At 68.3% G+C, this 49,648-nt stretch carries 46 protein-coding genes and 1 pseudogene; 25 read left to right on the plus strand and 22 right to left on the minus strand.

Annotated elements, in window-relative coordinates:
* Nucleotides 1-105, plus strand: a 105-nt coding sequence (locus RMP06_RS07510; protein ID WP_310461195.1) for a transposase domain-containing protein, incomplete at its 5' end; no start/stop codon positions are given.
* 34 nt (nucleotides 106-139) lie between these two features.
* On the opposite strand, the pseudogene RMP06_RS07515 reads toward RMP06_RS07510, so the two are convergent.
* Nucleotides 140-658, minus strand: a pseudogene (locus RMP06_RS07515) (Bax inhibitor-1 family protein); the annotation flags it as partial.
* Between the two features lie 120 nt (nucleotides 659-778).
* On the opposite strand from RMP06_RS07515, the gene RMP06_RS07520 reads away from it, so the two are divergent.
* On the plus strand, nucleotides 779-1,192 hold the full coding sequence (locus tag RMP06_RS07520; protein WP_310461151.1) for a GlcG/HbpS family heme-binding protein: 414 nt from the start codon (nucleotides 779-781) through the stop codon (nucleotides 1,190-1,192).
* Nucleotides 1,193-1,195: 3 nt separating this feature from the next.
* Nucleotides 1,196-1,678, plus strand: a complete 483-nt coding sequence (dut, locus tag RMP06_RS07525) for a dUTP diphosphatase (protein WP_310461152.1) — start codon at nucleotides 1,196-1,198, stop codon at nucleotides 1,676-1,678.
* Between the two features lie 25 nt (nucleotides 1,679-1,703).
* On the opposite strand, the gene RMP06_RS07530 is transcribed toward dut, so the two are convergent.
* Complete coding sequence (locus RMP06_RS07530) at nucleotides 1,704-2,231, minus strand: FKBP-type peptidyl-prolyl cis-trans isomerase (RefSeq protein WP_310461153.1); 528 nt, start codon at nucleotides 2,229-2,231, stop codon at nucleotides 1,704-1,706.
* A gap of 65 nt (nucleotides 2,232-2,296) precedes the next feature.
* Between RMP06_RS07530 and RMP06_RS07535 the strand changes: the two genes are divergently transcribed.
* Both RMP06_RS07535 and RMP06_RS07540 read left to right on the plus strand, forming a co-directional pair.
* The gene (locus tag RMP06_RS07535) at nucleotides 2,297-3,505 is read left to right on the plus strand and encodes a JmjC domain-containing protein (protein ID WP_310461154.1); all 1,209 of its coding nucleotides are present in this window, start codon (nucleotides 2,297-2,299) and stop codon (nucleotides 3,503-3,505) included.
* A 309-nt stretch (nucleotides 3,506-3,814) separates the two neighbouring features.
* Nucleotides 3,815-4,057, plus strand: a complete 243-nt coding sequence (locus RMP06_RS07540) for a hypothetical protein (protein ID WP_310461155.1) — start codon at nucleotides 3,815-3,817, stop codon at nucleotides 4,055-4,057.
* 62 nt (nucleotides 4,058-4,119) lie between these two features.
* On the opposite strand, the gene bamC is transcribed toward RMP06_RS07540, so the two are convergent.
* The 6 genes from bamC to RMP06_RS07570 all read right to left on the minus strand — a co-directional run bounded on the left by bamC (nucleotide 4,120) and on the right by RMP06_RS07570 (nucleotide 8,937).
* Nucleotides 4,120-5,289: an outer membrane protein assembly factor BamC gene (gene bamC / locus RMP06_RS07545; protein ID WP_310461156.1), complete on the minus strand. Its 1,170-nt coding sequence runs from the start codon at nucleotides 5,287-5,289 to the stop codon at nucleotides 4,120-4,122.
* A gap of 16 nt (nucleotides 5,290-5,305) precedes the next feature.
* Entirely contained in the window at nucleotides 5,306-6,187 is an 882-nt protein-coding gene (gene dapA, locus RMP06_RS07550) for a 4-hydroxy-tetrahydrodipicolinate synthase (RefSeq protein ID WP_310461157.1), read from the minus strand.
* 28 nt (nucleotides 6,188-6,215) lie between these two features.
* Nucleotides 6,216-6,785 carry a class I SAM-dependent methyltransferase gene (locus RMP06_RS07555; protein ID WP_310461158.1) on the minus strand — a complete coding sequence of 190 codons (570 nt, stop codon included), beginning with the start codon at nucleotides 6,783-6,785 and terminating at the stop codon, nucleotides 6,216-6,218.
* Nucleotides 6,770-6,898 (minus strand): hypothetical protein, encoded by a 129-nt coding sequence (locus RMP06_RS07560; protein WP_310461159.1) that lies wholly within the window; start codon nucleotides 6,896-6,898, stop codon nucleotides 6,770-6,772. The genes RMP06_RS07555 and RMP06_RS07560 overlap by 16 nt, the downstream gene beginning before the upstream one ends.
* A complete protein-coding gene (locus RMP06_RS07565; RefSeq protein ID WP_310461160.1) occupies nucleotides 6,895-8,130 on the minus strand; it encodes an MFS transporter in 1,236 nt (411 codons plus the stop codon). Before RMP06_RS07565 ends, RMP06_RS07560 begins: the two co-directional genes overlap by 4 nt.
* A 69-nt stretch (nucleotides 8,131-8,199) precedes the next feature.
* Nucleotides 8,200-8,937 (minus strand): hypothetical protein, encoded by a 738-nt coding sequence (locus RMP06_RS07570; protein WP_310461161.1) that lies wholly within the window; start codon nucleotides 8,935-8,937, stop codon nucleotides 8,200-8,202.
* A gap of 169 nt (nucleotides 8,938-9,106) precedes the next feature.
* Between RMP06_RS07570 and RMP06_RS07575 the strand changes: the two genes are divergently transcribed.
* The 5 genes from RMP06_RS07575 to RMP06_RS07595 all read left to right on the plus strand — a co-directional run bounded on the left by RMP06_RS07575 (nucleotide 9,107) and on the right by RMP06_RS07595 (nucleotide 16,032).
* The gene (locus RMP06_RS07575) at nucleotides 9,107-11,104 is read left to right on the plus strand and encodes a DNA topoisomerase IV subunit B (protein WP_310461162.1); all 1,998 of its coding nucleotides are present in this window, start codon (nucleotides 9,107-9,109) and stop codon (nucleotides 11,102-11,104) included.
* A gap of 43 nt (nucleotides 11,105-11,147) precedes the next feature.
* On the plus strand, nucleotides 11,148-12,377 hold the full coding sequence (locus RMP06_RS07580; protein WP_310461163.1) for a mechanosensitive ion channel: 1,230 nt from the start codon (nucleotides 11,148-11,150) through the stop codon (nucleotides 12,375-12,377).
* A gap of 18 nt (nucleotides 12,378-12,395) precedes the next feature.
* Nucleotides 12,396-13,982: a GAF domain-containing sensor histidine kinase gene (locus tag RMP06_RS07585; protein ID WP_310461164.1), complete on the plus strand. Its 1,587-nt coding sequence runs from the start codon at nucleotides 12,396-12,398 to the stop codon at nucleotides 13,980-13,982.
* On the plus strand, nucleotides 13,979-14,650 hold the full coding sequence (locus RMP06_RS07590) for a response regulator transcription factor (protein ID WP_310461165.1): 672 nt from the start codon (nucleotides 13,979-13,981) through the stop codon (nucleotides 14,648-14,650). Before RMP06_RS07585 ends, RMP06_RS07590 begins: the two co-directional genes overlap by 4 nt.
* Before the next feature lie 272 nt (nucleotides 14,651-14,922).
* Nucleotides 14,923-16,032, plus strand: coding sequence for a hypothetical protein (locus RMP06_RS07595; RefSeq protein WP_310461166.1), 1,110 nt, complete (start codon nucleotides 14,923-14,925; stop codon nucleotides 16,030-16,032).
* Nucleotides 16,033-16,181: 149 nt separating this feature from the next.
* Here the strand turns inward: RMP06_RS07595 and RMP06_RS07600 are convergent, their stop codons facing one another.
* Nucleotides 16,182-16,409, minus strand: coding sequence for a hypothetical protein (locus RMP06_RS07600; protein WP_310461167.1), 228 nt, complete (start codon nucleotides 16,407-16,409; stop codon nucleotides 16,182-16,184).
* 22 nt (nucleotides 16,410-16,431) lie between these two features.
* Here RMP06_RS07600 and parC point away from each other — a divergent pair, with 22 nt between their 5' ends.
* The 3 genes from parC (at nucleotide 16,432) to RMP06_RS07615 (ending at nucleotide 21,275) form a co-directional block, all read left to right on the plus strand.
* Nucleotides 16,432-18,762 (plus strand): DNA topoisomerase IV subunit A, encoded by a 2,331-nt coding sequence (gene parC / locus RMP06_RS07605; protein ID WP_310461168.1) that lies wholly within the window; start codon nucleotides 16,432-16,434, stop codon nucleotides 18,760-18,762.
* Nucleotides 18,763-19,134: 372 nt separating this feature from the next.
* Nucleotides 19,135-19,845 (plus strand): response regulator, encoded by a 711-nt coding sequence (locus RMP06_RS07610; RefSeq protein ID WP_310461169.1) that lies wholly within the window; start codon nucleotides 19,135-19,137, stop codon nucleotides 19,843-19,845.
* Nucleotides 19,842-21,275, plus strand: coding sequence for an ATP-binding protein (locus RMP06_RS07615; protein WP_310461170.1), 1,434 nt, complete (start codon nucleotides 19,842-19,844; stop codon nucleotides 21,273-21,275). The genes RMP06_RS07610 and RMP06_RS07615 overlap by 4 nt, the downstream gene beginning before the upstream one ends.
* Here the strand turns inward: RMP06_RS07615 and RMP06_RS07620 are convergent.
* Genes RMP06_RS07620 through RMP06_RS07635 form a run of 4 tightly spaced genes read right to left on the minus strand, consistent with a single transcriptional unit; the run spans nucleotide 21,227 to nucleotide 24,617 of the window.
* Nucleotides 21,227-22,027 (minus strand): hypothetical protein, encoded by an 801-nt coding sequence (locus tag RMP06_RS07620; RefSeq protein ID WP_310461171.1) that lies wholly within the window; start codon nucleotides 22,025-22,027, stop codon nucleotides 21,227-21,229. The two genes, RMP06_RS07615 and RMP06_RS07620, sit on opposite strands and share 49 nt — an antisense overlap.
* Nucleotides 22,005-23,567 (minus strand): ATPase, T2SS/T4P/T4SS family, encoded by a 1,563-nt coding sequence (locus RMP06_RS07625; RefSeq protein WP_310461172.1) that lies wholly within the window; start codon nucleotides 23,565-23,567, stop codon nucleotides 22,005-22,007. Before RMP06_RS07625 ends, RMP06_RS07620 begins: the two co-directional genes overlap by 23 nt.
* Nucleotides 23,568-23,574: 7 nt before the next feature.
* Complete coding sequence (locus RMP06_RS07630; RefSeq protein WP_310461173.1) at nucleotides 23,575-24,144, minus strand: disulfide bond formation protein B; 570 nt, start codon at nucleotides 24,142-24,144, stop codon at nucleotides 23,575-23,577.
* On the minus strand, nucleotides 24,141-24,617 hold the full coding sequence (locus RMP06_RS07635) for a RidA family protein (RefSeq protein ID WP_310461174.1): 477 nt from the start codon (nucleotides 24,615-24,617) through the stop codon (nucleotides 24,141-24,143). Before RMP06_RS07635 ends, RMP06_RS07630 begins: the two co-directional genes overlap by 4 nt.
* 95 nt (nucleotides 24,618-24,712) lie before the next feature.
* Here RMP06_RS07635 and RMP06_RS07640 point away from each other — a divergent pair, with 95 nt between their 5' ends.
* From RMP06_RS07640 to RMP06_RS07675, 8 genes are all read left to right on the plus strand, one after another.
* Nucleotides 24,713-27,196, plus strand: coding sequence for a DNA internalization-related competence protein ComEC/Rec2 (locus tag RMP06_RS07640; protein WP_310461175.1), 2,484 nt, complete (start codon nucleotides 24,713-24,715; stop codon nucleotides 27,194-27,196).
* Entirely contained in the window at nucleotides 27,193-28,641 is a 1,449-nt protein-coding gene (locus RMP06_RS07645; RefSeq protein ID WP_310461176.1) for a circularly permuted type 2 ATP-grasp protein, read from the plus strand. The genes RMP06_RS07640 and RMP06_RS07645 overlap by 4 nt, the downstream gene beginning before the upstream one ends.
* 15 nt (nucleotides 28,642-28,656) lie before the next feature.
* On the plus strand, nucleotides 28,657-29,613 hold the full coding sequence (locus RMP06_RS07650; RefSeq protein ID WP_310461177.1) for an alpha-E domain-containing protein: 957 nt from the start codon (nucleotides 28,657-28,659) through the stop codon (nucleotides 29,611-29,613).
* A gap of 26 nt (nucleotides 29,614-29,639) precedes the next feature.
* Nucleotides 29,640-33,104 carry a transglutaminase family protein gene (locus RMP06_RS07655; protein WP_310461178.1) on the plus strand — a complete coding sequence of 1,155 codons (3,465 nt, stop codon included), beginning with the start codon at nucleotides 29,640-29,642 and terminating at the stop codon, nucleotides 33,102-33,104.
* A 41-nt stretch (nucleotides 33,105-33,145) separates the two neighbouring features.
* Nucleotides 33,146-35,761, plus strand: a complete 2,616-nt coding sequence (locus tag RMP06_RS07660) for a circularly permuted type 2 ATP-grasp protein (RefSeq protein WP_310461179.1) — start codon at nucleotides 33,146-33,148, stop codon at nucleotides 35,759-35,761.
* An 8-nt stretch (nucleotides 35,762-35,769) separates the two neighbouring features.
* Nucleotides 35,770-36,666 (plus strand): transglutaminase family protein, encoded by an 897-nt coding sequence (locus tag RMP06_RS07665; protein ID WP_310461180.1) that lies wholly within the window; start codon nucleotides 35,770-35,772, stop codon nucleotides 36,664-36,666.
* Between the two features lie 51 nt (nucleotides 36,667-36,717).
* Complete coding sequence (locus RMP06_RS07670; RefSeq protein ID WP_310461181.1) at nucleotides 36,718-37,515, plus strand: transglutaminase family protein; 798 nt, start codon at nucleotides 36,718-36,720, stop codon at nucleotides 37,513-37,515.
* A 105-nt stretch (nucleotides 37,516-37,620) separates the two neighbouring features.
* The gene (locus RMP06_RS07675) at nucleotides 37,621-38,445 is read left to right on the plus strand and encodes a hypothetical protein (RefSeq protein WP_310461182.1); all 825 of its coding nucleotides are present in this window, start codon (nucleotides 37,621-37,623) and stop codon (nucleotides 38,443-38,445) included.
* Between the two features lie 16 nt (nucleotides 38,446-38,461).
* Here RMP06_RS07675 and RMP06_RS07680 read toward each other — a convergent pair whose 3' ends face one another.
* From RMP06_RS07680 to lptF, 9 genes are read right to left on the minus strand one after another with little or no spacing between them, the layout of a single operon-like run.
* A complete protein-coding gene (locus RMP06_RS07680; RefSeq protein WP_310461183.1) occupies nucleotides 38,462-39,580 on the minus strand; it encodes a phosphotransferase in 1,119 nt (372 codons plus the stop codon).
* A gap of 44 nt (nucleotides 39,581-39,624) precedes the next feature.
* Nucleotides 39,625-40,329 carry a Crp/Fnr family transcriptional regulator gene (locus tag RMP06_RS07685; protein ID WP_310461184.1) on the minus strand — a complete coding sequence of 235 codons (705 nt, stop codon included), beginning with the start codon at nucleotides 40,327-40,329 and terminating at the stop codon, nucleotides 39,625-39,627.
* Complete coding sequence (locus RMP06_RS07690) at nucleotides 40,326-41,048, minus strand: histidine phosphatase family protein (protein ID WP_310461185.1); 723 nt, start codon at nucleotides 41,046-41,048, stop codon at nucleotides 40,326-40,328. Before RMP06_RS07690 ends, RMP06_RS07685 begins: the two co-directional genes overlap by 4 nt.
* A 31-nt stretch (nucleotides 41,049-41,079) precedes the next feature.
* The gene (locus tag RMP06_RS07695) at nucleotides 41,080-41,856 is read right to left on the minus strand and encodes an oxepin-CoA hydrolase, alternative type (RefSeq protein WP_310461186.1); all 777 of its coding nucleotides are present in this window, start codon (nucleotides 41,854-41,856) and stop codon (nucleotides 41,080-41,082) included.
* A gap of 57 nt (nucleotides 41,857-41,913) precedes the next feature.
* A complete protein-coding gene (locus tag RMP06_RS07700; protein WP_310461187.1) occupies nucleotides 41,914-43,095 on the minus strand; it encodes a pyridoxal phosphate-dependent aminotransferase in 1,182 nt (393 codons plus the stop codon).
* A gap of 24 nt (nucleotides 43,096-43,119) precedes the next feature.
* Nucleotides 43,120-44,085, minus strand: a complete 966-nt coding sequence (locus RMP06_RS07705; RefSeq protein ID WP_310461188.1) for a CysB family HTH-type transcriptional regulator — start codon at nucleotides 44,083-44,085, stop codon at nucleotides 43,120-43,122.
* The gene (locus RMP06_RS07710) at nucleotides 44,082-44,468 is read right to left on the minus strand and encodes a sirohydrochlorin chelatase (RefSeq protein WP_310461189.1); all 387 of its coding nucleotides are present in this window, start codon (nucleotides 44,466-44,468) and stop codon (nucleotides 44,082-44,084) included. Before RMP06_RS07710 ends, RMP06_RS07705 begins: the two co-directional genes overlap by 4 nt.
* A 15-nt stretch (nucleotides 44,469-44,483) precedes the next feature.
* Entirely contained in the window at nucleotides 44,484-45,590 is a 1,107-nt protein-coding gene (gene lptG / locus RMP06_RS07715) for an LPS export ABC transporter permease LptG (RefSeq protein WP_310461190.1), read from the minus strand.
* Between the two features lie 16 nt (nucleotides 45,591-45,606).
* A complete protein-coding gene (gene lptF / locus RMP06_RS07720) occupies nucleotides 45,607-46,662 on the minus strand; it encodes an LPS export ABC transporter permease LptF (protein ID WP_310461191.1) in 1,056 nt (351 codons plus the stop codon).
* 27 nt (nucleotides 46,663-46,689) lie between these two features.
* Between lptF and RMP06_RS07725 the strand changes: the two genes are divergently transcribed.
* The 4 genes from RMP06_RS07725 to RMP06_RS07740 all read left to right on the plus strand — a co-directional run.
* A complete protein-coding gene (locus RMP06_RS07725; protein WP_310461192.1) occupies nucleotides 46,690-48,150 on the plus strand; it encodes a leucyl aminopeptidase in 1,461 nt (486 codons plus the stop codon).
* Between the two features lie 9 nt (nucleotides 48,151-48,159).
* Nucleotides 48,160-48,591, plus strand: a complete 432-nt coding sequence (locus tag RMP06_RS07730; protein WP_310461193.1) for a DNA polymerase III subunit chi — start codon at nucleotides 48,160-48,162, stop codon at nucleotides 48,589-48,591.
* On the plus strand, nucleotides 48,588-48,905 hold the full coding sequence (locus tag RMP06_RS07735; protein WP_310461194.1) for a hypothetical protein: 318 nt from the start codon (nucleotides 48,588-48,590) through the stop codon (nucleotides 48,903-48,905). The genes RMP06_RS07730 and RMP06_RS07735 overlap by 4 nt, the downstream gene beginning before the upstream one ends.
* Nucleotides 48,906-49,105: 200 nt before the next feature.
* Nucleotides 49,106-49,648: branched-chain amino acid ABC transporter substrate-binding protein (locus RMP06_RS07740; protein ID WP_310460544.1), on the plus strand; the 543-nt coding region annotated here is incomplete at its 3' end.

The following is a 49,648-nucleotide window of genomic DNA, read 5'->3' on the forward strand; positions in this document are numbered from 1 at the left end:
TGGGCCTACCTGCGCGATGTCCTTGAACGGCTGCCCACCCACCTCAACAGCCGCATCGACGACTTGCTGCCTCATCGCTGGCAGTCTCTGCCTATCCCGGACTGATCAGGGACGCCTGACGGGGGACCGCTGGCCGCTCACTCATCATCATCGCGCTCGACTGCACGAACAGGTTGATGACCATCGCCACCAGCAGGACGACAGCGCCGACGAACAGGAACTTGCCCATCCCTGACAGGTCGCGCTTGATCACGCTGGACAGACTGGCCATTGCGAAGAACACGCCTGCGGTGCCGCCGAAGGCCAGCATGATCAGTGAAGCGCCATTGCCCATGCCGAGCACGAAGGCCAGCAGGCGCGACAGCATCAGGCCCATGAAGAATGTGAATGCCAGCAGCACGCCGACACCAGCGGCCGAGTCCTTGGTCTTCTCGATGGCAAACATGAAGCCGAAAGCACCTGTGAGGAACAGGATCATCGACAGTCCGTTCCCCATCGCGGCCAGGATGCCGGTGGAAACGCCGATCCAGGCGCCCAGCACGGTGGGCACCATCGAGATCGCGAGCAGCAGGTAGGTGTTGCGCAACACGCGGTTCTGCTGCGCAGCCAGCGCGCCTTGACCAGACACGCCGGGGAAGGTGGGCAGGCGTTCGTTCATGAAACCTCCGGGGAGTTGAAGAATGGATGCAGGTGATTGGAGCCTGTGACTCCGGTTTAGTTCCGAGTCAGGCGGCGCGGTAAAGTGCGGGGTTTTGTGTATCCCAACAGGACTGACTCCATGAAGACCAAGCCCGTATTGACGCTCGACGATACCCGCCGCATCGCCCAAGCCGCTGAAGCTGAAGCTGTTCGCAACCAGTGGGCCGTGACGATCGCGGTTGTTGACGATGGCGGGCATCTGCTGTGGCTGCAGCGCCTCGATGGCGCAGCTCCGCTGTCGGCGCACATCGCTCCGGCCAAGGCCCACACCGCTGCCCTCGGCCAGCGAGAGTCGCGGGTCTACGAGGAGATGATCAACCAGGGTCGCGTCTCGTTCCTCAGCGCGCCCGCAGTGGCAGGCTTGCTGGAAGGCGGCGTACCGATCCTGGTGCAGGGCGTCTGCGTGGGCGCGGTGGGTGTCAGTGGCGTGAAGTCCAGCGAAGATGCGCAGGTCGCACGCGCCGGCATTGCCGCACTCGTGGCGGGAGCCTGAGCGGTGTTCGGACCGGATGTCGAGGTCAAGGTGCTGGATGCGCGACTGCGCACCTGGGGGTTGCCGCGTTACCAGAGCGAGCAAGCGGCTGGCATTGACCTGATGGCGTGTCTGGATGCACCGCTGGAGATCCACCCGCAGGCGCCCGCCCAGCTCATTCCCACCGGACTGGCGCTGCACATGAACAGCGCGGGCTTCTGCGCCGTGATCGTGCCGCGCTCGGGGTTGGGCCACAAGAAGGGGCTGATCCTGGGCAACAGCATCGGGGTCATCGACGCGGACTACATGGCCCAGTGTTATGTGAGCGTCTGGAACCGCAATCCGGCGGGTGAACCGATCGTGATCCAGCCAGGAGACCGCATTGCGCAGATGCTGTTCGTGCCGATCCTGCGGCCGCGGCTGCTGGTCGTGGACGAGTTCGCGGCCAGCAGCGCGCGTGGGGTGGGGGGATTCGGATCGACCGGCGTGGCCAGCACGCCGGCCTGAAGCACTGCAACTAAGGCGCGGCCGATCAATGCAGCGTCGTGCCGGGGGGCACCACGCTGAACAGGCCGCCTTCGCCTTCTCCATCGCCGACGCTGCCTTGGGCGATTTCGGCTTCGGTCGCTTCGCGCACGCCGCAGACTTCGAGCTGCAGCACCAGTGCCACACCGGCCAGCGGGTGGTTGCCGTCCAGCACCACGTGGGTGTCGTAGACCTCGGTGGCGGTGTAGATGACGTCCGCTGGCATGTCGGGGGTGGCGCTGCCGGGCGGCGGCCCCTCGAACTGCATGCCCGGCGACACCTCGTCCGGGAAGATGCTGCGCTCTTCGAAGAACACCAGTTCGGCGTGGTATTCACCGAAGGCATGTTCCGGCTCCAGGTGGAGCGTGTTCTGGTAACCGATGCCTTGTCCGGTGAGGACTTCTTCGACCTTGGCGAACAGGTCGTCGCCACCGAAATAGAACTCGACGGGATCGCCAAGATCATCGATCAATTGGCCGTGGGCGTCTTCGAGTCGCCAGGTCAGGCTGACGACACAAGGGGCTGAGATGTGCATGGGCGACATCATCGCATGTCGCGCGCGCCCGCGAGCCGGTGCCAGCGGGCCGGCACAATATGGGGATGAACCAACTTTCCGGCCTTTCGCTGCGGCAACACCCCGATGTCGCTGTCCCCCCGCTCGACCAACCCGCTGTGCTGCTGGGTGGTTTGAGTCCGTCCGACTTCATGCAGCAACACTGGCAGCGCGCACCGCTGCTGGTGCGCCAGGCCTTGCCGGGTGTGCAGCCACCGCTGACGCGCGCCGAGCTGTTCAAGCTGGCCGAGGGCGAGGAGGTCGAATCCCGGCTCGTGACGCGCCGCGGCCGTGGCGCCGACGAGGTCTGGCAGCTCGAACGCGGCCCGCTTCAGCGGCGTCGCCTGCCGCCGCTCAAGCAGCCGGACTGGACCGTGCTCGTGCAAGGGCTGGATCAGCACCTGCCGAGCGCGCAAGCCATGCTGGCGCAGTTCCGCTTCATTCCGCAGGCCCGGCTGGACGATCTGATGATTTCCTGGGCAGCGGAGGGCGGTGGGGTTGGGCCGCATTTCGATTCCTATGACGTCTTCCTGATCCAGGTGCAGGGCCAGCGCCGCTGGCGCATCGGGCGCATGGAGGACGCGCGCATTCGCCCAGATCTGCCAGTGAAGATCATCGAGAACTTCCAGCCCGAGCAGGAGTGGGTGCTCTCGCCCGGCGACATGCTCTATCTGCCGCCTGGCTGGGCACATGACGGTGATGCGGTTGGCGGCGAATGCATGACGTGTTCGGTCGGTTTCCGCTCCCCGCTGCGCTCCGAGCTGGCGCGCGAGACTTTGCTGCGCCTGGCCGATGCCGTGGAGGACGAAGGCGACGAAGGTGTCCGCCCGGTCGTTTACGCGGATCCGGGGCAACCAGCCACGGCTGAACCCGGGCGCATTCCGGCCGACCTCGTGCGCTTCGCTGCGGACGGTCTGCGGCGTGTGATGGAGGAGGCTGGTGCGCTGGAGCGGGCGCTGGGTGAGTACCTGAGCGAGCCCAAGCCGACCGTGAGCTTCGATTTTGGCGAGCCGCTGCCTGCAGGCTGCGGGGTGGTGCTAGACCCGCGCAGCTGCATGCTCTACGACGTGCACCACGTCTTCATGAACGGGGATTCATGGCATGCGGCCGGCGAAGATGCGTGCGTGCTGCGGTGCCTGGCCGATGCGCGTCGGCTGGATGCAACAACCCTGCTGGCGGCCAGCGCCGCGGTGCGTGGCTTGCTGGAGCAGTGGTGTGACGACGGCTGGATTCACCCCTTGCCGTCGCGTGAATGACACACTTTCCGACTGCGCACAAGCGAGAAAGTCTGTATGCACAGCCCGGCGCGTTAGCATGATTGCCGCATAGGAGCCTGACTGCGCCGTCTTCGCAAGACGGCCGTGAGCGGTCAGGCGCTTTAGGTCAAGCCGGGGACCGTAAGAAGCCGTGATGGTTTCGTTATGTATAATGGAAGGCTGGGTATGGAAATGCTCGAGCTTTTCATTCCCGTGAAGGCGCTTGATGACTGGATGCTTGCAAAGCAACTTGTCAGAGAGGCCGTCAATTACCGGTAATTGTTAGACTCTTTGACTGAGGAATAAAGCATGAACAAGTCGCTCCTGATGGCCGCCGTGATCGCCGCTGTTGCACTGGCCGCCTGTGGCAAGAAGGAAGAAGTCGCTGCTGTCGCCGCTCCGGCCGTTGACGCCGCCGCTTCGATGGCTGCTGCGGCCGTGGTTGACGCCGCTGCTTCGGCTGCTGGCACCGTCGCTGACGCTGCTTCCGGCGCTGCTGCTGCAGTGGCTGGTGCCGCTTCGGCTGCCGTTGACGCTGCTGCTTCCAAGTAAGCAACCGTCCGCACATGAAAAAGCCGCCTTCGGGCGGCTTTTTTTCGTCAGTACCTGAAACCTCAACGTAACTCGTTGACGAGTAACTGGACGATATTGCGCGCCCCGTCATCCTTGGCCGCTGCGCCCTTGTCGTCGAGTATGGAAACTGCACTAGACGTGCTGCTGTCCGAGGTCAATTTCAGGCGATAGCGTGTGCCCTTCAGATCTTCCTTGCGGGCGCCACCGAATACACGGGAGAAAAAGCCCGGATCTTCCTGTCCGGCCAGCTTTGGATCGACGTAACGCACCAGATACGTGTTCTGGGCGCGGTCCCGCTCTTCGACAGTGAAGCCGCTGCGGTCCAGTGCCAGTCCGACCCTGCGCCAGCTTCGCTCCAGATTGTCGTCAATTTGCAACGCTTTGCCGGCGGCTTGATCGATCACCCGCGCTCGCGCAGGCGCCGCTGGTGTGGCTCCCACCGACCGGGCGGCCGCTTCGACCGCCGCCTTGACGCTGTCCGGCTTACTGCCGTCGTCCGTGCCCGACAACCGCAGCATCAGCCGTGCCAGCATTTCTGCCTCCAGTCCGGGATCGCTGGGTCGGTTTTGCCAGCGCAGGGACTCGCCCGTGCGCTCGACGGCGCCAACCTGCTCGACTCCGCGGTGGCTGATGTAGATCTCGGTGACCGCCCCATTGCGCTCGACCCGCGTGCGGTAGCGGTCACGCTCGCCGGTGTCGCGCAGCTTGTCGAACACCTTGCCGACGGTGCGGCTGATGATGTCGTTGGGCAGCTTGGCGCGGTTTTCGGTCCAGTCGGTTTCCATTACGCCAACCTGGGGCGTGTCGACCGTCAGCGTGAAGCCGTTGTCCTGCCAGAACGTGCGCAGCGTGCCCCAGAGCTGCTCCGGCGTCTGGCGTACCACCAGCCAGCGCTGGTTGCCTGCGCGTTCGATGCGCACCTCGTCACCGGTGCGCGGCATTGCGGACACCGTGCCGGCCTGCGGTGCCGACTCTGCGGCCTGCATCGCGTTGGCGCTGACTGCGCCACTGACCGGTGGCTGGTAACGCGGATCGTTGGACAACTGAGTCAGATCCGGTGGCACCTGCAGCGTGGGTGCCGGCGTGGAAGCAGACGAACGGTAGTCGATCTTGCCCGATGTGAACGAGTCCGACACAGTCGTGCAACCGCCCAGTCCGCAGGCGAGCAGGGCGGCGGTCAGCGTGGTGCGGGTGGGGTGGCGCAGGGACATCAGGTGGCTTTTCATCTCAGAGCAGACCGGCTTCGCGCATCGCGCCTTCGAGGGGCTGGATCAGGTTGTCGGACATCGGCACCATCGGCAGACGCAGCGCGCCGCCACACAGGCCCATGCGCTGCATGGCCCACTTGACTGGCACCGGGTTGGGCTCGGCGAACAGCAGCTTGTTCAATGACAACAACTTGAAATGGATGGCGCGGGCGGTGTTCGCATCACCGGCAACGGCTGCACGGCACAGGTCCGCCATGGCGCGCGGGGCGATGTTGGCGGTGACACTCACATTGCCCTGGCCGCCCATCAGCATCAGCGCAATGGCCGTGCCGTCGTCGCCGGAGTAGACGCCGAAGCCTTCGGGTGCGTGCTTGACCAGCCAGCAGGCGCGCTCGATGTTGCCGGTCGCTTCCTTGATGCCGATCACGCCGGGCAGCTTCGCCAGGCGCAGCGCCGTCTCGGGCAGCATGTCCGCGACGGTCCGGCCGGGCACGTTGTAGAGCATCACGGGGATGTCCACGGCTTCGGTGATGGCCTTGAAGTGCTGGAACATGCCTTCCTGCGAAGGCTTGTTGTAGTAGGGCACGACGCTGAGCGTGCAGTCCGCGCCGACTTCCTTGGCGAACTTCGACAGCTCGATGGCCTCGCGGGTCGAGTTGCCGCCTGCGCCCGCCATCACCGGAACGCGGCCAGCGGTCTGCTCCACGGCGACGCGGATGATCTCGCAATGTTCTTCCACCGACACGGTGGGCGACTCGCCGGTGGTGCCGACGACGCCGATGCAGGCCGTGCCTTCGGCGATGTGCCAGTCGATCAGGCGGCGCAGGCTGGGGTAGTCCACGCTGCCGTCTTCATGCATCGGCGTGACGAGTGCGACGATGCTGCCAATGATCGGGTTCATGTGAAATAGTCCTTGTGGTCTCGGGATTCTAACTGGCGTGCAACGGCCACCGCACCGGGTCGGCTGACGTGCCGGCCTGGGCCGGATGCACGGCGGCGATGCGCTGCACGAAGCGCGCTGGCGTGTCGAGGAAGCCGTCCTCGTAGGCGATGACGCGCAGCACCGGGCGCACCGCATCGAGCAACTCGCCCGGTTGCAGCAGGAAATCCGGGCGCGACGGCTTGCCCACACTGGCGTTGCCGTGGGCGAAAGTTTCGTAGAGCAGCACGCCGCCAGGGGCGACGCTGGCCACGATGTCTGGCAGCAATGGGCGCCACAGGTAGTTCGTGACGACGACAGCGTCGAAGGTCCGCCCGTCGAGCGGCCACGGACCGGCTTCGAGGTCGGCCACGATCACCTCGGCCGCCACGCCGCGCAGGGTATCCAGTGCTGCTGCGTCCCGGTCCACCGCCGTGACCTGCGCACCGAGCGCGGCCAGCAAGCGCACATGCCGACCCTGACCGCAGGCCAGGTCCAGGACTCGGGCATGGCGGGTCAGGCCGGGGATCAGTCCGGCGTGGCGAACGATCCAGGGCGAGGCGTTCAGAAACAGCTCCACAGGCGGTTGCCCAGATCGACGATCAGCCCTGGCTGCAGGTAGGCCGCGAACACCAGTCCCAGCGCCACTGCTACCAGGGTGCCGACCACTGCGTGGCGCGCAGCCCGTCTCATGCCGGTTGGGCCATCGGCCGGGCGATGGCGGTTTCGCGCACCGGCAGGTTCACCATGGCGGCGAACACGCCCAGCGCCACGGCGATGCCCCACACGACGTCGTAGCTGCCTGTGCGGTCATAGAGGAATCCGCCCAGCCACACGCCCAGGAACGAGCCGATCTGGTGGCTCAGGAACACGAAGCCGCCCAGCATGGACAGGTACTGCACACCGAAAATCTGCGCCACCACCGCGTTGGTCGGCGGCACGGTAGACAGCCACAGCACGCCCATGACGGCGGCGAACACGTAGACGCTCATCGGCGTCAGCGGCGCGGCGAGGAACGCGACGATCACCACCGAGCGTGCGAGGTAGATCGCCGCCAGGATGTGCCGCTTGGCCATGCGCTGGCCGAGCGAGCCGGCCGCGTAGGTGCCGACCACGTTGAACAGGCCGATCAGCGCCAGCGCCGTCGTGGCCACCTCGGGTGCCATGCCGTGGTCCTTCAGGTAGCTGGGCATGTGGACGCCGATGAACACCACCTGGAAGCCGCAGACGAAGTAGCCCGCCATCAGCAACTGAAAGCTGCGGTAGCCCATCGCCTCGCGCAGCGCGGCGCCGATGCTCTGTTGCGGGCGTGTCGGGCCGCCGGGCAGTTGTGGTTCACGCAGCCCCCAGGCCAGCGGAATGATGACCAGTGCCGCGCAGCCCAGCACCACCAGCGCCTGTTGCCAGCCGAGGTGTCCGATCAGCCAGTTTTCGACCGGCACCATCAGGAACTGCCCGAACGAACCGGCCGCCGCCGCCACGCCCATCGCCCATGAGCGCTTCATCGGGTCGATCTGGCGCCCGATCACGCCGTAGACCACCGCGTAGGTCGTGCCCGACTGCGCCATGCCGATCAGCAGGCCGGTGCTGGCGATGAAGGCTGGCCCGGTCGTGGCCTGCGACATCAGCACCAGCCCGCCTGCGTAAAGCAGGCTGCCACCCATGAGCACCCGGAAAGCGCCGAAGCGGTCCGCCAGCATTCCGGCGATCGGCCCGGCGAGACCCCACGACAGGTTCTGCACCGCCATCGCGAAGGCGAAGGTCTGGCGCGTCCAGCCGCGCTCCATCGTGACGGGCGCCAGCCACAGGCCGAAGCCGTGGCGGATGCCCATGGACAGCGTGACGATGAGCGCGCCGCACAGCAGCACTTGCATCATCGACAGGCGGGCAGGGGCTTCGGCGGTGGGAGGCAGTGAGGAGCGCATCACGCAGACTGTAGCGAACTTCACTTGCTGCTGCTGACACGCTGGCGCATCCGCGCCTGAGTTGGAGCGTCAGAACCGGAAACCCGCCTTGATGCCGTAGCTGGTCGCATCCCCGGTCTTGTCCGCCTCGACGGCGAGATTCACCAGGCCGAGGTTGACATTGACGCCGCCGAACACGCGGGTCTGGTTGAACCGCTCGGACTTGAGCAGCGTGGTGCCCGTGACCTGCGTGCGGGTGGTGACGCTGCCGATGCCGACGTAGGGCGTCGCGAACAGGAAGCCCTTGGAGATCGACACGTCCAGCCCGGTGCTGCTGGCCTTGAGCTGGTCAATGCCGCTGAGCTGCGAATAGCTGGCGCGCACCGCCAGCGCCGGCGTCAGCACCCCGCCCGGCACGAAGGCCCAGCGCAGCTCGCCGCCCGTGGTGGTGGCGCCGGTGGTCGGCACGCGGCCGAGGGCGGCGCCGATGTCGATGTTGAACGGCAGACCCTTGACCACGCGCACGGAGGTCACCGGCAGCGCCTTGGGCACTGTCGCCCCGCCGGCGGCCTTGGCCAGCACGTCGCGGTGCTGCAATTCGGTGGCGGTGACGCCGACGCCGATGTCGAAGCCGATCACGCCCAGCGACTCGGCTGGCACCAGCGCCTTGTACGACAGCGCCGCGCCCAGGTCTTCGCTCAGGGCGTGGAACTCGGACTGCGTCAGCAGGTTGAGGGTGTTGATCTCCAGCGCCTGGGCAGCGCCAGTGGCCAGCAGGGGGATTGCGGTGGCTGTTGCCGTCAGCAGGGGGTGCAGTGCGCGCTTCATTCGGGTGTCCTTCGGGTTCTGGATCTGGAGTGCAAGGGGAGCGGGCAGGCTAGCACCCGGGTATTTCCGGCTTGTGCTGGGCGCGTGACGTACCGCACTGAAGTGTGGGAAGTTGCACCAGGGCACGGCAGTGGGTGGGCCACCTGTTGCAAACCTACAATCCGCCGCCATGGCCACCAAGACCCCGACTTCCACTTCCCCCGCCGCCTATGGCGAAGCCTCGATTCGCGTCCTGAAAGGGCTGGAACCGGTCAAGCAGCGCCCCGGCATGTACACCCGCACCGAGAACCCGCTGCACATGGTGCAGGAGGCCATCGACAACGCCGCCGACGAAGCCCTCGCCCACCACGGCAAGCGCATTGGCGTGACCCTGCACACCGACGGCTCGGTCAGCATCGAGGACGACGGGCGCGGCATCCCCTTCGGTCTGCACCCGGACGAGGGCGTTCCCGTGGTCGAGATCGTGTTCACGCGGCTGCACGCGGGCGGCAAGTTCGACAAGGGTTCGGGTGGCGCCTACAGCTTTTCGGGCGGCCTGCACGGCGTGGGCGTCTCGGTGACGAATGCGCTGGCGACGCGGCTGCAAGTGACGGTCTGGCGCGAGAAGCAGGTCGCCACGCTGGCCTTTGCCGGTGGTGACGTGATCGAGCCGCTGGTGATTCGCCCGGCCGGTTCGCCCTCGTCCGGGGACCGCAAGCAGGGCACGACGGTGCGCGTCTGGCCGGATCCGAAGTACTTCGAATCGGCCGAACTGCCGAAGAACGAACTCGTTCACCTGCTGCGCAGCAAGGCCGTGCTGATGCCGGGCGTGACCGTCACGCTCACGCACGAGAAGACCGGCGAGGTGCAGACGTGGTTGTACCAGGGGGGTCTGCGCGACTACCTCGCCCAGCACCTGAACAGCGAATCACTGATCCCCATGTTCGAAGGCGCGCAGTACGCCAGCGCCAGTGCCGACGAGACCTTCGCCGAGGGCGAGGGCGCCGAGTGGTGCGTCTCCTTCAGCGAGGAGGGCGCCAACCTGCGCGAGAGCTACGTCAACCTGATTCCGACGATCGCTGGTGGTACCCACGAGGCCGGCTTGAAGGACGGGCTGTTCCAGGCAGTGAAGGGCTTTGTCGAGATGCACGCGCTGTGCCCCAAAGGCGTGAAGCTGATGCCCGACGATGTGTTCAGCCGGGCCAGCTTCGTGCTGTCGGCCAAGGTGCTCGACCCGCAGTTCCAGGGCCAGACCAAGGAGCGTTTGAACAGCCGCGATTCGCTGCGGCTGGTGTCGTCCTTCGTCAAGCCGACGCTGGAGCTGTGGCTGAGCCAACATGTCGAACACGGCAAGAAGCTGGCCGAACTGGTCATCAAGCAGGCACAGGCCCGCCAGCGGGCAGGGCAGAAGGTCGAGAAAAGGAAGGGTTCCGGCGTGGCCGTGCTGCCCGGCAAGCTGACCGACTGCGAGAGCCGCGACCTGTCGATGAACGAGGTGTTCCTGGTCGAGGGCGACTCGGCCGGCGGCAGCGCCAAGATGGGCCGCAACAAGGAGACGCAGGCCGTGCTGCCGCTGCGGGGCAAGGTGCTCAATGCTTGGGAGGTGGAGCGCGACCGTCTCTTCGCCAACAACGAGATCCACGACATTGCGGTGGCGGTGGGTGTCGATCCGCACGGGGCGAACGACCAGCCGGACATGTCCGGCCTGCGCTACGGGAAGATCTGCATCCTCAGCGACGCAGACGTGGATGGCTCGCACATCCAGGTGCTGCTTTTGACCTTGTTCTTTCGCCATTTCCCCCGGTTGATCGAGAACGGCAACATCTTCATTGCCAAGCCGCCGCTGTACCGCGTGGACGCATCCGCCCGGGGCAAGAAGCCTGCCGCGAAGTTTTACGCACTCGACGAAGGTGAATTGCAGGCCATACTTGACAAATTGCGCAAAGAAGGTGCGCGCGACGGTTCGTGGAACATCAGCCGCTTCAAGGGGCTGGGCGAGATGAACGCCGAGCAGTTGTGGGAGACGACGCTGAACCCGGACACGCGCCGGCTGCTGCGCGTGGACTGCGGCGCACTCGGCACCGCGGCCACGACCGCTGCGCTGACCAAGCTGATGGGCAAGGGCGAAGCGGCCTCGCGGCGCGAACTGATGGAGCTGCACGGGGACGCCGTGGAAGTGGACGTCTGAGGTCAGTGGTCAAAGGGTAAAGACGTGGATCGGGGGTAGGGCGATGGATCAATTCAATGGTGTGTTGGGTTCGGTGGCGGGTGGTCTGGGGCCATTTGCACCCAAGGTGATCGGTGCGCTGGTGATGGTGCTGGTCGCGTGGATCGGCAGCCGGCTGGTGCGCACGGCGGTCACGCGGCTGTGCCAGAAGCGCCAGCTCGACGAGAGGCTGCAGTCCCCGGGGTTCTCGGCGATGCTGGCCAATGTCGGCGTCGGCGTGGTCTGGCTGTTCACGCTGCCAGGGCTGCTGGAAACGCTCGAACTCAAGGGCCTGCTCGACCCGGTCAACGTCATGATGTCGCGCATCATGGGATTCGTGCCGAATCTGGTCGGCACCATCGTGGTGTTCGGCATCGGTTTCCTGGTGGCGCGCATCGTGCGGCAGATCGTCACCGGCATGTTGCGGGCGGCCGGCTCCGAGAAAGTGGCCGAGCGCATGGGACTGGCCACGTCGCTGGGCGAGGGCGGGCTGGCCGGATTGGTTGGCTCGCTGGTGTTCTCGTTCATCATGCTGCCGGTGCTGGCCGCCGCGCTGGAGCCGCTGGGGCTGGACGCCGTGACCAAGCCGGTGAGCAACCTGCTCGACACGGTGATCGCCTTGATTCCGAAGGTCACGGCCTCGGCCATCATCATCGCGGTGGCTGCGCTGATCGGGCGCGCGGTGGCGGGCATCGTCACTGGCGTACTGAGCGGCATGGGGTTCAACAAGCTTTCGCAGCACCTCGGGCTGGGCACGACGACCCGTGCCGGCGCACGCACCCCGTCGGAGCTGGCCGGCTCGGTCGTGATGTTCTCGATCGTGATCGTGGCGGTGATGCAGGCCTGCGAGGTGCTGGGCTTTGCCATCCTGACGAAGCTGGTGGTCAACCTCGGCGCTGTCATGGCGGGGGTGGCGGTGGCGGGGGTCGTGATGATCGGTGGGCTGTGGCTCTCGAACTGGGTGGCAGGGCTGATCAAGGCCGGCTCGGCCGCGAACGCCCCCGCGCTGGCCAATCTGGTGCGCGGCGCGATCCTGTTCTTCACTGCGGCGCTGGCGCTGCGCCAGGCGGGGCTGCCGGGGGACATCGTGGGCATCGCCTTTGGTTCGGTGGTGGGTGCGATCGCGGTGGGTGCGGCGGTGGCGGTGGGTGTTGGTGGTCGGCATGTGGCCGGGCGCCTGCTGGAAGAGGCCGTGGAGGCCCTGCGCACCACGCCGCCCGAGACCGACACCCCGCCGATCAAGTTCCCCGACTGAGTGCGGGCCGAGCACGGCATGTGGGCCCGATTGCGCCGACGCCACTTCGACAGCCGCCCGCTGGTGTGGCAGTTCACGGTGGTGACCGTGCTGCCGGCGCTGCTGGTGGCGGCCGGCTTGCACTGGGGGCTGCGGGTCGCGCCTGAGGTGGTCTGGACGATGCTGGTCACGGCGGCCCTGTGCGCGGTGGTCAGTGCCGCGCTGGCGCACCGGGTGGGGCAATCGCTGCGCCAGCTCATCGCCGCGACGCAACTGGTGCGCCGAAGCGAGCCGATGGAGGACGTCAACCTGCCCTTGCAGACGGGCAGCGCCGAGTTGCAGCGCGCCAGTGCGGGCCTGCGCCGGCTGATCGAGGTCTGGCGGCGGCGCCAGCGCGATCTGATCGCGCAGACCGAGTCACTGGGCCGGCGCCTGGCCTTGCGCACGCACGAACTCTCCACGCTGCAAGACCTCTCGATCGGGCTGGCCAGCAAGACGGAGCTGCACGAACTGGTCGCCGAGGCGCTGAGTGCGCTGGAGCAGACCATGGCCTACACCAGCGCCTCGGTCTGGTCGCGTACCGCGCGGGACGAGGGCGGCCAGGTCGTGCTGATGGGCTACCGCCAGAACGACGACGAGGCCGGCGAGACGCCCACCGACGACTTGACTGGCATGCGCCTGTCCCGCGCCAACCTGCAGCATTACGAGCACATCGAGCGCGAAGGCGAGGCCATCGTCGAGAACCGGGTGCGCCAGAGCCTGCTGTCGTGGCTGTGGTCGTGGCTGTCGGACGACGCACGCACCTCGGGGCTGTACCGCGGCACCAAGGCGTGGATGGCGGTGCCGCTGAAGTCGCGCGAGGCGGTGATGGGCGTGCTGCGGGTGGACCACGAGGAGCCGGACTTCTTCGACGCGGAGCGGGTGCGCCTGCTCACCGCAGTCGGTAGCCAGACCGGACTGGCGATGCGCCATGCGCAACTGCTGTCCCAGCAGAAGGACCAGGCGGTGGTGGCCGAGCGCAACCGCATCGCCCGCGACCTGCACGATGCCGTGTCGCAGACGCTGTTCGCCGCCAACGTGATTGCAGGCACCCTCGGGCGGCTGGCGGCGCGGCTGGTCGAGATGGATCCGAACGCCGGTGCGCTGCAGCAGCAGGCCGAGGCACTGGAGCGGCTCAACAAGGGTGCGCTGTCCGAGATGCGGCTGCTGATGTTCGAGCTGCGCCCGGATGCGCTGCAGCACCTGCCGCTGGCCGAACTGCTCCAGCACGCCATCGACGCGCTGGCCAGCCGCGGCACCATCGAGGTGTCACACCGCCTGGCGCGCGAGGACCGGCTGCCCAGCGCCACCCGCGTCCAGCTCTACCGCATCGCCCAGGAAGCGCTGTCCAATATCGGCCGCCACAGCGGCGCCAGCCACGCCGTGATCGAATGGATCGTGCCCGAGCAAGGCGTGGGCGGGCGGTTGCGCATCGCCGATGACGGACATGGGTTTGACCCCGGCGTGTCGCCGCCGGGCCACTTCGGCCTGCGCAACATGGCCGAGCGGGCGGCCGAGATCGGCGCGACCTGGAACATCACCTCGGGACCGGACGAGGGCACCGAAATCCGGCTGGAACTCACATGACCCAACACGCTACCCACGCTACTCCTTCGGCGCGCATCAGCGTCTTCATCGTCGATGACCACCCCATGATCCGCGCCGGTCTGGTGGGGATGATCATGGGCGAGAGCGATTTCCACTGCGTCGGCGAAGCAGGGCACGGCGCAGACGCGGTGCGGATGATCCCGGCGCTGCAGCCGGACGTCGTGCTGATGGACCTGCTGATGCCCCAGATGGACGGCATCGAGGCGATCCGGCAGTTGCGCCCGCTGGCGCCGCAGACGCGCTTTCTCATCCTGACCAGCCTGACTGAGCCGGGCGAGGTGCAGAGGGCACTGGCGGCCGGGGCGGTGGGTTACCTCACGAAGACGGCGTCCGCGCACGAGCTGGTCAACACGATCCGCGCGGCGTATGGCGGCCGGCGCGTGTTATCCGCAGAGGCAACCGAGGCGCTGATCAGCGTGTCGCAGAACGCCGCGCCCGGTGCCGACCTGACCCAGCGCGAGCGCGAGTTGCTGTCGCACATGGCGCGCGGCCTGAGCAACCAGGACATCTCGGACCAGCTCGGCATCGCGCTGCCGACCGTCAAGTTCCACATCACCAACATCCTCAGCAAGCTCGGCGTGAGCAACCGCACCGAGGCGGTGTTGCTGGCGCTGCGCCACAAGCTGGTGCCGCCGGATCGGAGCTGACGTCCCCGACCTTGGTCGAGGTGCCAGCCCTTCCTTGGACTGGTTGCGCGGCAGAGGGCCTCGCCTACGATGGTTTCTGCGAGCTGCAATGTCCTCCCCCCGCGGACGGCTCGCAGGGAACATAACTGGCAGGGAGGATTTTTTCAAACAACAGGAATCTGCCAGATTCGCCCCGGGGTTGCGACAAGTGCTCGGCACTGCATGCGGTGGTGATGGATCGATACTCGATACTCGGTGATCGATATTTCCCTCCGGCTGCTGCCCCGACGCCCATGTCCGTTCATTCTTGTCTGCGAGCTGCTGCGCTCGCTGTCTCCGCGCTGGCCGGTTTCGCTGCACAGGCTGCAACGACGCTCGCTGGCTGCGAACTTTTCCCCTCCAGCGCGATCTTCAACCAGCGCATCGACGACGTGCAGCGCTTTCCGCCGCACGAGCGGAGCAATGCCTGGCTGAACTCCATTGGTCTGGGTCGCAAGCTGCACGCCGACTGGGGGCGGACGGTCGATCCTGCGCAGACCGAGCGGTACTACGGCATTCCGGTCAACGTTGTCGACGGCACCCCGGACACGACCCGCTGGCCGCTGGTGAGCCACGCCATCCAGGATGCCCGCGACTCGAATGGCCAAGGTGTGCCGACCGAAAGCGACTGCGCTGTTGGCGACCAGGGCACACCGGCGATCAGGCGCGGCTGCGATGGCGTGATCCCGTCGCGCCGACGCTTTCCTTATCCGAACGAAGCTCTTCTGAAGGCCGAACGCGGTGCCTGCAATGACCCGGTCACTTGCGGGGACCGCCATGTGCTGGTGCTGGAGCAGGGCGCCTGCCGTCTCTGGGAAAGTTTTTTCAGCTACCAGGTGAACGGCCGCTGGAGTGCCTATTCCACTGCCGCCTGGGACTTGAAGTCGATGGAGATGCGCCCGGACGGCTGGACCTCGGCCGACGCGGCAGGCCTGCCCATCCTGCCGCTGCTGGTGCGCATCGACGAGGTGGAGGCCGGCGTCATTCCCCATGCGCTGCGCGTGACCTTTCGCGACGCGGTGCTCGACCGCCGCCATGCCTGGCCGGCCAGCCACTCCGCCGGAACGACCCGGTCCGACGGCATACCCTTCGGCGCGTTGCTGCGGCTTCGGGCGGACTTCGACATCCCGTTCTGGTGGACGGCCCAGGCCAGGGTGCTGGCGCGCGCGATGCAGAAGTACGGTCTCTACGTAGCGGACATCGGCTCGGACTTCTTCGTGCAGGGCGAGCCTGATGCGCGCTGGGGCCGACTGACGATCTGGCAGATCCAGCGCATGAAGCTCAATGACTTCGAGTTCGTGGACATCGGCGCCGTGACCCGACATCCGCGCTTCAATCCGCGGTCGTACCAGGCCGCGTGGTGAATCCGAATTCACGACCAAAGTCTGGGTTCTGGCAAGACCTCTGTCGGGTACCGCACCGATCATCGGTGCCTACCATGCGCATGCGAGCCGCATATCCTCCCCCCCGCGGATGGCTCGTAGGGAATTACAACTGACAGGGAGGGTCTTTTTCAATAAAGACGACTGTCGGGGGAATCACTGTGGGAAAGGCGAACAGACCGCAACAGCGGCACCGCCGATGCCTGCAACAACAACAGCGACAACGGCCAGGCACCAAACACCCGGATCCGCCTGGCGACCCACCTGGTGGTGTCTGCGATGTCCTGCACAATCGCGCCGCAGGTGCGCCACTGCGCCTGACGTGACCCGTGCCGGTCTCCGCTGAGGCGGCGGGTCATGCCGTGACCCGACTGCCGCAAGATGGACCAGACCACGATCGACTTTCTCCCTGGTGACGACACCACCCAGACGCTGACGCTGGCGCATTACGCCGAGCGCGCCTACCTCGAATACGCGCTCAGCGTCGTCAAGGGCCGGGCACTGCCCGATGTCTGCGACGGCCAGAAACCCGTGCAGCGCCGCATCCTCTACGCGATGCAGCGCATGGGCCTGACCACCTCGCGCAGCACCAGCGGCCAGACCAGCGGCGCGCGTCCCGTCAAGAGCGCCCGCGTCGTCGGTGACGTGCTCGGCCGGTACCACCCGCATGGCGATACGGCGGCCTACGACGCGCTGGTCCGCATGGCACAGGATTTCGCGCTGCGCTACCCACTCATCGACGGGCAGGGCAACTTCGGCTCGCGTGACGGTGACGGTGCCGCGGCCATGCGCTACACCGAGGCGCGGCTGGCCCCGATTTCCCGGCTGCTGCTGGACGAGATCGACGAGGGCACGGTCGAGTTCATCCCCAACTACGACGGCTCGACCGAGGAGCCGCGCCAGTTGCCGGCCCGGCTGCCCTTCGTGCTGCTGAACGGCGCGTCCGGCATCGCGGTCGGCCTGGCGACAGAGATTCCCAGCCACAACCTGCGCGAGGTATCGGCCGCGGTGGTCGCGCTGATCCGCGACGAACACCTGGGCGACGACGCGCTGCACGCCCTGCTGCCCGGCCCGGACTACCCCGGCGGCGGCCAGCTCATCAGCAGCGAGAGCGACATCCGCGACGCCTACCGCACCGGCCGCGGCTCGCTCAAGGTGCGTGCGCGCTGGAAGATCGAGGACTTGGCGCGCGGCCAGTGGCAACTGGTCGTCACCGAACTGCCGCCCGGCGCCAGCAGCCAGCGCGTGCTCGAAGAAATCGAGGAGTTGACCAACCCGAAGGTCAAGACCGGCAAGAAGGCCCTCACGCCCGAGCAGACGCAGCTCAAGACCACCGTGCTGTCCGTGCTGGATGGCGTGCGCGACGAGTCGAGCAAGGACGCGGCCGTGCGGCTGGTGTTCGAGCCCAAGAGCCGCGCCATCGACCAACAGGAGCTGATCACCACGTTGCTGGCGCACACCAGCCTCGAAAGCTCCGCGCCCGTCAACCTGACCATGGTCGGCGCTGACGGCCGCCCGACGCAGAAGAGCCTGCGGCAAATGCTCACCGAGTGGATCGGCTTCCGGCTGGCCACGGTGCGGCGGCGCACCGAACACCGGCTGGCCCGCGTGCTCGACCGCATCCACATCCTCGAAGGGCGGCAGACCGTTCTGCTCAACATCGACGAGGTGATCCACCTCATCCGTGAGAGCGACGAGCCGAAGGCGGCGCTGATCGCGCGCTTCCGCCTGAGCGACCGGCAGGCCGAGGACATCCTCGAAATCCGCCTGCGCCAGCTCGCCCGGCTGGAGGCGATCAAGATCGAGCAGGAACTGGCCGAGCTGCGCGGCGAGCAGGGCAAGCTGGAAGACATCCTCGGCAACCCGGGTTCGCTGCGCCGGCTGGTGGTCCGCGAGATCGAGGCAGACACGAAACAGTTCGGTGACGACCGCCGCACGCTGATCCAGGCCGAGAAGAAGGCCGTCGCCGAGGTGAAGGTGATCGACGAGCCGGTGACGGTGGTGGTGAGCCAGAAGGGCTGGGTGCGTGCGCGCACCGGCCATGGGCACGACGCGGCCGGCTTCGCATTCAAGGCGGGCGACGGGCTGTACGGGACGTTCGAGTGCCGCACGGTGGATCCGCTGATCGTCTGTGGCAGCAATGGGCGTGTGTATTCGGTGCCGGTCAGTGCCTTGCCCGGAGCGCGTGGCGATGGCGCGCCGATCACTTCGCTGGTCGAGATGGAGTCGGGCACGCAGATCCTGCACTACCTGGCGGGTCCGGCCGAGCAGATGCTGCTGCTGGCCCACAGTGGCGGCACGGGATTGCTGGCGAAACTCGGCGATCTCGTCACGCGGCAGAAGGGCGGCAAGAGCTACCTGACGCTGGAGGCTGGCGAGCAGTGGTTCCCACCGGTCAGGGTGGAGCCGAAGCACACGCAGGTGGCTTGTCTGTCCGCGGGCGGGCGGCTGCTGGTGTTCGGGCTGGGCGAACTCAAGCACCAGCCCAACGGCGGGCGCGGGCTGACGCTGATGGAGGTCGATGCGGCCGATCCGCTGCGGATGGTGGTGCCGCTGGCGACGGGCTTGCGGGTCAGTGGTCTGGGACGCGGGGCCAAGCCGCGGGACGAGGATCTGCGGCCGGTGGCGCTGGCGCCCTATGCCGGTCGCCGCGCGCGCAAGGGCCGGGCGATCGACACCACGATGAAGGTGCAGACTATTTCAGCGTTGTGATCGGCGCTTTGATCGGCGCTTTGATTCAGGTATCTGTGGTGATTTTGATATTACGGGTACCTCAATTGATAAAGCGGTGAACGGGTTAATCTCCGTTAAGGTGGTCTGTGTAGGCTGCTGTTGGTTTCATGCGTTCGGTTGTGTTCAAATCGTAACTGTCGTGAGTTTTGTGAGTTTTTAAGCTCCGTGAATTAACGCTTCAATTCTCCAGTTCCCCCGCACCGTGCCACTCCGGTGGCGCGGGCTTTCAGGCCCGACCCTTTTTTTGGTCGGGCCTTCTTTTTTGGCTCCGCGGGAAATTGTTTCAAACTAAGGTCGCCTTCATTCCCAGCCGGTACCATCGGGCCATTCACTGAGGGATATTTTCAAATCATGCGATTGCTGCTGGCAGAAGACGACCCCTTGCTGGGCGATGGTCTGCGCGCAGGGCTCAAGGCCCTGGGTTTTCAGGTCGACTGGGTCCGCGACGGTGTGGCGGCCGAGCGCGAGCTGCTGAACCAGACCTACACCGCGGCGATCCTCGATCTGGGCTTGCCCCGGGTCGATGGCATGGACGTGCTGCACAACCTGCGCACCCGCGGTGTGGCGACCCCCGTGCTGGTGCTGACGGCGCGTGACGCTGTGCCCCAGCGCATCCAGGCGCTCGACCTCGGCGCGGACGACTACGTGGTCAAACCCGTCGATCTGCATGAACTGGCAGCACGGCTGCGTGCGCTGGTGCGCCGCTCCCACGGTCAGGCGCAGGACCGCCTCAGCTGTAACGGCGTCGATCTGCAGCCCGCGTCCCGGGAAGTCTGGGCCGACGGCGAGATCGTCAAGCTCTCCAGCCGCGAGTTCAGCCTGCTGCATGTGCTGATGCTGCGTCCGGGCCGTGTGCTGACCCGCGAACAGCTCGAAAACCACCTCTACGGCTGGGGCGAGGAAGTGGGCAGCAACACCATCGAGGTCCACGTCCACCACCTGCGGCGCAAGCTCGGCTCGCACCGCATCCGCACCGTGCGGGGTGTCGGCTACGCATTTGCCGCGCAGTCCAGCCCGGCCGCCACTGACCCCGGCGCCGACAGCAGCCTCGCGCCGCTGTGACCGCACGGGTCGCCAGCAGTTCGCTGCGCACGCGGCTGCTGCGGCGGGTGCTGGCGGGGGTGTCGCTGCTGTGGCTGCTGGCGGCGGTGCTGGCCTGGGCCGACACACGCCGCGAACTCGATGACCTGCTGGATGGCCACCTGGCGCAGTCGGCGGCGTTGCTGGTGGCGCTGCAGCTGCAGGATGGCGGTGAGGTCTTGCTGCCGCCGGCCAACAACCTGCACCGCTATTCGCCGCGGGTCGCTTTCCAGGTCTGGCGGGCGGGTCAGCTCGACATGCACTCGTGGAATGCGCCCGCCGAGCCGCTGGCGCCCCTGCAACCCGGTTTCCACGCCACGCGGCTGGCCGGGCGGGAGTGGCGCGTCTTCGCTGCACGACCCGCCAAGTCCGACGTGATCGTGCTGGTCGGCGAGCTGAGCTATTCGCGGGCCGAAATCCTCCAGGCGGTGCTGCGCAGCTCGCTCCTGCCGCTGCTGGTGGCGCTGCCGCTGTTGGGTCTGAGTGTGTGGTGGGCCGTCCGATTGGGTCTCGTGCCGCTGGACCGGCTCGGCAAGGAGCTGGCGGGGCGCGATCCAGCTGCGCTCGACCCCATCCAGATGCACGACGCACCGACCGAGCTGCTGCCGCTGGTGAGCGCCCTCAACGAGCTGTTCGAGCGCACCACTGCGCTGCTGGCGTCCGAGCGGCGCTTCACCGCCGACGCTGCCCACGAGCTGCGCACACCGATCGCCGGTATCCGCGCGCAGGCGCAAGCGGCGCTGGCCGTGCACGACCCGGCAGCGCGCCGCCACGCCTTGCAGTCCACGCTGGTCGGCTGCGACCGGGCCACCCGCCTGGTGCAGCAGCTGCTGACGCTGGCCCGTCTGGAGGCTGAGCCCCAGACCCGACCTGGCCAGGTCGATCTGGTGGTGCTGGCCCGCGACGAGGTGGTCGAGATCGCGTCGGCGGCCTTCGACGAAGGGCAGGAACTCCAGCTGGAGGCGCCCGAGGAGGTGGGCTGGCTGCAGGTGCGGGCCGAGCCGACGCTGCTGGCGGTGCTGCTGCGCAACCTGATCGACAACGCGCTGCGCTACAGCCCGCGCGGGGCGACGGTGCGTGTCTCGGTGGTGCCGGTGATGCCGGACTGGGTGATGCTGGTGGTCGAGGACAGCGGCCCCGGCCTGCCGCCCGAGCATCTGGCACGGCTGGGCGAGCGGTTTTTCCGTGCGCTTGGCAATGAGAGGCCAGGCAGTGGACTCGGCTGGTCCATCGTGCGCCGCATTGCGCTGGCGCTGCACCTGTCGGTCGAGGTGGACCGTTCGCCGGAACTGGGTGGCTTGCGGGTGCAGGTCGGCATGCGGCTGGCGGGTGCCGATCCGGACGAGCCGTTCGAGTCCGCGCCTCAGGGAGCGTCGATGCCGCCGCGCACCGTCTCGCGGTCCCACACGTAGCGGCACAGCGTCTTGCTCTCGGGCAGCAGGTAGATCACCTGGGTCGCTTCGCTGGGTGGGCGGGTCACATCGGAATGGTCGGTCTGGGCCCACGCGGGGCGCAGGCTGCGGCCTTGCGGCGTGCGCGCAAAGGCCCTCAGGCGGCGGTCCAGCGTGGCAGCATCGCCCGGATCAAAGCGCTCCCAGAGCAGGTCCACCGGCAATCCGTTGATCAGGCGGATCAGGGTTGCGCCCTCGTCTCGCAGCAGCGCCAGCACAGCGTCCTCATCGCGGATCTGCCCGCGCAGGCGCTGCCATTCGTCGAACAGCATCGGCTGCATCTCCTCCAGATGGACACCCGCCTGGGACAGGGCGTCGGTCCACGCAGCAAGATCGCCGGCAGTCACCGCGCTCGCCAGCCAGCGGTGGCGCCGGCGCCCCAGCGGCATCAGCATCACGTGGCGCTCGCCCGGCCCGAGCGCCTGGTCGAAGTGGGCGCGGGCCTGCGCGAGCAGCTCGGTGCGCGAGCCCTCGCCCTCGATCAGCCGGTGCAGCACGTATTCGTCGGCGACCCGCAGGCGCGCAATCGACGGCAGCGTGTCCACATCGGCCAGCCGCAGCGCTGCCAGCGCCGCCGAGAGTGCGCTGCCGCCACTGCCGCCGGCACTGGCCGAGGCCTGGCTCTGCTGCGTCCAGCCAGCGCCAAGCAGCTGCGCCTGGCAGCCCCGCATGCGCAGCTCCAGCAGCAGCTCAGACCGCCATCGCAGTGACACGTCGGGCTTCCTCCAGCGAGACGAGCCCGGCACTGACCCAGTCGAGTGCGGCGTCGTGCAGGCCGCTGTAACCATCGCGGACCGCTTCGGCGTTCCATGCCTGCGGTGAAGCCCGCGTGGCGAGCAGGTCCGCCAGCACCGGCGTCAGCGCCAACCAGCGGCTGATCACCTGGCGGCCGAGCTGGCCGGTGTGGTCGCAGTCCGCACAGCCGTTGCCGCGCACTGAGGCCATCTGCCCAGCCCGCATGGGTGTCACCGGGCGGCTGCAGGACGGGCAGTTCAGGCGCAGCAGGTGTTGCACCAGCACACCGCGCAGCCCACCCGCCAGCAGCGCCACCGGCCAGCCTTGGCGCTCCAGCCGCACCAGTGCCGACCACGGGTCCGGCGCCGCCACCGCGAGAACGACTGGGCGGCCCTGCAGCACTTCATCCGCCAGCAGGGCCACCGCTGCCGCGTCGCTCGCTTCGTCGATGAGCAGGTGGTCGGGATCCTGGGCGAGCGCTGTGGCGAGTTCCGCCGCCGAGGGTCGCGCCAGCAGCAGAACCCTCCCGCCCCCTGCGCCCAGCTCCCGGGCGAGTGCCTGCAAGGTGTCCGACTTGCCCGCACCGCGTGGCGAGACCACCAGCGACACTCCGTGCGCCAGCTGCAGGGTGCTGCGCATCCGGGTGAGTGTGGACCCGTCATGGCCCAGCTCGTCGAGGGTGGGGCGGTGGCCTGCAGCAGCGGGCGCCGGCAGATGCAGCACTGCGGCACGTTCGATGCCCCCCGCCGCGGTTTCGCGCGACAGCACCATGACTTGCGCCGTCAGCTGCCGCCCGGCGTGCACGACCGGCAGGTGGCCATCCCGCGTCGCGGCCGCCTGCAAGGCGTCGAACACCGCGTCGAACGAGGGCGCCTGGGCCTCCGCCAAGGCCGGAATGCGGCGCAATACCCCTTCGACGCGCATCCGCCAGGTGCCGTCGGTCGGCGCCCCTGCGTCGGCCTGGAGCCAGTGCACATGGGTGGCGCGGGCGCTCAGGGCCTGGCGCAGCACGCCGTTGATGTGGCGCAGCGCGTCCGATTCGATCGGCACGTCACGCCCGGGTCGACGCACGCCGGTGTGGTGGGCCTCGTCGGCGAGGCGGGTGTGTTCGATGCGGTCGACGAAACCGAGCAGCGCCTGCACCGGTGTGACATACCAGCGGGTGCGCGGGTGGCCGGCGTCGCGCAGCCGTGCTTCCAGCCACAAGCGGTGGTCGCGGTCGAAGGGGTCGGCCAGCACCAGGGCGACAGCGCCGTCGGCCGCACGCAGCGCCACGCACAGGCGCTGCCGGCTGACTTCGAGGGGAATGAGGCGGGTGTCGACCTGTTCGACCGTGGCCCGGCTCAGTTCGGCCGGCGGCATGCCGCTGGCGAGTCCCAGCCAGTCGCGGAAGGCGCCGTCCTGCGCGGACGGCGGCACGGGACGGTGGGTATCGGCGCTGTAACGCCGCATCAGGCGCTGGACGACCCGCTCGGCCTGTTCCTGCGCCACCACCCTGATCTGCTCCTGCTCGCTCATGGCGCCATTAGGCCCCAGTCTTGCGGCCCGCAAGGCCCCGTGCCCACGGGTCCGCATCCCCAGGCTTCGGGGCAAGTGTCGCCCACACCAGCCCGGCCGACAGCACCACCACCAGTCCGAACAGCGCGCAGCTCCACAGCTCGAAGGGCACCCCGAGCAGCGACACCGCCGCATCTGCGCACGACGAGCGCACCTCGAACACCTCCGGTTGCCAGGCGTCCAGGCCGAGACCCGAGACGATCCGATCGGCCAGCGTCATGTCGCACGAGGGCAGCTTGGCGGCCACCAGATGCTGGTAAAGCGCCGCCGCCGCCCCGGACAGGCCGAGCGCCACCATCAGTACCGCAGACAGCCCCGCCGACAGCCGCCCCGCCAGTCCGGCCGGCAGCGCGGCGGCGAGCAGGGCCACGGCGGCGATCAGCAGGTACACGATGCGCTGCAGGATGCACCACGGGCAGGGTTCCATCCCGTGGACATGCTGCGCATAGAGCGCGCCGCCGACGCTGGCCAGACAGGCCAGCGCGACCAGCACGAACGCCAGCCGGGTGTGGCGCTGCAACAGGCGGAGCGGGGTCATTCGGTGGTGGTGATTTCTGCGATCTCGGCGATCAGCTCGATCTCGACGCAGGCGCCCAGCGGGATCTGGGCGACACCGAAGGCGCTGCGGGCGTGCGCGCCGATCTGGTCGCCGAAGACCTCTGCGATGAGCTGCGAAGCGCCGTTGGTGACGAGGTGCTGCTCGGTGTAGTCGCCGGTGCTGTTGACCAGGCTCATCACCTTGACGATGCGGCGCACGCGGCCCAGGTCGCCGACCGCCGCTTGCAGCGTGCCAAGCAGATCAATGGCGATGGCGCGGGCGGCCTGCTGGCCTTCAGCGGTCGTCATGGTCTTGCCGAGCTGGCCGACCCAGGGCTGGCCGTCGCGCTTGGCGATGTGGCCGGTCAGGAAGACCATATTGCCGGTCTGCACGAAGTGCACGTAGGCGGCGGCGGGAATGGCCACGGGCGGCAGCGTGATGCCCAGATCCTGGAGGTGTTGGGAGATGTTCATGGGTATAGGAAGGGGATGGAATGCTGAAGATGAAAAAACGACAGTGGCCGTGGTGTGCCATCTGCACGATCCTACACTGGCCGCAGCCAAACGAAATGAGCGAAGGGGCGGGGGCAATGGGGGCGTCGGGCCGGGGGAGCGTGTGGGCGGCGGTGGGGAGCTTGCTCGGCACGGCGTTGCAGTTGCAGCAGGCCACGCTGGCCGGCTCGGATGGGCGCTGGCTGGCGGTCAGCATGGCGCTGGGGTTGGTGGTGGCGGGTCGGGCGGCCGGCTGGACGGCAGGGTGGCGGGCCGCGGTGTGGATCCTGCCGGCGGTGACCTTGTGCGCAGGGTCGCTGACCGATTGGCGCGCCGAGCAGCGGCTGGCCGACCGGCTGGACCCGGCGCTGGAGCGGCAGACGCTGTCCGTCACCGGTGTGGTGTCCGGTTTGCCGGTGTGGCGGCCGGACGGGGTGCGCTTCGATCTGGAGGTGGACCGTCCAGACGCTCCGGCGCCCCAGGGCGTACCGTCCCGCCTGAGTCTGGCGTGGTACCCCGCAGGCGAGGCGGCCAGCTTCACGGCGAAGACCATGCCCCGCGCCGGCCAGCGGTGGCGCCTGTCGGTGCGGCTGCGCTTGCCGGACGGGCTGGTCAACCCGCACGGGTTTGACACGACGCTGGCGCTGTTCGAGCGCGGGGTGGGGGCGGTGGGCACGGTGCAGGGCGCCGAGCTGCTGGCGGAAACCGGCCGTGAACTGGTGGACCGCCTGCGCCAGGATCTGCGCGACCGCCTGCGCCGCCAGTTGGGGGACACGCCTGCCGCGGGGCTGCTGGCCGCCCTCGGTGTGGGTGACCAGGCGGCGATCGAGCGTGGGGACTGGGCCGTGTTCCGCACCACGGGCGTGGCGCATCTGGTGTCGATCAGCGGGCTGCACGTCACCTTGCTGGGCTGGCTGGGCGGGGTGGTGATCGGGCGGTGCTGGCGGCTGCGCAGTGGGTGGCTGCTGGTCCGGCCGGCGCCGGTGGTGGCGCGCTGGGGCGGGCTGGCGGTGGCGGTTTGCTATGCGCTGCTGGCGGGCTGGGGCGTGCCGGCGCAGCGCACGGTGCTGATGCTGGCGATCGTCGTGTGCTTGCGCAGCGGGGCGCGGCGCTGGTCGGGTGCGCGCATCCTGCTGGCGGCCGCGGTGGGTGTCGCCCTCTGGGATCCCTGGGCGATGCTGCAGGCAGGGTTCTGGTTGTCGTTTGTCGCGGTGGGGCTGTTGATGCTGGGCGGTTCGCCGTCCGACAAGGCGCCGCGCCGCGACTGGCGCGCGCACTCGCTGCACGAATTGCGCAGCCTCTGGCGCACGCAGTGGGTCGTCACGGTCGGGCTGGCGCCGTGGACGCTGCTGTTCTTCCAGCAGGTGTCGCTGGTTTCGCTGCTGGCCAATGCGGTGGCGATTCCGGTGGTGACGCTGCTGATCACGCCGCTGGCGCTGCTGGGGCTGCTGTTCGCGCCGCTGTGGGGCTGGGCGCTGCCGGTGGTCGATGTCCTGATGCGGGTGCTGCAGGCGCTGGCAGCGTGGCCCTGGGCGAGCGTTCATCTGCCCGCCGTGCCCTGGTGGGCGCAGGCTCTGGGCGTTGCCGCCGCTGCCTTGCTGGTGGCGCCTCTGCCGGTGATGCAGCGACTGGCGGCCATGCCGCTGCTGCTGCCGATGCTGTGGCCCGCGCTGCCCGTGCCGCCGCAGGGCGAGTTCGAGCTGCTGGCCGCCGACATCGGCCAGGGCAACGCTGTCCTCGTGCGCACGTCCGGCCATGCCCTGCTCTACGACACTGGCCCCGCCTACGGCCGCCACGGCGAGGCGGGCAACGCCGGCGAACGTGTGCTGGTGCCGCTGCTGCAGGCGCTGGGTGTGCGCTCGCTCGACCAACTGATCGTCAGCCACCGTGACACGGACCACAGCGGTGGCGCGGACGCGGTGCTGCGGGCGCTGCCGGTGGGGCTGGTGCAGAGTTCGCTGGAGCCGGGGCATCCGCTGCGCCAGCGCGCGCCGCACCAGCGTTGCACCGCCGGCACGCGCTGGGTGTGGGATGGCGTGCGCTTCGAGGTGCTGCATCCCGAGGCCGCCGACCATGAGCGAACGGGAATCGCCGTCCTGCGCCCCAACGCGGTGTCGTGCGTGCTGCGGGTGGAGTCGGCGAGCGGGCGGGCGGCGCTGCTGACCGGAGACATCGGGATCGACCAGGAACTGCGCCTGGTCATCCGCCAGTCAGCGCGCCTGAAAGCCGATGTACTGCTGGTGCCGCACCACGGCAGCGGATCCTCGTCCACGCTGTTTTTTCTCAAATCAGTGCAGCCGACCTGGGCTATCGTGCAGGCAGGGCGGCACAACCGCTACGGGCATCCGGCACCTGCGGTGATGGCGCGTTACGACGCACAGGGCATCGCGGTGGTTCGGACGCCCCAATGTGGTGCATGGCACTGGCGCAGTGCCGACGGCACACAGGAGTGCGCACGCAACCAGCGTGTCCGCTACTGGCATCGGGTCGAACCTGTGGCGCGCGCAGTCGATGGCCCTGATATTGCTAAGTCTGTTCTCAACGATCCACCACACCCATGAGACCGATGTTCGACGAAATGAATTCCACCGATGCCGCTGCCCCTGGCGCTGCGGTGCGGGAACACTATCGGACCTATGCGCGCTGGCTGGCCCAGCAGCCGCCTGAGGTGATGCATGCACGGCGCGAAGAGGCGGAGATGATCTTCCGGAGGGTCGGGATCACGTTTGCCGTCTACGGCGACAAGGATTCCGGCGAAGGCACCGAGCGGCTCATCCCGTTCGACCTGATCCCCCGGGTCATTCCCGCCCACGAATGGCGCGAGATGGAACAGGGGCTGAAGCAGCGCGTCACGGCGCTCAACCGCTTCATCCACGACGTGTACCACGGGCAGGAGATCGTCAAGGCGGGCATCGTGCCGGCCGACCAGATCCTCTCCAACGCGCAGTTCCGCCCCGAGATGATCGGCGTGGACGTGCCTGGCGGCGTGTACTCGCACATCTCCGGCATCGACATCGTGCGGGCGGCCAATCCGGATGGCAGCGGCAACTACTACGTGCTGGAGGACAACCTGCGCGTGCCCAGCGGCGTGAGCTACATGCTGGAAAACCGCAAGATGATGATGCGGCTGTTCCCGGACCTGTTCGCGGCGCACCGCGTCGCTCCGGTCGCGCACTACCCGGACCTGCTGCTGGAGACGCTGCGCGAGGTCGCCCCGAACGGTGTGAACGACCCGACAGTCGTCGTGCTGACCCCCGGCATGTACAACTCGGCCTACTTCGAGCATGCGTTCCTGGCGCAGCAGATGGGCGTCGAGCTGGTCGAGGGCCAGGACCTGTTCGTGAAGGACAACTTCGTCTTCATGCGCACCACGCGCGGCCCGAAGCGCGTGGACGTGATCTACCGCCGGCTGGACGACGATTTCCTCGATCCGCTGGTGTTCCGCCCGGACACGACGCTGGGGTGTCCGGGGCTGCTGTCGGTCTACCGGGCCGGCAATGTCACGCTGTCGAATGCGGTCGGTACCGGGGTGGCGGACGACAAGTCGATCTACGCCTATGTGCCCAAGATGATCGAGTTCTACCTGGGCGAGAAACCGATCCTCAACAACGTGCCGACCTACCTCTGCCGCGAGCAGGACGACTACCGCTACGTGCTCGACCACCTGGACGAGCTGGTGGTGAAGGAGGTCCACGGCGCGGGTGGCTACGGCATGCTGGTCGGCCCGGCGTCCACCAAGGCCGAGATCGCCGCGTTCCGCGCGCAGCTCGTCGCCAATCCGAGCAACTACATCGCCCAGCCGACGCTGAGCCTGTCCACCTGCCCGACGTTTGTCGAATCGGGTGTGGCACCGCGTCACATCGATCTGCGACCCTTCGTACTGTCGGGCAAGACGGTGCAGATGGTGCCGGGAGGCTTGACCCGCGTGGCCCTCAAGGAAGGCTCTCTGGTGGTCAACTCGTCGCAAGGCGGTGGCACCAAGGACACCTGGGTGCTTGAGGATTGATGAGGACTACACCAAATGCTGTCACGCACTGCTGATCACCTGTTCTGGATGTCGCGCTACATGGAGCGCGCCGAAAACACCGCCCGGATGCTGGACGTGAACTACCAGACCGCGCTGCTGCCGCAATCGACGGCGGTGTCGGAGCTGGGCTGGCGCGGCCTGCTGAGCATCTCCGAGCTGAGCGGCGATTTCGAGCGCCGCTACGGCGAAGTCACTGCCAAGAGCGTCATGGACTACATGGTCCGCGATGAGCGCAATCCGTCGTCCATCTTCTGCTGCCTGCGGGCGGCGCGGGAGAACGCCCGTGCCGTGCGCGGCGCGCTGACCACCGAAGTCTGGGAAACCACCAACCAGACCTGGCTCGAATTCAACCGCCTGCTGCGCGAGAACACCTTCGAGCGCGACCCGAGCGCGCTGTTCGAGTGGGTCAAGTTCCGCTCGCACCTCTCGCGCGGCGTGCAGGTCGGCACCATGCTGCAGGACGAGTCGCTGCACTTCGTGCGCATCGGCACGTTCCTGGAGCGGGCCGACAACACAGCCCGCCTGCTGGACGTCAAGTTCCACGCCGTCGAGAGCGATTTCTACGGCGCCGCCGATGCCCGCGATCAGGAATACGACTTCTACCACTGGTCGGCGATCCTGCGCTCGGTGTCCGGCTTCGAGGTCTACCGCAAGGTCTACCGCAACGTGATCCAGCCGGAGAAGGTGGCCGAGCTGCTCATCCTGCGCCAGGACATGCCGCGTTCGCTGGCCGCCTGCACCCAGGAAGTCGTCGTCAATCTGAAGCTGGTGGCCCCCGATGCCACGTCCGAGACCCTGCGCCGCGCGGGGCGGCTGCACGCGGACCTGGAATTCGGTCGCATCGACGAGATCCTGTCGACCGGCCTGCATGCCTACCTGACGCAGTTCCTCGACCGCGTTGGCGATCTGGGGGCCGGCATCAGCCGCGATTTCCTCGTGGCCGTTCACTGATACAAGAATCCAGAAAGCACTCTCCCGTGTCCATCCACGTCGCGCTCAGTCACGTCACCCACTACACCTACGACCGCCTGGTCAACCTGGCGCCACAGATCGTGCGCCTGCGACCGGCGCCGCACTGCCGCACGCCGATCCTGTCGTACTCGCTGCGGGTCGAGCCAGAAACCCACTTCATCAACTGGCAGCAGGACCCGTTCTCGAACTACCTCGGCCGCCTCGTCTTCCCGGAGCCGACGCGCCACTTCAAGGTCACCGTCGATCTGGTGGCCGAGATGTCGGTCTACAACCCGTTCGACTTCTTCCTGGAGCCGAGCGCCGAGAACTACCCCTTCGTCTACGAGGACGGGCTGAAGCAGGAACTGGCGCCGTACTTGGTGCCCGAGCCCGCCACGCCGGCCCTGCAGGCGTTCGTGGACTCGATCGACCGCAAGGAAGTGCGCACGATTGACTTCCTCGTCGGCCTCAACCAGCGGCTGCAGGGCGACATCCAGTACGGCATCCGGCTGGAGCCTGGGGTGCAGACGCCGGAAGAGACGCTGACGCTGAAGTCGGGCTCCTGCCGTGATTCGGGCTGGCTGATGGTGGAGACGCTGCGCCACCTGGGGCTGGCGGCGCGTTTCGTGTCGGGCTACCTGATCCAGCTGAAGTCGGACGTGAAGGCCCTCGACGGCCCGAGCGGCACCGAGGTGGATTTCACCGACCTGCACGCCTGGTGCGAGGTCTACCTGCCCGGCGGGGGCTGGATCGGCCTGGACCCCACGTCGGGCCTGATGGCCGGCGAAGGCCACATTCCGCTGGCCTGCACGCCGCAGCCGTCGAGCGCGGCGCCGATCAGCGGGGCCGTCGACAAGTGCGAGGTCGAATTCAGCCACGAGATGCGGGTCACGCGCATCTGGGAATCGCCGCGGGTCACCAAGCCCTACACCGAGGACCAGTGGGGCGCGATGCTGGCGCTGGGCGAGGCCGTGGACGCCGAGCTGGTCGCGGGCGACGTGCGCCTGACGATGGGCGGCGAGCCGACCTTTGTCTCGGTCGATGACCGGGACGGCGCCGAATGGAACACCGATGCGCTCGGCCCGACCAAACGTCTCTATGCGCAGGAACTCGTGCGCCGCCTGCGTGACGAGTACGGGCAGGGCGGTTTCCTGCACTTCGGCCAGGGCAAGTGGTACCCGGGCGAGCAGCTGCCGCGCTGGGCACTGTCGATCTACTGGCGCAAGGACGGTCAGCCCTGCTGGCACAACCCCGAGCTGTTCGCCGACGAGCGCGATCCGCACCAGTACACCGCCGAGGACGCACAGCGGTTCATCCGCCACCTCAGCGGCAAACTCGGCATGACCGATGCCCATGTGCAGACCGGCCACGAGGACACCTGGTACTACCTGTGGCGCGAGCGCCGCCTGCCGGTCAACGTCGATCCCTTCGACAGCCGGTTGGACGACGAGCTGGAGCGGGTGCGCCTGCGCCGGGTGTTCGTGCAAGGGCTGGAGGCGCCGATCGGCTATGTGCTGCCGCTCAAGCCGGCCGAATCGCTGGAGCTGGATGGGCCGCGGTGGGTCACAGGGCCGTGGTTCTTCCGCGATGAACGCATGTACCTGGTCCCCGGTGATTCGCCGATGGGCTACCGGCTGCCGCTGGACTCGCTGCCCTGGGTGGGCAAGCAGGACTATCCGTACCAGATCGAGCAAGACCCGTTCGCACCGCGGGATGCGCTGCCGACCGCGGTGCAGGTGCGCTATCAGTCCACGCTGAATGCCGCCGACTCCACCCGTGTGGCTGGCGTGGCAGGCGTGGGTTCCCGCCTGCGCGGGAATGACGGGGTGGGTGGGGTGGGTCCGCTGTCGCCCCTGTCTGCGCTGTCGTCGCTGTCGGCGGAGGAACTGGCTCGCCATCCGCAGCGCTTCGAGTCCGCGCACTGGATCACCCGCACTGCGCTGTGCGTTGAAGTCCGCGACCCGCGCCGCGCCAATGGCCCGAAGGCCGAGGCGGTGGGTCAGGCATCGGGCGTGCTCTACGTGTTCATGCCGCCGCTGGCCCGGTTGGAGGACTACCTCGACCTGCTCGCCGCAGTCGAAGCCACGGCCGCCGATCTGCGCGTCCAGATCGTGCTCGAAGGCTACCCGCCGCCGCGCGATCCGCGCCTGACGGTGCTGCAGGTCACGCCGGACCCCGGTGTCATCGAAGTCAACATCCACCCGGCGCACAGCTGGCGCGATCTGGTGGCGCAGACCGAGTTCCTCTACGACGCCGCGTGGAAAACCCGCCTGTCCACCGAGAAGTTCATGCTCGACGGCCGCCACACCGGCACCGGCGGCGGCAACCACATGGTCATGGGCGGCGCCACGCCGGCGGATTCGCCGTTCCTGCGCCGGCCGGACCTGCTCGCCTCGCTGCTGACCTACTGGCACAACCACCCGAGTTTGAGCTACCTGTTCTCGGGCATGTTCATCGGCCCGACCAGCCAGGCCCCACGGGTCGACGAGGCCCGCAACGACCAGATCTACGAGCTGGAAATCGCGCTGGCCGAGATCGAGCGCAACAAGGCGGTCTACGGCGCCGACATGCCGCCGTGGCTGGTGGACCGCACGCTGCGCAACGTGCTGATCGACGTCACCGGCAACACGCACCGCAGCGAGTTCTGCATCGACAAGCTGTATTCGCCGGATTCGTCCACGGGGCGGCTGGGTCTGCTGGAGCTGCGCGCCTTCGAGATGCCGCCGCACGCGCGGATGTCGATCGTCCAGCAACTGCTGCTGCGCACGCTGATCGCCCGGTTCTGGAAGGCGCCCTACCGCGCGCCGCTGGTGCGCTGGGGCACGGAGCTGCACGACCGCTTCCTGCTGCCGACGTTCGTGAAGATGGACCTCGACGACGTGATGGCCGACCTGCGGGCGGATGGCTATGCCTTCGATGCGGCGTGGTTCGCGCCGCACATCGAGTTCCGCTTCCCGAAGGTGGGCGAGATGTCGGCGCGGGGCGTTCACCTGACGCTGCGCAGTGCGCTGGAGCCGTGGCACGTGATGGGCGAGGAGGGTGCGATCGGTGGCACGGTGCGCTATGTCGATTCGTCGCTGGAGCGCATCGAGGTGCGGGTCACCGGGCTGGTCGATCCGCGCCACGTCGTCACCGTCAATGGCGAGCCGCTGGCGCTGCAGCCGACCGGGCGGGTGGGCGAGTACGTGGCCGGCGTGCGCTACCGCGCGTGGCAGCCGCCGACGGCGCTGCACCCGACCATCGGCGTCCACGCCCCGCTGACCTTCGACCTGATCGACACCTGGAACCACCGTTCGCTGGGCGGCTGCCAGTACCACGTGGCGCATCCTGGCGGACGCAACCACGAGACCTTCCCGGTCAACTCGTTCGAGGCCGAGAGCCGCCGTCTGGCGCGCTTCTTCGCGATGGGCCACACCCCGGGCAAGGTCGTGCCGGGCGTGGCGCAGCGCAGTCTGGAGTTCCCGTTCACGCTGGACCTGCGCCGGAGTTGAGGCTGTGCTGAGGCCGCGCTGATTCGGGGCATGATGCGGCCATGCAATCGAGTCTCCTTCCCGATGAAGCGCCCGAGGCCGCCGTCCTGGCGGCCTCCTCCGCCCTGCATGGCACACCGGGACACCGCGACGAACTGCGTGGTGCCCTGACGGGTGCGCCCGGTGCGGCGGGTCCACTCAATCTGGCGCCAGTCTGGACACGCTTCTTCAACGCCAACGGCACGGCCGGTTGGCTGGACCTTGCTGCGCGCCTCGCGCGCGTGCAGCGCCGCGTACGCGAGGATGGCGCGACCTACAACGTCTACGCCGAAGGCGGTGACAGCGCCCGCTCCTGGCCGCTGGAGTTGCTGCCGCTGCTGATCACGCCGCAGGAGTGGACCCGCATCGAGGCGGGTGTGAAGCAGCGGGCACGGCTGCTCGACGCCGTGCTGGCGGACATCTACGGGGCGCAGGATCTGCTGCACGACGGTTTTCTGCCACCGTCGCTGGTGCTGGCACATCCGCAGTACCTGCGGCCGATGCACGGGGTGAAACCGGCCGGTGGACGTTGGCTGCAGATGGTGGCCTTCGATCTGGCGCGCCGGCCCGACGGGCAGTGGCGCGTGGTCGGCCACCGCTCGCAGGCGCCGTCCGGCCTGGGCTATCTGCTGGAAAACCGGCTGATCATCGGCCAGCAATTCCCCGAGGCCTTCCGCGAACTCAAGGTGCAGCGGGTGGCCTCGGCCTTTCGCGCGCTGATGGACGGCCTGCTGCGCGTCAGTCCGGCGGGCGAGCGCTCGCGCGTGGCGCTGCTGACGCCGGGGCCGCGCAACGAGACCTACTTCGAGCACGTCTTCCTCGCCCGCTACCTGGGCGTGACGCTGGTCGAGGGCTCGGACCTGACCGTGCGCCACCAGAAGGTCTACCTCAAGACGCTGCACGGGCTGGAGCGTGTCCACGTGCTGCTGCGCCGGGTGGACGACGAATGGCTCGATCCGCTGGAGCTGCGCGGCGATTCGGCGCTCGGCGTGCCGGGGCTGGTGCAGGCGGTGCGGGCGGGCGAGGTGGTGGTGGCGAATGCGCCGGGGGCGGGGGTGCTGGAGAGTCCGGGCCTGAGCGCGTTCTGGCCCGGGGTGGCCAAGCGCGTGCTCGGCGAAGAGCTGCTGTTGCCGGCGCACACGAGCTGGTGGTGCGGCGAGGCCAGCGTCTGGGCCGCCAACCGCCGCAAGCTGCGCGAGTTCGTGATCGTTCCGACCTTCTCGTCCAGCGCGGTGACGGCGCATTTCGCGCCGGTCATGGCCAGCACGCTGGATGCCGAGGCCCTGTCCCAGTGGGAAGCCCGCATTGACGCCGATCCTGCCGCGCACACGCTGATGGCGCCAGCCCGACCGTCGGAGTTGCCGGTGTGGCACGCCGGGCGGCTGGAGCCGCGGCCGGTGGTCGTGCGGGTCTTTGCGATGTCGGACGGCGAAGGTGGCTGGTGTGTGCTGCCAGGTGGGTTGACGCGGGTGGCCAACCGGCGTGCGGCGGAGGGGCTGGGCAGTGGTGGCACGGATGCCTATCTGTCGATGCAGGCCGGCTCGGCCAGCACCGACACCTGGGTGCTGACCGATGGCAAGGTCGATGCGACCACCTTGCTGCCCCGGCCGCTGGAGCCGGCCGAATTGGCGGGCTGGCGGCGCGTGATCACCAGCCGCGCCGCCGAGAACCTGTTCTGGCTGGGTCGCTACACCGAACGCGCCGAGAACTCGGTTCGGTTGGCACGACTGACGCTGGAGGCGCTGCCTGCGGGCAGCACCGGCGTGCTGCAGGTGATGCATGGCCTGCTGGTGCGCCACGGCATGATCCCGGCGGCGGTGCCGCTGCCGGCGCATCCGTCGGGTCAGGCGGCGCGGGTCTTCGAGCGTTCGCTGGTCCATGCCATGGGCGACCCCAGCGCGGGGGCCAGCGTCGCGTTCAACCTGCAAGCCCTGCGGGGCTGTGCCGAGGCGCTGCGCGAGCGGCTGTCCACCGAGCACTGGGGCCTGATCAAGGACTTGAGCGAGCTGTTCCCGCGCAAGCTCGCCGCCATCGAGTCACGCGAAGGGCACGAGCCGCTCAGCGACGTGCTGGGCGTGCTCAACCAGGCGGCGCTGCACCTGGCCGCCATCACCGGCGCCCAGACCGACCGCATGACCCGCGACGACGGCTGGCGCCTGCTCAGCGTGGCGCGCCAGATCGAGCGGCTCGACATGCTCGCCAATGCGCTGGCCACCGGGTTCAAGGCCGGCCTGACGGAGACGGACGATGGCTTCGCGTTGCTGCTCGGGCTGTTCGACTCGACCATCACCTACCGGGCGCAGTTCCAGGCCCGGCGCGAGGTGCCGCCGCTGTTGCACCTGCTGGTGCTCGACAGCGATAACCCGCGCTCGCTGGCCTGGGTGGCGCGCACCCTGAGGGAGCGGCTGCGCAAGCTTGCACGCCACGATCCCGTCTGGGCCGAAGAGATCGTGCAGGCCCTGCCGCGGCCCGAAGACTGGTCGCTGGATGCGCTCAGTACCCGCGATGCCGACGGGCGTTACACCGCCTTGCTCGACGCGCTGCGGACCTGTTGCACCTCCGTGCTGGGTTTGTCCAATGAAATCAGCCGCCACCTGTTCTCGCATGTGGGGCCAGCCGACCGAACCGTATGGCAGTGAATCCGGCCGTGACGCTGCGCGTCCTCCACGAAACCGGCTACGCCTACGACGCGCCGGTCGAACTTGCCCACCACCTCGGCCACCTGCGCCCGCGTGACACCCCGCTGCAGCGGGTGCGCAGCTGGGAGCTGTCGGTCACGCCGCCGCCGGACGGGGGCCTGCACCAGAGCGTCGATCCCTGGGGCAACCACCGGGTGAGCTTTTCGCACGCGCGGGTGCATGCGCAGTTGCTGGTGGTGTCGCGCTTCGTGACCGAGATCGACCCGCTGCCCCGGCTGCGTCCGGAGAGCAGTCCGCCGTGGGAAGCGGTGGCGGCGCGGCTGCGCTACCGGCCCGGTGCCGGTTTCGACGAGGCGGTGGAGTTCACGCTCGGCTCGGCCTATGCCCCCCGCGAGGCTTCGCTGGCGCGCTTCGCCACAAGGGTCTTCCGGCCCGGCACGCCGTTGCTGGTCGGTGCGCTGGCGATGATGCACCTCATCTTCCGGCACTTCACCTACCAGCCGCTCGCTACCTCGGTCAACACCCGGGCCCCGGAAGCTCTGGCGCAGCGGCAGGGCGTTTGTCAGGACTTCGCCCACGTCATGATCGGCGCGATGCGTTCGATCGGACTGGCGGCGCGCTACGTCAGCGGCTACCTGCTGACCCACCCGCCGCCGGGCCAGCCGCGGCTGATCGGCGCCGATGCGTCGCACGCCTGGGTGTCGGTGTGGTGCCCGGTGCATGGCTGGGTGGCGCTGGATCCGACCAACGCCGTGCCCGCCGGCACCGACCACGTCACGCTCGCCTGGGGGCGCGACTATGCCGACGTTGCCCCATTGCGGGGCGTGATCCGCGGCGGCGGGCGGGCTGAGCCGCGGGTGGCGGTGACGGTGGAGCCGCTGGACGCCGTGATCGAGTCCGAGTGACGCCCGGGGACTTGGCGTGACGGTTTGGCCCGTGTCTTGCAAGATGCAGGTGTGAAGTACCAGATCCGCCACCGCACCCACTACCGCTACACCCAGCCGCTGCGCAGCGCTGTCCAGACGCTGTGCCTGACGCCGCGCCACACCGACACCCAGCACGTCCACCACTGGCAGCTCCAGTCGCCCACACCGTTGCAGCCACAGACCGATGCCTGGGGCAACCACAGCCATGTGCTGGCCGTGGGGGCCGGGGCGCGGATGCTGCAGTGCGAGGCGACGGGGATGGTCGAGACGCTGGGCACCCCGTTGCAGTCCGATCCACTGGGTCCGGATCCGCGGCTGTATCTCATGCCCTCGGCGCTGGCCCGGGCGGACGACGCACTGCGTCGCAGCGCGCTGGCTGCCGTGCGCGGGGTGGAGGGCCGTCAGGCACAGGCGCTGGCGCTGACCGCGCTGGTGGCCGAGTGCGTGCGCTACCAGCCTGGGCGCACCAACGCGAACACCACCGCGGCCGAGGCGTGGCTAGGCGGGGTCGGTGTCTGCCAGGACCAGGCGCATGTGCTGGTCGCCGCCTGCCGGGCCGTGGGTTTGCCGGCTCGGTATGTGAGCGGCTATTTCCATGCACGTGGTGGGCCGGAGCTGGCCAGCCATGCCTGGGCCCAGGTCTGTCTCGATCCGGCAGAGCGGCGCTGGCTGGGTTTGGATGTGACCCACGGCTGTGTGGTGGACGAGCGCCATGTGCAGATCGCCGTGGGGCCGGACTACGCCGCGTGTGCACCCGTGCGCGGGGTGCGCAGTGGCGGCGGCGGCGAGCAGCTCACCGTGTCGGTCGAGATCATCCCGCAGGACTGACCTGACCCGATCCGGGCAACTCCCGAACAGCTACAGTTTTCCTGGGCTGCCGTCGATATGGGTGCATCGGTGAGTCTTCACCGTCCCAACGACACCGCCACCGCCATGATCAAAGCCCTGCAACGTCTTCAGCGACTGCTGGGGTCGCGCACCGAGACGACCACTGACACGCAAGTGCTGGACGAGTGGGCCGAGGCCCGCGGGCACCGGCTCAAGCGGGTGCGCCGCGGCGAAGGACGTGTGGTCGAATTCGACTGGGAAGGTCGCCGCGGCCGGCTCGAATGGGGCCCCACCAAGCGCGCCTACATCCTCGAACGGGAACTGCGCGTGTGCATCGAGGCCGGTTTGCCGCAGCACCTGGAGATCCTGCTGATGTCGCGTTCGCTGGCGCAGCGGCTCGACAGCCAGGCCTACCAGACCCTGGTGCAGGACCACCAGACCGGCATCGACACGACGCTGCCAGAGGAGGTGCGCTGGCTGTCGATGCTGGAGCGGGTGCCGGTGCCATCCACCGTGGCGGGCTACGTGATGCTGTCCTCGTCGCCGCCCCACGCCCAGCGCTGGCTGGAAGGGGATCTGCTCAGCCGTGTCAGCCGCGCTGCGCACAACTGGCTCGGCGACGACGCACCGCTGGTGCTGATGACGCTGCGCGGCCGGATTTATCTGCGCACCGAGGCGCAGGTGACGGAAGCCGCCATGCTCGACGGCGCCTGCAACCTCGCCGAAGCGGCGGCGGCCTCGGCACGGCAGCTGATGAACAAGGCGGCATCCACCGCCAATGCCACCGTGGTGCGGGAGGTGTCCAGCGGCCGGCTGGTGCATTCTTCGGCGCTCGACGAACCCTCGGTGATGGAGATCCCGATGGACTCCGACATGATGGCGCTCGGCATGCCGTCCCGGATCGGGCCGCACACCGACATTGCCGTGTGAGGCCGTCGAGCGTGCTTCAGGCTGGACTGGCCCCGGCCTTGACCGCATGTTTCCACGCCAGCTCCGCCATCGGCCGTGCCCCGGCGCCGGCCTGGCGTGCCTGCGCACTCGATGCCGTGCCATCGACCACCCGCCGCGCGATGCCCTGCAGGATCGCGGCGATGCGGAACATGTTGTAGGCGAGGTAGTAGTCCCAGTCGGGCATCAGCGCCTCGAAGGTCAGTCCACCGGTGCGGCCTTCGTTGACGCGGGCCAGATAGCGCTGCACGTACTCGGCTTCGGACGGGATGCCCAGCGGCTCCAGCGCGACCCCGCCGATGCCGCGGAAGGTGCCCGGCGGGATGTGCCACGCCATGCAGTGGTAGCTGAAATCGGCGATCGGGTGGCCCAGCGTGGACAGCTCCCAGTCCAGCACCGCGAGCACCCGCGGCTCGGTCGGGTGGAACATCAGGTTGTCGAGCCGGTAGTCGCCATGGGCGATCGAGACCTGCGTGTCGTCGCGGGCGTACGCGGGCAGGTGGGCGGGAAGCCACGCGATCAGCCGGTCCATCTCGGCGATCGGCTCGGTGACCGAGGCGAGGTACTGCTTGCTCCAGCGTGCGGTCTGGCGCTCGAAATAGCTGCCCGGCCGGCCGTAGTCGCCCAGGCCGATCGCCACCGGGTCGACCCGGTGCAGCGCAGCCAGCACGCGGTTCATCTCGTCGTAGATGGCGCCCCGCTCGGCACGGTGCATGTCCGGCAGCGTCTGGTCCCACAGCACGCGGCCGGCGACATGCTCCATCACGTAGAAGGCGCGGCCGATGACGCGCTCGTCCTCGCACAGCAGATGCATCTGCGCGACGGGCACGTCGGTGGCGGCCAGCGCCTGCATCACCCGGAATTCGCGCTCGATGGCGTGTGCCGACGGCAGCAGCTTCGCGGCAGGCCCCGGCTTGGCGCGCATCACGTAGACGGCGCCAGGGGTGACGAGCTGGTAGGTCGGGTTCGACTGCCCGCCCTTGAACTGTCGGACCGTCAGCGGCCCCGCAAAGCCCGGCAGGCGGGCGGCGAGCCAGTGCTCCAATGCGGCGACATCGAAGGCTTGCCCGTCGGCGACCGGGCGGGTGCCGGACTGGGCGGCGGCGTGGGTGTCCATGGCGTCGTGCTCCTGGGGAAGGTGGCGGGGGAGAGACAGTTCGATCAGCGGTCGGCGATGGCCAGCAGCTTGTCACGCGAGAGCACGACCAGCCGTGTCGGCTCCACCCGCACGGCGCCCTCGCGCTCGAAGCCCTTCAGCTCCTGGTTGACGCGCTGCCGCGAAGCGCCGACGAGCTGTGCGAGGTCTTCCTGGGCGAGCTGCAGGCCGATGCGGGTTTCTTCCCCATGCGGGATACCGTAGGCGCGCGCCAGCGTCAGCACCTGCTTGGCGAGCCGGGCGGCCAGCGGCTTGGTGTTCAGATCCTCGAAGGACGCGAACATCAGCCGCATGCGCCGGCAGTTCAGCCGCAGCAGCGCCTCGGCCAGCTCGGCGTGGCGCGACAGCAGGTCGAAGAAGTCGTGCTTGCGCACGATCAGCAGCGTGGTCGGGCCGTGGGTGGTGGCGTCGTGGGTGCGCGGCAGGCCGTCGAAGAGGGCGATGTCGCCGAACCAGGTGCCCGGCTCGACGTAGGTCAGCGTGATCTGCTTGCCCGACATCGACACCGAACTCACCCGCACCGCGCCGCTGGCCACGCCCACCCAGTCGGTCGGCGGTGCGCCACGGGTGGCGACCTGCACGCTGTCTGGGTAGCGGCGGATGATGGTGCGGTTCAGGATGTCCTGGCGCAGCGCGGGCGAGAGCTTCGCGTACCAGGAGCCAGACTCGACGTGGTGGCGTTCTTCGGGGGTCAGGACGGGCGTGGTCATGCAGGGTTCGATTCGGTTCGCAGGTACTGCGCGAGCAGCTTTTCCATCGTGGTCTGGCGCTCACGGTCGTTGAGCCACTGGGTCGGTGACAGGTTCATCGCACGGATGATGGCGTGGTCGTGGCCGATGTCGAGCACGTTGATGCAGGCCGGGGCCTGCTCCATCCGCCCGAAGAAGGCCCGCGTGCCGGCCAGCGCGCTCGACAGCAGCGCCCGGTTCACACCGCCGTGCAGCACCACCAGCGCGGTGTCCCAGTCGCTGCGTCCCAGGAAGCGCGCCCAGGCCGGCAGGCAGCGGTCGAGCAGCTCGCCCACGCTTTCGCCCCCGAGGAAGCGGTGGCCTTCGGTGGCATCCAGGGTGCCGTCGCTCTCGAAGGCGCCGAGAAAGGCCGCACGCACCGCGTCCTTCGGCAGGTCCGAGAGGCGGCCAGGGCGGATTTCCTGCAGCGCCGTGTCGGTCTCGATGGCGGTGTCCGATCCGGCGGCGGCGAGCACACGCTGTGCCGTCTCCACTGTGCGCGGCAGGCCGCTGACCAGCACGCGGTCGAAGCGCACATTCGACGCTGCGAACAGCGCGCCCGCGCTGTCGGCCTGCGCGCGGCCGGTGGCATTCAGCGGCACGGTCTCGGGCGGCACGGGCGTGCCGTCGTCGAGGAAATAATCGACCGAGCCGTGGCGCATCAGGTAGAGGCGGCGGCGTGGCGTGGGAGTCTGGGTCATGTCGGATCCGGTCAGCGGGACTCAGCAGCAGTCATCGAAACAGTGGCGCGCGCTTCTCGTGCCACGCAGCGAGGCCTTCGCCGCCGTTGTCGTGGTTGATGTTGGCGATGAAGGCGTCGCGCTCGCGGTCGAGGTGGGTGGCCAGCGGGATGACGGCGGCGTCCGCCGACAGCCGTTTCACCGAGGCGATCACGTTCGGCGCGAAATGCGCCAGCGACGCGGCCAGCGCCAGGGCCTCGTCGAGCGCCTGCCCAGGGTCGGTCAGGCGGTTGACCAGGCCGGCGCGCTGCAGGTCGGCCGCGCTGCGCACCTGCGCCAGCCACAGCCACTCCAGCGCCTGCTGCCGTGGCAGCAACTGCATCAGCGACTGGACGACGCCGCCGTCCGGCGAGGCGCCGATGCGGCCATAGGCGAGGCCGAAGCGGGCGGTGGTCGAGGCCACCAGCAGGTCGCAGGCCAGGGCCAGCGAGCAGCCGGCGCCGGCCGCCGCGCCTTCGACGGCGGCGATCACCGGCAGCGGATGTGCCCGCATCGCGCGGATCCAGCCGTGCAGCGCATCCACGCGGGCGGCCTGTACCTCCGGCTGGCCGCGCACACCGGCGAGCTGGTTCAAGTTGCCGCCACCGCTGAAATGGCCGTCCGCACCGGTGAGCACGATGGCGCGCAGCGTGGGGTCGCGGGCCGCATCGTCGAGCGCAGTGGCGGCCGCGGTGTAGACCGCGGGTGCCAGGGCATTGCGCGACGCGGGGTCGCTCAGCGTCAGCACCAAGGTGCTGTCATGGCGGGTGGAGAGCAGTTCGGCGGTCATGGTGGAGGAGGTGGCCGAAGATTCTGGCATGAAAAAAAGAACGACCGTTCGTTCTTTTCATCGCAATCGGTTGCGCAGCCGCTCCAGCGCACGCTCCAGCGTTTCGTCGCGTTTGGCGAAGCACAGGCGGGCGATCTGCTGGTCGCGCCCATCCGCATAAAACGCCGACAGCGGGATTGCCGCCACGCCGACCTCGCGTGTCAGCCAGGCGCAGAACGCCGCTTCACCCAGCCCGGCAATCTCGGGGGCGAGGCCGCTGTAGTCCACGCTCTGGAAATACGTGCCCTCGCACGGCAGCAGCCGCAGCCCGGTGCCGGCCAGCCCGGCGCGGAACAGGTCGCGCTTGCGCTGGTAGAAGGCACCGAGTCCCACGTAAGGGGCCGGATCGGCCATGTAGGCCGCCAGCGCGTGCTGCATCGGCGTGTTGACGGTGAAGACGTTGAACTGGTGGACTTTGCGGAACTCGGCCATCAGGGGTGCCGGTGCGGCGACGAACCCGATCTTCCAGCCGGTGACGTGGTAGGTCTTGCCGAAGCTGGAGATCAGCACGCTGCGGGCGGCCAGTTCCGGGTGGCTGGCGACACTGAGGTGTGCCGCGCCGTCGTAGACCATGTGCTCGTAGACCTCGTCGGACAGCAGCAGGATGTCGGTCGGGCGCAGCAGCTCGGCGAGTTGCTGCTGCTCAGTGGCGGTCCAGACGGTGCCGGTCGGGTTGTGCGGCGTGTTGACGAGGATCGCACGGGTCTTGGGCGTGATCGCGGCGGCGATGGCGGCGAAGTCGGGGCGGAAGGTGCCCGGTGTCAGCGGCACATGCACGGGCGTGGCGCCGGCCAGCACGATGCTGGGCGCGTAGCTGTCGTAGCACGGGTCGAGCACGATGACCTCGTCGCCTGGATGCACGAGCGCCAGCACCGCGGTGAGGATGGCCTGCGTGGCCCCGGCGGTGACGGTGATCTCGCTGCCGGGGTCGTAGCGGTGGCCGTAGAGCGCCTCGACCTTGGCGGCGATGGCCTCGCGCAGCGCGGGGATGCCGGCCATCGGCGGGTACTGGTTGTGGCCGGCATCGAGCGCGTCCTTGACCGCCTGCATCAGGCGCGGATCGCCGTCGAAGTCCGGGAAACCCTGACCGAGGTTGACCGCGCCGCACTGCGTGGCCAGCGCCGACATGACGGTGAAGATGGTGGTGCCGACCTGCGGCAGGCGGCTGGTGACGCTGGGGGTGCGGGCGGTGGCGGTCATGGTGAAGGCTCGCTTGGGTGAAGTTCAGAGTCCGTCGCTGGCGGGGCGGTCAGCGGCCAGGCCGAGCATGGCGCGCTCGATCAGCGGCCGGGTGAGCTGGTCCGACAGCAGTTCGGCAAAGGTGTAGACGAAGTTGCGCAGGTAGGCACCGCGCTTGAAGGCGATGCGCGCCACGTTCGGCCCGAACAGGTGGCCGACCGGACGGGCGATCAGGTCGCCGCCGGGGCCGCACAGCGGATCGTCCGCCACCGCCATCTCGGCCACGATGCCCACGCCCAGCCCGAGCCGCACGTAGGTCTTGATCACGTCCGAGTCGATCGCCTCCAGCACGAAGCTGGGCTTGAGCTGGCGCTGCTCGAAGGCGGCGTCGATCTTGGAGCGGCCGGTGAACGACGGGTGGTAGCTGATCAGCGGCTCGGCGGCGATCTGCTCCAGCGTGAGCCGCTCGACACGTGCCAGCGGATGGCCGACCGGCACGACCACGACGTGGCGCCACTCGTAGCATGGCAGGGTGACGAGTTCGTCGTACTGCGTCAGCCGCTCGGTGGCCATGCCGATCTCGGCCGAGTCGTCGAGGATCATCTGCGCGACCTGTTCGGGCGTGCCCTGGTGCAGGCTGATGTTCACCTTCGGGTAGCGCGTGCGCAGCGCGGCGACCGGCGTGGGCAGGACGTAGCGGGCCTGCGTGTGGGTGGCGGCGATGGACAGCGTGCCAGCCTCCTGGCGCGAGTAGTCCTCGCCGATGCGCTTCAGGTTAGCCACCTCGCGCATGATGATCTCGATCGAGGTCAGCACCTGCCGGCCCGGTTCGGTGACGCGGCGCAGGCGCTTGCCGTGGCGGGCGAAGATGTCCACGCCCAGCTCTTCCTCCAGCTCCAGGATGGCCTTGGAGATGCCGGGTTGCGAGGTGTGCAGCGCCTTGGCGGTCTCGGTGAGGTTGAGGTTGCGGCGCGCCGCCTCCTGCACGAAGCGGAACTGGTGCAGGTTCATGCCGGCGGGACCGGGGGCAGCGGCAACAGCGACAGCGCCGCCCGCGCGATGGCCAGCGTCACGGCGTCGAGTTCGCCGATGGCGGCCGTCGTGGCGATTTCCACGCCGGGGAAGTGCGCGCGGGCGTTGTCGAGCAGCAGCGGCAGGTCGCGCCGCACATGCCCGCCTGCGCCGAGGAACAGCGGCACTACCGTAACGGCGGTGCAGCCTTGTGCGGCCAGTTCCGCCACACCGCTGTCGAGGTTGGGCGTCATCAGTTCGAGGAAGGCCAGCGCGACGGGCCGGCCGCCCGACTCCTGGCGCATGTGCGCGGCGATCGTGTGGAAAGGCGTGGCCCAGGCGGGGTCGCGTGCCCCGTGGGCAAAGAGCAGGATGCCGTGCATGGGTGGTTTCCTTGTTCAGCGGTAGCGCACCAGCCAGCTGAAGGCGCCGAGCGACATCAGCAGGTAGAGCGCGCTGGGCAGGCTGGCCGCCAGCCAGGGCGTCCAGTGGTTGAGCAGGCCGAGGTGGCCGGTGACGTTGTTGAGCAGCACGAAGCTGATGCCCAGCAGGATGCCACCGAACACCTTCAGCGACAGCCCGCCCGAGCGGGCGTGCAGGTAAGCGAAGGGCAGCGCCAGTCCCATCATCACCAGGCAGGCGAGCGGATAGAGGGCTTTTTTCCAGAACTTGATCTCGTAGCGCTGGGCCGACTGGTCGTTTTCGGACAGGTGCGTCATGTAGGTGTAGAGCGCCAGGGTGGACATGGTGTGCAGCGGCAGCACCGCCGAGGCCACCACCTGCCGCGTCAGGCCGGAGCGCCAGGCGAGGCGGTCCAGCCGCTGGTCCGGGACGAGCGATGGCGTGCTGTCGGCGGCCCACTGCGAGATGCGCACGTCGTCGAGTTGCCACAGCCCGTCGGAGTCGATGGTGGCGCGGGCCGCGGTGGTGCGCGTGCGCAGTGCGCCCTTCGGTCCGAACTCGAAGATCCGCACCTTCTCGACCGAGCCGTTGTCGCGTGCCACGCCCACGTTGAGGGTGAAGCGGTGCTCGCCGTCGGCTTCCTGCCGGCTGTCGCGGAGCCAGACGCCGCCGATGGCGGTGTCGAGGCGGCCCTTGCGGACGGCCTCCAGCACCGTGGCCTGCGTGTCACACCAAGGTGCCACGAAGTCGCCGACGATGAACGTGGCGGCCGCCATCGCCAGGCCGAGTTGCGCCAGCAGCTTCAGCGCCAGACCGGGGCCGAGCCCGCCGGTGCGCAGGATGGTGAACTCGCTCGACTGCGCCAGCCGGGCCAGCGCATAGATGGCGCCGATCAGCACACCGATCGGCGCGAGTTCGTAGACGTGGCCGGGCACCTGCAGCGCGCAGACCAGCAAGGCCTGTGCGAGCGTGTAGCCACCCTTGCCCACATCGTCCAGCTCGCCCACCAGATCGATGAACAGGAACAGGCCCAGGAAGGCGAGCATCACGAAGGCGGTGGCGCCGAGGATCTCGCGGTAGAGCAGGCGTCGCACGGTGCGCATGAGGGTGTTTCCGTTGTCAGCGGGTGCGCAGGCGCAGCAGGCCCAGTGCGCCCAGCAGCAGCCCACCGTGGAGGACCGCCAGTGCACTGGCTGCACCCAGCTTGCCGTTGCCGACCCAGGCCTGGCTCAGGTTGATCAGGTTGAAATAGACGACGAAACCGAGCAGTGCCACCAGCAGCACCCAATTGTTGCCGCCACGCGGTCCGCCCGATGCCAGCCCGATGCCCCACAACAGCAGGTTGAACGCGGCCAGCACCATGCCTGCGCGCCAGACCAGTTCGCCGTGCGCCCGCAGGCTGGGCGAGCCGAGCAGGTCCAGCGTGTCGAGCGCCTTGGGGGGGCGCTCCTGCAGGTGGGCCATGGCTTTTTCGCCAATGCGGACAGCGTACTGGTCGAACCGGGAGATGGTGCGCGTACCGCCAGCGAGGTCCAGATCGGTGCGGGCGCCGTTGTTCAGCACCAGGCTCCGCCCGGCGTCGCCGGCCGGTTCGATCCGGCCGGCCTGGGCGGTGGTGACCGACTCGCGGCCCTCGCGCTGATCGAGGATGAAGATGTGGTGGCCGGTGGCGCTGTCGCTGGTCTGCTTGTCGAGGAAAAAGACCCGGCTGCCGTCGCCCGAGGACTGGAACTGGCCCGGCGCCACCCGCGACAGGTCGGAGCGCTGCTCGTAGCGGGCGCGCAGATCGACCGTGTTGCGGTTCGCCCAGGGCCACACCACCAGCATTAGTGCCGCGACGGCCACCAGCACCGGCGCCGCGAAGCGCAGCACCGGCGGCACGAAGCGCTGCAGCGACAGGCCGCTGCTGAACCAGACCGCCATCTCGCTGTCCCGGTACATCCGCGTCAGGGTGGAGACGACGGAGATGAACAGCGACAGGCTCAGCATCGTCGGCAGGTGGCCCAACGCGGTGTAGCCCAGCAGCAGCACGACGTCCTGCGGCGCGACCTCCCCCCCGGCGGCCATGCCGAGCACACGGATCAGCATCATCGTCAACACGATGGTGAGGATGACCACAAGGGTGCCGCCGAAGCTGCGGGACAACTCTTTGCGTAGGGTGGAATCGAATAACATCAGTGCGTCTAGGAGCAGCGCGGAATTATGGACGTTCAATCACTCACGGCGGCAACGCAGGATTATTCGAAGCTGGTCACCGATGCAATGGTGGTCATCGTGCCACCCGAGACCAGCGCATGGCGTTTGCCCGCAGCGGTCAGAAAACTGATCGACGACGCCGTGGACCAGGGCGATCTCGCGCTCAAGGCCGGGCGCACCCTCTATGCCCACCGGCCGTCCGGGCTCAAGGTTCCGCGTCTGGTCATCGCCGTGGCGGCCGACGGCGGTGGCAAGGCCTGGCGCAAGGCGCTGGGCGCCGCTTTCGGGCATCTGAAAGGCAGCGGCGCCGAACGCGCTGCGCTGGTCTGGGCCGGTGCTGGCGAGCCCGATGCGGCGATGGCCGAAGCGGCTGTCTGCGTTGCGCAAGACGCCGTCTATGTCTACCGCCACACCAAGCCGAGCGCCGCCGAGGCGCCGAAGTGGACACGGCTGGACCTCGTCTGCGGTGAAGCGGCGCAGGCGGACGTGGACGCCGGCCTGACCCGTGGCCGTGCCATCGCCGCTGGCAGCACGCTGGCCCGCGAAGTCGCCAACCGCCCCGGCAACCACTGCACGCCGTCGATGTTGGCCGACCACGCCCGCGAACTCGCCAAGGAGCGCGGGCTCAAGGTCGAGGTGCTGGACCGCAAGGACATCGAAAAGCTCGGCATGGGCGCCTTCCTGGCCGTGGCGCAAGGCTCCGAAGAGCCGCCGCGTTTCATCGTGCTGCGCTACCAGGGCGCGGGCAAGAAGGATGCACCGACCGTGCTGGTCGGCAAGGGCATCACCTTCGACACGGGTGGCATCTCCATCAAGCCGTCTGCCGAGATGGACGAGATGAAGTTCGACATGGGCGGCGCTGCCAGCGTGCTGGGTACCTTCCGCGCCATCGCCGAACTCAAGCCGAAGATCAACGTTGTCGGCCTGATCCCCACTTGCGAGAACATGCCCGACGGCCGCGCGATCAAGCCGGGCGACGTGGTCACGTCGATGTCGGGAAAGACCATCGAGATCCTCAACACCGATGCGGAAGGGCGCCTGATCCTGTGTGACGCGCTGACCTACGCCGAGCGCTTCAAGCCGGCCGCGGTCATCGACATCGCCACGCTGACCGGCGCGATCATCATCGGACTGGGGTTCCAGCACGCGGGCCTGTTCTCCCCGGACGACACCCTGGCCGATGCCTTGCTGCAGGCTGGCCGCACGTCGCACGACACCGCCTGGCGCATGCCGCTGGACGAGGAGTACGACGAAGGCCTCAAGAGCCACTTCGCCGACATCCCGAACATTGGCGCCCGCGCCGGTGGCGCCATCACGGCCGCGAAGTTCCTGCAGCGATTCACGGGCAAGTACCGCTGGGCTCATCTGGATGTGGCGGGCGTCGCCTTCCGGTCCGGCGCGGCCAAAGGCGGCACGGGCCGACCTGTCCCGCTGCTCACGCACTATCTCCTCGGTCAGGCAGGCTGATCGGTCGTCATGACGGCAGTTGCCTTTCACTTCAACGTGCCAGACCGGCGGGTCTACACCTGCCGTCTCTTGCGCAAGGCCTATCGGGCGGGCGCCAGGGTGGTGGTCACCGGCGAATCGGCACAGCTGGCCGAACTCGACCGGTTGCTGTGGACCTTCGAAGCACTGGAGTTCATTCCGCACTGGCGTGGATCTTCGGTGGATGAGCTGCTGCCGCGCCTGCAGGCCACACCGGTGCTGCTGACGACCGGCCACAGTGCCCGCTTTGGGCACGATATGCTGGTCAACCTTGGACGCGATGTGCCGTCGGCTTACACGCAGTACCAGCGTGTGATCGAAGTGGTCGGGCGTGATGACCTGGACCGGGACGGCGCGCGCGGTCGCTGGCGTCAGTACAGCGCCGAGGGGTGCCAGATTGAACGGCATGAGGTGAGCGCATGAATGCCGTCCTGCGTGTTCCGCCGGACGATGTGCCGACGCTGACCGAAGTGGTTCGCCCGTCCGATTTGGCGGCAGCCGTGGAGCCGGCCGATCCCCCCGTCGATGCAGAGCGCGTGGTCCTGAGAGTCGTCAGTCACATGCAGGACCTGGCGGAGGCGAGGCTGCGGGAGCGGCTTCCGCCTTTGCTTGAACAGCTCGTCAGCGAGTTGCTCGGTGGGCTGGTACGGGAGTTCCGGGAGGATCTCTTGCTAGGGCTTCATGACACCGTGCGCCAGGCGGTGGCCGAAGAACTGGCACGCACCGGCTTGCGCTGACTGTCCGGCGGAGTTATTTCGGTCGTCGGGGTCACCCCTGTCCTCCCTTGGCTTCCATCGGGCGTTGACTGAGGACTTTCCCGATTCGAGGCCCAGCCCGATGGAGGTGCTGTCTGATTTGGGGTAAGTTCCGCGGCTGTGTTGTTCAAACCTGTCGTCGGCGGGTATTCACCTTGTTCCAGAAACTGGAGTCTGAATCCATGAATCACAAGCTCAACGTCGTCATCGCCGCAGTGGCCTTTGCAGCAGCCAGCCAGGTCAGCGCGCAGGAAGTGGTCAAGATCGGCCATGTGGGCCCGACCAGCGGGGGCATCGCCCACCTGGGCAAGGACAACGAGAACGGCGCGCGCATGGCGATCGACGAACTCAACGCCAAGGGCGTGTCGATCGGCGGCAAGAAGGTGAAGTTCGAGCTGCTGGCCGAGGACGACGGTGGCGACCCGAAGCAGGGCACGGCCGCCGCACAGAAGCTGGTGGACTCCAAAGTGGCTGGCGTGGTGGGCCACCTGAACTCGGGCACCTCGATCCCGGCGTCGAAGATCTACAGCGACGCGGGGATTCCGCAGATCTCGCCGTCGGCGACGAACCCGAAGTTCACGCGTCAGGGCTTCAAGACGACGTTCCGCGTGGTGGCGGACGACGTGCACCTGGGCGGCACGCTGGGCCGGTATGCAGCCAAGGAGCTGAAGGGCAAGTCGATCGCGGTGATCGATGACCGCACGGCGTATGGGCAGGGCGTGGCG

The organism is Sphaerotilus sp., assembly GCF_031429695.1.
In the GTDB taxonomy this organism is placed as follows: Bacteria; Pseudomonadota; Gammaproteobacteria; order Burkholderiales; family Burkholderiaceae_C; genus Sphaerotilus.

Excerpts from the sequence above, each read along its gene's own strand:
- RMP06_RS07520 (WP_310461151.1), top strand. The coding sequence starts at position 779 with ATGAAGACCAAGCCCGTATTGACGCTCGACGATACCCGCCGCATCGCC.
- RMP06_RS07530 (WP_310461153.1), bottom strand. The coding sequence starts at position 2,231 with ATGCACATCTCAGCCCCTTGTGTCGTCAGCCTGACCTGGCGACTCGAA.
- RMP06_RS07535 (WP_310461154.1), top strand. The coding sequence starts at position 2,297 with ATGAACCAACTTTCCGGCCTTTCGCTGCGGCAACACCCCGATGTCGCT.
- RMP06_RS07540 (WP_310461155.1), top strand. The coding sequence starts at position 3,815 with ATGAACAAGTCGCTCCTGATGGCCGCCGTGATCGCCGCTGTTGCACTG.
- bamC (WP_310461156.1), bottom strand. The coding sequence starts at position 5,289 with ATGTCCCTGCGCCACCCCACCCGCACCACGCTGACCGCCGCCCTGCTC.
- dapA (WP_310461157.1), bottom strand. The coding sequence starts at position 6,187 with ATGAACCCGATCATTGGCAGCATCGTCGCACTCGTCACGCCGATGCAT.
- RMP06_RS07560 (WP_310461159.1), bottom strand. The coding sequence starts at position 6,898 with ATGAGACGGGCTGCGCGCCACGCAGTGGTCGGCACCCTGGTAGCAGTG.
- RMP06_RS07565 (WP_310461160.1), bottom strand. The coding sequence starts at position 8,130 with ATGCGCTCCTCACTGCCTCCCACCGCCGAAGCCCCTGCCCGCCTGTCG.
- RMP06_RS07570 (WP_310461161.1), bottom strand. The coding sequence starts at position 8,937 with ATGAAGCGCGCACTGCACCCCCTGCTGACGGCAACAGCCACCGCAATC.
- RMP06_RS07575 (WP_310461162.1), top strand. The coding sequence starts at position 9,107 with ATGGCCACCAAGACCCCGACTTCCACTTCCCCCGCCGCCTATGGCGAA.
- RMP06_RS07580 (WP_310461163.1), top strand. The coding sequence starts at position 11,148 with ATGGATCAATTCAATGGTGTGTTGGGTTCGGTGGCGGGTGGTCTGGGG.
- RMP06_RS07585 (WP_310461164.1), top strand. The coding sequence starts at position 12,396 with ATGTGGGCCCGATTGCGCCGACGCCACTTCGACAGCCGCCCGCTGGTG.
- RMP06_RS07590 (WP_310461165.1), top strand. The coding sequence starts at position 13,979 with ATGACCCAACACGCTACCCACGCTACTCCTTCGGCGCGCATCAGCGTC.
- RMP06_RS07595 (WP_310461166.1), top strand. The coding sequence starts at position 14,923 with ATGTCCGTTCATTCTTGTCTGCGAGCTGCTGCGCTCGCTGTCTCCGCG.
- RMP06_RS07600 (WP_310461167.1), bottom strand. The coding sequence starts at position 16,409 with ATGACCCGCCGCCTCAGCGGAGACCGGCACGGGTCACGTCAGGCGCAG.
- parC (WP_310461168.1), top strand. The coding sequence starts at position 16,432 with ATGGACCAGACCACGATCGACTTTCTCCCTGGTGACGACACCACCCAG.
- RMP06_RS07610 (WP_310461169.1), top strand. The coding sequence starts at position 19,135 with ATGCGATTGCTGCTGGCAGAAGACGACCCCTTGCTGGGCGATGGTCTG.
- RMP06_RS07625 (WP_310461172.1), bottom strand. The coding sequence starts at position 23,567 with ATGAGCGAGCAGGAGCAGATCAGGGTGGTGGCGCAGGAACAGGCCGAG.
- RMP06_RS07630 (WP_310461173.1), bottom strand. The coding sequence starts at position 24,144 with ATGACCCCGCTCCGCCTGTTGCAGCGCCACACCCGGCTGGCGTTCGTG.
- RMP06_RS07635 (WP_310461174.1), bottom strand. The coding sequence starts at position 24,617 with ATGAACATCTCCCAACACCTCCAGGATCTGGGCATCACGCTGCCGCCC.
- RMP06_RS07640 (WP_310461175.1), top strand. The coding sequence starts at position 24,713 with ATGAGCGAAGGGGCGGGGGCAATGGGGGCGTCGGGCCGGGGGAGCGTG.
- RMP06_RS07645 (WP_310461176.1), top strand. The coding sequence starts at position 27,193 with ATGAGACCGATGTTCGACGAAATGAATTCCACCGATGCCGCTGCCCCT.
- RMP06_RS07650 (WP_310461177.1), top strand. The coding sequence starts at position 28,657 with ATGCTGTCACGCACTGCTGATCACCTGTTCTGGATGTCGCGCTACATG.
- RMP06_RS07660 (WP_310461179.1), top strand. The coding sequence starts at position 33,146 with ATGCAATCGAGTCTCCTTCCCGATGAAGCGCCCGAGGCCGCCGTCCTG.
- RMP06_RS07675 (WP_310461182.1), top strand. The coding sequence starts at position 37,621 with ATGATCAAAGCCCTGCAACGTCTTCAGCGACTGCTGGGGTCGCGCACC.
- RMP06_RS07680 (WP_310461183.1), bottom strand. The coding sequence starts at position 39,580 with ATGGACACCCACGCCGCCGCCCAGTCCGGCACCCGCCCGGTCGCCGAC.
- RMP06_RS07685 (WP_310461184.1), bottom strand. The coding sequence starts at position 40,329 with ATGACCACGCCCGTCCTGACCCCCGAAGAACGCCACCACGTCGAGTCT.
- RMP06_RS07690 (WP_310461185.1), bottom strand. The coding sequence starts at position 41,048 with ATGACCCAGACTCCCACGCCACGCCGCCGCCTCTACCTGATGCGCCAC.
- RMP06_RS07695 (WP_310461186.1), bottom strand. The coding sequence starts at position 41,856 with ATGACCGCCGAACTGCTCTCCACCCGCCATGACAGCACCTTGGTGCTG.
- RMP06_RS07700 (WP_310461187.1), bottom strand. The coding sequence starts at position 43,095 with ATGACCGCCACCGCCCGCACCCCCAGCGTCACCAGCCGCCTGCCGCAG.
- RMP06_RS07705 (WP_310461188.1), bottom strand. The coding sequence starts at position 44,085 with ATGAACCTGCACCAGTTCCGCTTCGTGCAGGAGGCGGCGCGCCGCAAC.
- RMP06_RS07710 (WP_310461189.1), bottom strand. The coding sequence starts at position 44,468 with ATGCACGGCATCCTGCTCTTTGCCCACGGGGCACGCGACCCCGCCTGG.
- lptG (WP_310461190.1), bottom strand. The coding sequence starts at position 45,590 with ATGCGCACCGTGCGACGCCTGCTCTACCGCGAGATCCTCGGCGCCACC.
- lptF (WP_310461191.1), bottom strand. The coding sequence starts at position 46,662 with ATGTTATTCGATTCCACCCTACGCAAAGAGTTGTCCCGCAGCTTCGGC.
- RMP06_RS07725 (WP_310461192.1), top strand. The coding sequence starts at position 46,690 with ATGGACGTTCAATCACTCACGGCGGCAACGCAGGATTATTCGAAGCTG.
- RMP06_RS07730 (WP_310461193.1), top strand. The coding sequence starts at position 48,160 with ATGACGGCAGTTGCCTTTCACTTCAACGTGCCAGACCGGCGGGTCTAC.
- RMP06_RS07735 (WP_310461194.1), top strand. The coding sequence starts at position 48,588 with ATGAATGCCGTCCTGCGTGTTCCGCCGGACGATGTGCCGACGCTGACC.